54 protein-coding genes and 1 tRNA gene (2 of these 55 running past the window's edge) are annotated in these 56,745 nt (G+C 44.4%); 35 read left to right on the forward strand and 20 right to left on the reverse strand.

The window, feature by feature from the left end:
* Positions 1–467: the start of an aspartate-semialdehyde dehydrogenase gene (locus DK188_RS14665; RefSeq protein WP_111671586.1), read on the reverse strand. It extends 523 nt beyond the left edge of the window; only the first 467 of its 990 coding nucleotides appear in the window; it begins with the start codon at positions 465–467; its stop codon lies off the left edge, out of view.
* 151 nt (positions 468–618) lie between these two features.
* Here DK188_RS14665 and DK188_RS14670 point away from each other — a divergent pair, with 151 nt between their 5' ends.
* From DK188_RS14670 to scpB, 4 genes are all read left to right on the forward strand, one after another.
* Positions 619–3,132, forward strand: a complete 2,514-nt coding sequence (locus DK188_RS14670; protein WP_111671587.1) for a lamin tail domain-containing protein — start codon at positions 619–621, stop codon at positions 3,130–3,132.
* Positions 3,133–3,195: 63 nt separating this feature from the next.
* Positions 3,196–3,366, forward strand: a complete 171-nt coding sequence (locus DK188_RS21500) for a hypothetical protein (protein ID WP_157963247.1) — start codon at positions 3,196–3,198, stop codon at positions 3,364–3,366.
* A gap of 247 nt (positions 3,367–3,613) precedes the next feature.
* Entirely contained in the window at positions 3,614–3,997 is a 384-nt protein-coding gene (locus DK188_RS14680; RefSeq protein WP_111671589.1) for a TraR/DksA family transcriptional regulator, read from the forward strand.
* A 2-nt stretch (positions 3,998–3,999) separates the two neighbouring features.
* Positions 4,000–4,560 carry an SMC-Scp complex subunit ScpB gene (gene scpB, locus DK188_RS14685; protein ID WP_111671590.1) on the forward strand — a complete coding sequence of 187 codons (561 nt, stop codon included), beginning with the start codon at positions 4,000–4,002 and terminating at the stop codon, positions 4,558–4,560.
* Between the two features lie 2 nt (positions 4,561–4,562).
* Here the strand turns inward: scpB and DK188_RS14690 are convergent, their stop codons facing one another.
* From DK188_RS14690 to era, 4 genes are all read right to left on the reverse strand, one after another.
* Positions 4,563–5,186, reverse strand: coding sequence for a transcription elongation protein SprT (locus DK188_RS14690; RefSeq protein ID WP_111671591.1), 624 nt, complete (start codon positions 5,184–5,186; stop codon positions 4,563–4,565).
* Between the two features lie 66 nt (positions 5,187–5,252).
* On the reverse strand, positions 5,253–5,444 hold the full coding sequence (locus DK188_RS14695; RefSeq protein WP_111671592.1) for a hypothetical protein: 192 nt from the start codon (positions 5,442–5,444) through the stop codon (positions 5,253–5,255).
* Between the two features lie 76 nt (positions 5,445–5,520).
* Positions 5,521–6,834: a ribosome biogenesis GTPase Der gene (der, locus tag DK188_RS14700; RefSeq protein WP_111671593.1), complete on the reverse strand. Its 1,314-nt coding sequence runs from the start codon at positions 6,832–6,834 to the stop codon at positions 5,521–5,523.
* A gap of 2 nt (positions 6,835–6,836) precedes the next feature.
* Positions 6,837–7,730, reverse strand: coding sequence for a GTPase Era (gene era, locus DK188_RS14705; RefSeq protein ID WP_111671594.1), 894 nt, complete (start codon positions 7,728–7,730; stop codon positions 6,837–6,839).
* A 68-nt stretch (positions 7,731–7,798) separates the two neighbouring features.
* Here era and DK188_RS14710 point away from each other — a divergent pair.
* Positions 7,799–7,871, forward strand: a tRNA-Met gene (locus DK188_RS14710).
* A 683-nt stretch (positions 7,872–8,554) separates the two neighbouring features.
* On the opposite strand, the gene DK188_RS14720 is transcribed toward DK188_RS14710, so the two are convergent.
* Complete coding sequence (locus DK188_RS14720) at positions 8,555–9,535, reverse strand: GlxA family transcriptional regulator (protein ID WP_111671596.1); 981 nt, start codon at positions 9,533–9,535, stop codon at positions 8,555–8,557.
* 113 nt (positions 9,536–9,648) lie between these two features.
* Between DK188_RS14720 and DK188_RS21815 the strand changes: the two genes are divergently transcribed.
* On the forward strand, positions 9,649–10,524 hold the full coding sequence (locus DK188_RS21815) for an SRPBCC family protein (protein ID WP_111671597.1): 876 nt from the start codon (positions 9,649–9,651) through the stop codon (positions 10,522–10,524).
* Positions 10,525–10,533: 9 nt separating this feature from the next.
* Positions 10,534–11,373: a VOC family protein gene (locus DK188_RS14730; protein ID WP_111671598.1), complete on the forward strand. Its 840-nt coding sequence runs from the start codon at positions 10,534–10,536 to the stop codon at positions 11,371–11,373.
* A gap of 32 nt (positions 11,374–11,405) precedes the next feature.
* Here DK188_RS14730 and DK188_RS14735 read toward each other — a convergent pair whose 3' ends face one another.
* Together DK188_RS14735 and prmC are read right to left on the reverse strand one after the other, a co-directional pair.
* Positions 11,406–11,795, reverse strand: coding sequence for a DoxX family protein (locus tag DK188_RS14735; RefSeq protein ID WP_111671599.1), 390 nt, complete (start codon positions 11,793–11,795; stop codon positions 11,406–11,408).
* A gap of 83 nt (positions 11,796–11,878) precedes the next feature.
* Complete coding sequence (gene prmC / locus DK188_RS14740; RefSeq protein ID WP_111671600.1) at positions 11,879–12,721, reverse strand: peptide chain release factor N(5)-glutamine methyltransferase; 843 nt, start codon at positions 12,719–12,721, stop codon at positions 11,879–11,881.
* A 99-nt stretch (positions 12,722–12,820) separates the two neighbouring features.
* On the opposite strand from prmC, the gene DK188_RS14745 reads away from it, so the two are divergent.
* Both DK188_RS14745 and guaB read left to right on the forward strand, forming a co-directional pair.
* Positions 12,821–14,020, forward strand: coding sequence for an RsmB/NOP family class I SAM-dependent RNA methyltransferase (locus DK188_RS14745; RefSeq protein WP_111671601.1), 1,200 nt, complete (start codon positions 12,821–12,823; stop codon positions 14,018–14,020).
* Positions 14,021–14,290: 270 nt separating this feature from the next.
* A complete protein-coding gene (gene guaB, locus DK188_RS14750) occupies positions 14,291–15,769 on the forward strand; it encodes an IMP dehydrogenase (protein ID WP_111671602.1) in 1,479 nt (492 codons plus the stop codon).
* 83 nt (positions 15,770–15,852) lie between these two features.
* Here guaB and DK188_RS14755 read toward each other — a convergent pair whose 3' ends face one another.
* From DK188_RS14755 to DK188_RS14775, 5 genes are all read right to left on the reverse strand, one after another.
* Positions 15,853–16,311, reverse strand: coding sequence for an RES family NAD+ phosphorylase (locus DK188_RS14755; protein WP_111671603.1), 459 nt, complete (start codon positions 16,309–16,311; stop codon positions 15,853–15,855).
* A gap of 1 nt (position 16,312) precedes the next feature.
* Complete coding sequence (locus DK188_RS14760; RefSeq protein WP_111671604.1) at positions 16,313–16,780, reverse strand: antitoxin Xre/MbcA/ParS toxin-binding domain-containing protein; 468 nt, start codon at positions 16,778–16,780, stop codon at positions 16,313–16,315.
* A 76-nt stretch (positions 16,781–16,856) separates the two neighbouring features.
* Complete coding sequence (locus tag DK188_RS14765) at positions 16,857–17,831, reverse strand: YpdA family putative bacillithiol disulfide reductase (RefSeq protein ID WP_111671605.1); 975 nt, start codon at positions 17,829–17,831, stop codon at positions 16,857–16,859.
* Between the two features lie 10 nt (positions 17,832–17,841).
* Positions 17,842–18,591 carry an NRDE family protein gene (locus tag DK188_RS14770; RefSeq protein WP_111671606.1) on the reverse strand — a complete coding sequence of 250 codons (750 nt, stop codon included), beginning with the start codon at positions 18,589–18,591 and terminating at the stop codon, positions 17,842–17,844.
* 53 nt (positions 18,592–18,644) lie between these two features.
* On the reverse strand, positions 18,645–19,754 hold the full coding sequence (locus DK188_RS14775; RefSeq protein WP_111671607.1) for an alkene reductase: 1,110 nt from the start codon (positions 19,752–19,754) through the stop codon (positions 18,645–18,647).
* Positions 19,755–19,988: 234 nt separating this feature from the next.
* Here DK188_RS14775 and DK188_RS14780 point away from each other — a divergent pair, with 234 nt between their 5' ends.
* Complete coding sequence (locus tag DK188_RS14780) at positions 19,989–20,357, forward strand: BlaI/MecI/CopY family transcriptional regulator (RefSeq protein ID WP_111671608.1); 369 nt, start codon at positions 19,989–19,991, stop codon at positions 20,355–20,357.
* Positions 20,357–22,297, forward strand: a complete 1,941-nt coding sequence (locus DK188_RS14785) for a M56 family metallopeptidase (RefSeq protein ID WP_111671609.1) — start codon at positions 20,357–20,359, stop codon at positions 22,295–22,297. The genes DK188_RS14780 and DK188_RS14785 overlap by 1 nt, the downstream gene beginning before the upstream one ends.
* A gap of 78 nt (positions 22,298–22,375) precedes the next feature.
* Here the strand turns inward: DK188_RS14785 and DK188_RS14790 are convergent, their stop codons facing one another.
* Positions 22,376–23,575: a porin gene (locus tag DK188_RS14790; RefSeq protein ID WP_111671610.1), complete on the reverse strand. Its 1,200-nt coding sequence runs from the start codon at positions 23,573–23,575 to the stop codon at positions 22,376–22,378.
* 419 nt (positions 23,576–23,994) lie between these two features.
* Between DK188_RS14790 and mraZ the strand changes: the two genes are divergently transcribed.
* From mraZ to ftsZ, 13 genes are all read left to right on the forward strand, one after another.
* Positions 23,995–24,429, forward strand: coding sequence for a division/cell wall cluster transcriptional repressor MraZ (gene mraZ / locus DK188_RS14800; RefSeq protein ID WP_111671612.1), 435 nt, complete (start codon positions 23,995–23,997; stop codon positions 24,427–24,429).
* 4 nt (positions 24,430–24,433) lie between these two features.
* Positions 24,434–25,351, forward strand: a complete 918-nt coding sequence (gene rsmH / locus DK188_RS14805; RefSeq protein WP_111671613.1) for a 16S rRNA (cytosine(1402)-N(4))-methyltransferase RsmH — start codon at positions 24,434–24,436, stop codon at positions 25,349–25,351.
* A gap of 80 nt (positions 25,352–25,431) precedes the next feature.
* Positions 25,432–25,815: an FtsL-like putative cell division protein gene (locus DK188_RS14810; RefSeq protein WP_111671614.1), complete on the forward strand. Its 384-nt coding sequence runs from the start codon at positions 25,432–25,434 to the stop codon at positions 25,813–25,815.
* On the forward strand, positions 25,812–27,920 hold the full coding sequence (locus DK188_RS14815; protein ID WP_111671615.1) for a penicillin-binding protein: 2,109 nt from the start codon (positions 25,812–25,814) through the stop codon (positions 27,918–27,920). Before DK188_RS14810 ends, DK188_RS14815 begins: the two co-directional genes overlap by 4 nt.
* The gene (locus tag DK188_RS14820) at positions 27,917–29,380 is read left to right on the forward strand and encodes a UDP-N-acetylmuramoyl-L-alanyl-D-glutamate--2,6-diaminopimelate ligase (protein ID WP_111671616.1); all 1,464 of its coding nucleotides are present in this window, start codon (positions 27,917–27,919) and stop codon (positions 29,378–29,380) included. The genes DK188_RS14815 and DK188_RS14820 overlap by 4 nt, the downstream gene beginning before the upstream one ends.
* A 1-nt stretch (position 29,381) precedes the next feature.
* Complete coding sequence (gene mraY / locus DK188_RS14825; protein ID WP_111671617.1) at positions 29,382–30,593, forward strand: phospho-N-acetylmuramoyl-pentapeptide-transferase; 1,212 nt, start codon at positions 29,382–29,384, stop codon at positions 30,591–30,593.
* Positions 30,594–30,603: 10 nt separating this feature from the next.
* Positions 30,604–31,959 (forward strand): UDP-N-acetylmuramoyl-L-alanine--D-glutamate ligase, encoded by a 1,356-nt coding sequence (murD, locus tag DK188_RS14830; RefSeq protein WP_111671618.1) that lies wholly within the window; start codon positions 30,604–30,606, stop codon positions 31,957–31,959.
* Complete coding sequence (locus tag DK188_RS14835; RefSeq protein WP_111671619.1) at positions 31,956–33,128, forward strand: FtsW/RodA/SpoVE family cell cycle protein; 1,173 nt, start codon at positions 31,956–31,958, stop codon at positions 33,126–33,128. The genes murD and DK188_RS14835 overlap by 4 nt, the downstream gene beginning before the upstream one ends.
* Positions 33,129–33,139: 11 nt before the next feature.
* The gene (murG, locus tag DK188_RS14840; protein WP_111671620.1) at positions 33,140–34,249 is read left to right on the forward strand and encodes an undecaprenyldiphospho-muramoylpentapeptide beta-N-acetylglucosaminyltransferase; all 1,110 of its coding nucleotides are present in this window, start codon (positions 33,140–33,142) and stop codon (positions 34,247–34,249) included.
* On the forward strand, positions 34,246–35,652 hold the full coding sequence (murC, locus tag DK188_RS14845) for a UDP-N-acetylmuramate--L-alanine ligase (RefSeq protein WP_111671621.1): 1,407 nt from the start codon (positions 34,246–34,248) through the stop codon (positions 35,650–35,652). The genes murG and murC overlap by 4 nt, the downstream gene beginning before the upstream one ends.
* Positions 35,649–36,404: a cell division protein FtsQ/DivIB gene (locus DK188_RS14850; RefSeq protein ID WP_111671622.1), complete on the forward strand. Its 756-nt coding sequence runs from the start codon at positions 35,649–35,651 to the stop codon at positions 36,402–36,404. Before murC ends, DK188_RS14850 begins: the two co-directional genes overlap by 4 nt.
* 9 nt (positions 36,405–36,413) lie before the next feature.
* A complete protein-coding gene (ftsA, locus tag DK188_RS14855) occupies positions 36,414–37,721 on the forward strand; it encodes a cell division protein FtsA (RefSeq protein WP_111671623.1) in 1,308 nt (435 codons plus the stop codon).
* A 118-nt stretch (positions 37,722–37,839) separates the two neighbouring features.
* Positions 37,840–39,477 carry a cell division protein FtsZ gene (gene ftsZ, locus DK188_RS14860; protein ID WP_111671624.1) on the forward strand — a complete coding sequence of 546 codons (1,638 nt, stop codon included), beginning with the start codon at positions 37,840–37,842 and terminating at the stop codon, positions 39,475–39,477.
* A gap of 3 nt (positions 39,478–39,480) precedes the next feature.
* On the opposite strand, the gene DK188_RS14865 is transcribed toward ftsZ, so the two are convergent.
* Positions 39,481–40,005, reverse strand: coding sequence for an NADPH-dependent FMN reductase (locus DK188_RS14865; RefSeq protein WP_111671731.1), 525 nt, complete (start codon positions 40,003–40,005; stop codon positions 39,481–39,483).
* A gap of 96 nt (positions 40,006–40,101) precedes the next feature.
* Between DK188_RS14865 and DK188_RS14870 the strand changes: the two genes are divergently transcribed.
* The 3 genes from DK188_RS14870 (at position 40,102) to DK188_RS14880 (ending at position 44,574) form a co-directional block, all read left to right on the forward strand.
* Positions 40,102–40,920 (forward strand): purine-nucleoside phosphorylase, encoded by an 819-nt coding sequence (locus tag DK188_RS14870; RefSeq protein WP_111671625.1) that lies wholly within the window; start codon positions 40,102–40,104, stop codon positions 40,918–40,920.
* Between the two features lie 140 nt (positions 40,921–41,060).
* Positions 41,061–43,478 (forward strand): TonB-dependent receptor, encoded by a 2,418-nt coding sequence (locus DK188_RS14875; RefSeq protein ID WP_111671626.1) that lies wholly within the window; start codon positions 41,061–41,063, stop codon positions 43,476–43,478.
* Positions 43,468–44,574: a DUF4249 family protein gene (locus DK188_RS14880; protein ID WP_111671627.1), complete on the forward strand. Its 1,107-nt coding sequence runs from the start codon at positions 43,468–43,470 to the stop codon at positions 44,572–44,574. Before DK188_RS14875 ends, DK188_RS14880 begins: the two co-directional genes overlap by 11 nt.
* A 147-nt stretch (positions 44,575–44,721) precedes the next feature.
* Here DK188_RS14880 and DK188_RS14885 read toward each other — a convergent pair whose 3' ends face one another.
* Positions 44,722–46,014, reverse strand: a complete 1,293-nt coding sequence (locus DK188_RS14885; RefSeq protein ID WP_111671628.1) for an amidohydrolase — start codon at positions 46,012–46,014, stop codon at positions 44,722–44,724.
* 149 nt (positions 46,015–46,163) lie between these two features.
* Between DK188_RS14885 and DK188_RS14890 the strand changes: the two genes are divergently transcribed.
* On the forward strand, positions 46,164–46,862 hold the full coding sequence (locus tag DK188_RS14890) for an SDR family oxidoreductase (RefSeq protein ID WP_111671629.1): 699 nt from the start codon (positions 46,164–46,166) through the stop codon (positions 46,860–46,862).
* A gap of 52 nt (positions 46,863–46,914) precedes the next feature.
* Here the strand turns inward: DK188_RS14890 and DK188_RS14895 are convergent, their stop codons facing one another.
* Positions 46,915–48,039: a sugar phosphate isomerase/epimerase family protein gene (locus DK188_RS14895; RefSeq protein WP_111671630.1), complete on the reverse strand. Its 1,125-nt coding sequence runs from the start codon at positions 48,037–48,039 to the stop codon at positions 46,915–46,917.
* A 429-nt stretch (positions 48,040–48,468) separates the two neighbouring features.
* On the opposite strand from DK188_RS14895, the gene DK188_RS14900 reads away from it, so the two are divergent.
* Positions 48,469–48,819: a GIY-YIG nuclease family protein gene (locus tag DK188_RS14900; RefSeq protein ID WP_111671631.1), complete on the forward strand. Its 351-nt coding sequence runs from the start codon at positions 48,469–48,471 to the stop codon at positions 48,817–48,819.
* Between the two features lie 370 nt (positions 48,820–49,189).
* Here the strand turns inward: DK188_RS14900 and DK188_RS14905 are convergent, their stop codons facing one another.
* The 3 genes from DK188_RS14905 to yihA are packed head-to-tail and all read right to left on the reverse strand — an operon-like array spanning position 49,190 to position 50,635.
* Positions 49,190–49,501, reverse strand: a complete 312-nt coding sequence (locus DK188_RS14905) for a hypothetical protein (protein ID WP_111671632.1) — start codon at positions 49,499–49,501, stop codon at positions 49,190–49,192.
* Positions 49,502–49,540: 39 nt separating this feature from the next.
* Complete coding sequence (locus tag DK188_RS14910) at positions 49,541–49,984, reverse strand: DUF5606 family protein (protein WP_111671633.1); 444 nt, start codon at positions 49,982–49,984, stop codon at positions 49,541–49,543.
* A 39-nt stretch (positions 49,985–50,023) separates the two neighbouring features.
* Positions 50,024–50,635 (reverse strand): ribosome biogenesis GTP-binding protein YihA/YsxC, encoded by a 612-nt coding sequence (gene yihA / locus DK188_RS14915; RefSeq protein ID WP_111671634.1) that lies wholly within the window; start codon positions 50,633–50,635, stop codon positions 50,024–50,026.
* Between the two features lie 121 nt (positions 50,636–50,756).
* Here yihA and ubiE point away from each other — a divergent pair, with 121 nt between their 5' ends.
* The 6 genes from ubiE to DK188_RS14945 form a co-directional block, all read left to right on the forward strand.
* The gene (gene ubiE, locus DK188_RS14920) at positions 50,757–51,479 is read left to right on the forward strand and encodes a bifunctional demethylmenaquinone methyltransferase/2-methoxy-6-polyprenyl-1,4-benzoquinol methylase UbiE (protein WP_111671635.1); all 723 of its coding nucleotides are present in this window, start codon (positions 50,757–50,759) and stop codon (positions 51,477–51,479) included.
* Entirely contained in the window at positions 51,428–52,228 is an 801-nt protein-coding gene (gene porT, locus DK188_RS14925; RefSeq protein ID WP_111671636.1) for a type IX secretion/gliding motility protein PorT/SprT, read from the forward strand. The genes ubiE and porT overlap by 52 nt, the downstream gene beginning before the upstream one ends.
* A 167-nt stretch (positions 52,229–52,395) precedes the next feature.
* Positions 52,396–52,608 (forward strand): hypothetical protein, encoded by a 213-nt coding sequence (locus DK188_RS14930; protein WP_111671637.1) that lies wholly within the window; start codon positions 52,396–52,398, stop codon positions 52,606–52,608.
* Positions 52,605–54,017: a sodium:solute symporter family protein gene (locus DK188_RS14935; protein ID WP_111671638.1), complete on the forward strand. Its 1,413-nt coding sequence runs from the start codon at positions 52,605–52,607 to the stop codon at positions 54,015–54,017. The genes DK188_RS14930 and DK188_RS14935 overlap by 4 nt, the downstream gene beginning before the upstream one ends.
* Positions 54,007–55,386 (forward strand): glycoside hydrolase family 88 protein, encoded by a 1,380-nt coding sequence (locus DK188_RS14940; RefSeq protein WP_111671639.1) that lies wholly within the window; start codon positions 54,007–54,009, stop codon positions 55,384–55,386. The genes DK188_RS14935 and DK188_RS14940 overlap by 11 nt, the downstream gene beginning before the upstream one ends.
* Positions 55,383–56,745, forward strand: the 5' portion of a protein-coding gene (locus DK188_RS14945; RefSeq protein WP_111671640.1) for an oxidoreductase. 80 nt of this gene lie beyond the right edge of the window; the window shows 1,363 of its 1,443 coding nt (coding positions 1–1,363); its start codon is at positions 55,383–55,385; its stop codon lies off the right edge, out of view. Before DK188_RS14940 ends, DK188_RS14945 begins: the two co-directional genes overlap by 4 nt.

Here is a 56,745-nt window from a genome sequence, read left to right on the forward strand (position 1 = left end):
GTCACAGACTGATAGGTGGACACAACGATCCGCTTGATGCCATAGCGCTGTCGCAAAGGCTCCAATGCAATCACCATTTGAATGGTAGAGCAGTTTGGATTTGCGATGATTTTATCCTCAGTACTGATTTCTTTGGCATTGATTTCAGGAACGACCAATTTTTTACTTGGATCCATTCTCCAAGCAGATGAATTGTCGATCACAAATGTGCCAGCCTCTGCAAATTTTGGGGCCCATTCTAGGGAAGTACTTCCTCCTGCAGAGAAAATTGCAATTTCAGGTCTGGCTGCTACTGCTTCGGACAGACCGATTACAGTGTGTTGTTTACCCTTGTACTCAATCTGTTTTCCAACTGATCGCTCAGAGGCGACGAGTAGCAGTTCGGAATAAGGGAAGTTATGCTCAGCGAGCACTTCGAGGATTTCGGTGCCAACAAGGCCGGTTGCACCTACTACAGCCAGTTTCATTTGATAATAATTTTATTTTGGTCTGCAAAAGTAAGGACTACAGCTTCATTTTCAGGATTGTGGGCAACTTTTTTCAGATGTTTTGATGATTCCTTGGAATATTTATTTTTTAAATTTTATATATTTAGGTATGGCTTTTTGAGTGATTTTTATGCAAAAGCATTTTTTAAAGAAGCTCGCATTTATTTCCCTGTTTTTCCTTGAACTGGGAATAACCGAATCATTTTCCCAAAGGCAAGACTTTGAAGGTGATTTTCAGGTATCCTCTAATCCGGAGGAATTCCTTCCGGGTTGGCTGGGAAATGATGTAAGAGCGACATCTGCCCGGATTTTTCAGATCTCTAATCAAGGAAGAAATAACAGCCGCGCACTAGCTGTCCAGCCGATTAGTTCCTTTGACGGCAAAATTTGGGTAAGGTTGAACCCTTCAAGTTTCGAAAACCCGAGGGTGGAATTTTTTGCAAAAACCCTCCAAAATGGTTCTGGCAATCGACCTGTTTTGGTTTTTTATTCTTGGGGAGAAGGTCTTGAGGGAGCTTTTTCTGAGCCCATTCAAATCGGCGAAAATCAAGAATTCTCCAATGAGACTCGGGATTTCAAAAAATACACGATTGATCTTCCTGAAATTTATAAAACTTCAGAAGAGGCGATTTTAAGTTTGGAAATTCGCTATGGAGCTGGATCCGGAAGTTCTGCCCGATGGATCATGGATGATTTCGAGTTTGGAGACATCGAAATAGATGAAACTCCCCCAACTGTACTTGCAGTCAAAGGGTACGATTCCAATTCGCTCCTCATTCAGTTTTCTGAGAATGTTGATCCGGTATTTTCAATTCTCCCTTTAGCATATGAATTGGATGAGGTAAATCCCGATGAGATCCAGTTGAAAAACGATTCTGTTGTAGTGATTACTTTGGGCCAAAATTTAGAATCCGCAAAGTCCTATAACCTGATCGTCAGACAAATTCCGGATTTGGAGGGGAATTTTCTCAAGGATACAACCCTTAATTTCACGTTTTTTGATCCTACAGATATTCCACCAAAATCACTAGTAATCAATGAAATCATGCCCTCACCGCGTGCAGATCAAGACCTTCCCAATGTGGAATACATCGAGCTTTTTCATGCAGGTGATACAGAATTACGCTTGGGAGGCGTATCGCTTTCAAATTCTCGATCCACTGTAGTACTTAATGAATATTGGATCAATCCGGGAGAGTATTTGATCTTGGCACCCGATAATCAGGCGAGTCAATTCAGTGATTTTGGAAAAGTATTGGCGGTAGCCAATTGGCCAACTCTACTCAATTCTGGTGATGAAATAGTCTTGAATTCAGCAGATGGTTCACGTATTGACCAGATTTCGTATTCGACCGCCACTTGGGGGGAAAGTGAATTTGCAAATGGAGGATATAGTCTTGAAGTGCCTAATCCCTTTTTGCTTTGTGAGAATTCGTTATACTTAAAGCCTTCGAGTGCAGAAGCCAGAGGAACGCCAGGAAGCCAAAATGCCGTTTTTGATCTAACAGCTTCTCTGGCTTCTCCGGAGTTGATTTCTGGATACTTCAGAGATTCTACCACTATTTCACTTTTGTTTTCAGTTCCTTTTTTGCAAAATCTGAATCTTGAAAATGTCCAGATTTCTCCAGTCCTGAAGGTGGACAAGGTGGTGTATCAATCCGCTGTTGAGGTGCTTTTTTTGCTTCAAAGCCCAGCGGACTCAAATCAAATCTATCTCCTTCAGCTGAATGGGTTGCTAGATTGCTTTGGGAATGAATTAGATACGCAATCGATCGAATTGGTTCGGCCACAGTCGGCCGATCTTGGAAATGTGATCATCAATGAAGTGCTTTTTAATCCTAAAACTGGAGACCCAAAATTTGTTGAAATCCGGAATACCACCCAGAAACATTTAGATCTAGCGGGTTTTGCCTTGGCAAATGTAAACGCTGCAGGAGAAGTGGATCAACTTAGGGTCTTTGGCAGTCAAGGGAAGATCCTATCTCCAGAGTCATACTTGGCGATCACTACCGATGTGAATGCCCTGAGACTATCTTATCCTAAGTCCGCCGAGAAGAATTTAATTCAAATCCCAAGTTTACCGAGTTATCCCATTGGTGGTGGCACGGTGGTATTGGTAAATCCCACAGGAGAAGTGGTGGAATCTTTTGACTACGATGAAGATCTGCATCATCCTCTGTTGAGAGATCCCAAAGGGGTTTCCTTGGAGCGCATTTCTTCAGATTCTCCTGCATCTGTTCGGTCCAATTGGCAGTCAGCTTCGGGAAATGAGGATTATGCTACACCAGGAAAAAGGAATTCACAAAATCTGGAGTCAGAATTTGAATCTGAATTGATTCAGCTAGATCCGGAGATTTTTGACCCGGAAGGAAGTGCCGGAGCGACATTTACTACTATTCGGTATGAATTAGGTGAACCGGGTTGGGTGGGGACATTTAAGATTTACTCCGCCGCGGGTCAGTTGATCCAAACACTCTCACAAAACCAAATCCTTGGTACGGAAGGGTTGTTGACTTGGACAGGAACAGATTCAACGGGGAAATTGGTCAGAGCTGGGTATTTTGTTTTGGTTGCAGAGCTTTATGAGCCGAGTGGCGGATTGAAAGTGATCAAAAGAACAATTGTTGTGGCTACTCGGCTTTAATTTCACTTTTTGATTGGTTAAAATGCAGTTTTTAAGTATTTTAACGAAGCTAAACCCTTGATCATGAATCGTGACCTGATTACCCTGGCTTTGCAAGAGTTTGTTCTGAAAGAAGGAAAAGAACTCAATGAAGTGCAGCAATACTTAAGAATGAAGCATAGGCTTGATGTAGACCAATTGGTTTTGAAAAGAAGGCTTGAAAAAATACTTCAAACCGAAAAGGCTGTTGCCTAAAAGTTTTATTTTTTTGATCAAAAGATCGCTTATTCTGGCATTGTGAAATCGCACCATTTGAAATAAGGATGTAATAGCCTGACAATGAACAGCTACTCGGATTTTGAATTTTTCTGATTCGTTTTTTTCACTAAAGTATGAAACCCCATTTTTTTTTAATTTTTGCAAATCTCAAAGTCCAACGTATTTTAGGGAACCAAACCCAAAATTTTCCGTCCCAGAACTATTACCAAAAGCATCTTTGATCATGAGTCAAGAAGAAAAAACAGCATATTCTCAGGAAGAGCTTAAAGAATTTGAAGTCATTATTCATCAGAAACTGGCCAGTGCAAAGGAAGAACTTACTTCACTCAAAGAGAGCTTGAGTAAAAAAAATGATACTGGGACAGATTATACCGCTTCCACGTCGAAGTTATTGGAAGATGGTGCAGATACCCTTGAGCGGGAAAGCCTTAGCCAACTTGCTGCCAGACAACAGAAGTTTGTCATAAATCTGGAAAATGCGCTGATCCGAATCAAAAACGGGACCTATGGAATCTGTGTTGATACAGGAAAATTGATCTCCAAAGAGAGGCTCAAGGCCGTTCCTCACACGATGCATTCTATTGAAGCCAAACTTGCCAAAAAGTAATCGTGGATTACCTCCATCGGCATATTGAGGCTTTGATTTTTTGTGCGCCGGAGCCAATTACCGTTTCGGAAATTTCAAAATGCCTATCTGAAATGTTCGATGCAGAAGTTGCTCTGGATCATATTGAGTCAGCAATTTATGAGTTGCGTAAAAAATACAATCAGGAGGACTTCTCCTTCGCTTTGGAGCATCTGGGTGGAGGATATCAGTTTCTGACTAAGCCAGCTTATCAGTCGAGTATTAGCATTCTGCTTCGTCAGCAGTCGCAGAAGCGGCTCTCTACTGCTCAGCTGGAGACACTTTCAATCATTGCTTACAAACAACCCATCACTAAAGGAGAAATCGAGCAGATCAGAGGAGTAAACAGTGACTATTCTGTTCAAAAACTTTTGGAAAAAGAACTGATTGAAATCAAAGGGAAATCTGAGGGAGTCGGAAAGCCGTTAATTTATGGCACATCTAATAAATTCATGGAATATTTTGGAATCAATTCCATCCAAGATTTGCCTCAGCCGAAAGACTTTTCCCAACCAGAAAATCAAATCGGGGAAGAGCGAGATTAATTTTAGATGGGCTTGACTTTTGCCAGCCTCGATACAAGGTATTTTCTACCGCTTTTAACCTCCTCACATACTATCCGAGTTCTTCTCGTTTCACCTTTTTTGAATATTCTACCTGTCAGGAGGAATTCTTTTCCCGGTAAAAGATCTGAAAGAAAAATGAGGTCAGATTTAGAATCACTTTTCAGATCATACTTGCTCATCTCCTTCATCAGGAATAAATCCCGAGCAGAACTAGCTGAGGGGTTTAGCATGTGCGTCCTGAGGGGAATAAGGATGTCCTTCGGAAATACCGAATCGATTAAAATGGGACTCATTAATTTTTGAAACTCATTTTTCCATTCCATACCATGAGGAGCAAGTGTGCTTCCAAACTTTTCGAAAGTGCGCAAATGAGCAACCTCATGGATGTAGGTCAGAACGAATTGAAATACATTCAAATCCGAATTGATGGTGATGGTTTGGATTTTTCTGTCTCTTTGGTACCGAAAATCGCCAAATTTAGAAGATCTTGGTTTTTGAACCTTGAAAAAAAAAGGAGTTCTCTCCCAAAGACTAATGCAATATGAGACGGCTCCGAGTGGTATATGCTTTTCAAAAAGTTTGGTGAGCTGCTCTTTAGATGTCATGTCCCCCAAAAATAAAAAAAGAGTCCCGATTTCGGGACTCTTAATTTCTTTCCGTTTTCGGATGAATTACTGAGCTGGAGTAGCAGCAGTAGTGTCAGCAGCAACAGCAGTAGTGTCTACAGCAGGAGCTTCTTCAACAACTGGAGTCTCTTCAACTACTACAGTTTCTTCAACTGTAACTTCTTCTGTTGTCTTGTTACCGCAAGAAGCAGTAGCGATCAAGCCAGCGATTGCGAAAATTGCAAATACTTTTTTCATTTTTTGTGGTTTTCTTAATTACACCGCAAATGTACTGGTATTATTCATAATAGTACAAGCGCCATCCAAATATTTTTTATTTGTTTTTGTAAACAATTTTTATAGGAACTCCCTCGAAATCAAAGTTTTCTCTCAGTCGGTTCTCCAAATACCGAGTATAAGGTTCCTTGATGTATTGTGGTAGATTGCAAAAGAAGGCAAATACCGGATTTTTGGTAGGTAATTGGGTTACATATTTAATCTTGATGTATTTTCCTTTCCATGCCGGAGGTGGGTATTTTTCGATCTCCTGGAGTAGGATATCATTCAACTTTGAGGTGGTAATTCTGCGGGTTTTATTTTCATACACCTTGGTTGCCAATTCAATAGCTTGGAAAATTCGCTGTTTTTCCACCACTGAGGTGAAAATGATCGGAATCCATTTATTTTCCCCCAGTCTGTCGATCATGTCATCCTTGATTTTCCCCATGGTTTTGTGATCTTTCTCGATCAGATCCCATTTATTTACCATGATCATGACTCCCTTGTTATTTTTAATGGCAAGGCTGATCAAATTGATGTCTTGAGCTTCCAAACCCCGGGTAGCATCTACCATGACTATGATCACATCGGACTCTTCGAGGGTTCTGAGAGATCGCATCACTGAATAGAATTCTACATCTTCCTTCACTTTGGCCTTTTTTCTGATGCCCGCCGTATCGGTAATTATAAAGTCCTGACCAAAAAGCTTATATCGGGTGTGAATAGCGTCACGTGTAGTTCCAGCTTCGTCAGTGACGATAGATCGCTCATGCCCCAGTAGTGCGTTTAGGAAAGATGATTTTCCGACATTCGGTCTTCCTAGGATTGAGATTTTGGGAATTCCTGCATCAGGATCTTCTATTCCTTCATCTTGGAAGTGCTTTACGACTTCATCAAGGAGTTCTCCTGTACCACTTCCACTTGCGGCTGCAATGGGGTAAATTTCAAAGTCGCTGATTCCAAGAGAATAAAACTCATGGGCCATCATCGCTTTCTCCCGGTTGTCCGCCTTATTTGCGACAATGAACAAGGGTTTTTTACTTCCCCTGAGTTCATTGGCGAATTCCATGTCCAGATCGGTCAACCCGTCAATACAGTCCACCACAAACAGGATGACATCTGCCTCTTCGATGGCAAGTTTTACTTGCTTTCGGATTTCTGCTTCGAAGACATCCTCAGAACCAGTTACATAACCTCCAGTATCGATTACAGAGAAGAATTTGCCAGACCATTGGGCGTGCCCGTAATGTCTGTCACGAGTGACTCCGCTCATGTTATCCTCAATGGCTTTGCGCTCTTCTACCAGTCGGTTGAAAAGTGTGGATTTGCCGACATTAGGTCTGCCAACGATTGCTACAATATTTGCCATGATTAAGATGGGTCGTACCCGAATTTTTTTAGTTTTAATTTATTTTTGCGCCAGTCCTGTTCGACTTTGACGAAGGTCTCCAGAAACACTTTTTTCCCGAAAAACTTCTCCAATTCCGCTCTGGACTCAATCCCGACTTTTTTCAGCATTTTTCCTTTATCTCCGATCAGGATGCCTTTTTGGCTGTCCCGCTCACAAAAGATGGTTGCCCTGATTTTGATTATGGATTCCTCTTCATAGAAATCCTCAATCGAAACTTCAGTGCTGTATGGGATTTCCTTTTTGTAGTTTGTGAAAATCTTTTCCCGAATGATCTCGGAAGCAAAGAACCGTTCTGGCCGGTCAGTTAGTTCCTCTTTGTCATAATAGGGCGGGTGTATGGGCAATCTATCGAGGATTTCTTGGATAATCCGCTCAGTATTGAATTTCTCCAATGCCGAAATAGGAATTACACTTACAGACTTGATTCGTGAGGTCCAATAGGCAGTTACTTCGTCGAGTTGACCTTCTTTAGCTAGATCGATCTTGTTAATCACCAATAGTACCGGAACCCCGGATGCGTTGATTTTGGTGATCACATCCTCGATTTCCTCCTCGGTTTCATACAGGTCGGTGACAAAAACGATGACATCCGCATCTTCCAAGGAGATGTTGACAAAGCTCATCATATTCTTATGAAGCTCATATTTTGGTTTGAGCATCCCAGGCGTATCAGAAAAAACGATTTGGTATTCGTCTGTATTGATCAGCCCGAGGATCCTATGACGGGTGGTTTGAGCTTTGGATGAAATGATTGAAAGGCGCTCACCCACAAGGATATTCATGAGTGTGGACTTGCCGACATTGGGCTTGCCTACAATATTTACAAATCCGGCTTTATGCGTTGGGGAAAGCATTTTTATTATTTTTTTTTGCAAAGGTACTTGATTTTGGAGAGATAGTCCTTACCTTTGCATCACAATATCGCGGGATGGAGCAGTTGGTAGCTCGTCGGGCTCATAACCCGAAGGTCACAGGTTCGAGTCCTGTTCCCGCTACTAAAAACCCCTTATACAAAATGTATATGGGGTTTTCTTTTTTAGCCTATTTGGAGGGTTTAGAAGCCTTTTGATTCATTTTTATATTGAAAAAATCTTCCTCTATGTTCAAAAAAGAAAAATCCAATTTTTACTCTGCGTTTTTGGAATAAAAGGCTGCTATTGCCTCCCAGTCCTCATCTGAGCATAAAGGGATGTAGTTAATCTTAAATTTTAGAAGTTTTTCCTGACGGGATTTTAAGATTTGAGCACTCTTCGCCAATTTTTTCTGAAAAAAAATTCTTGAAAGCCCTGTCTTGATCTTTGAAGCTGCTCTTCTGTGGATTCTTCGAGCTGCTAGATAATTTGCTCCTTTGACTGCGAGCCTGGGAAGATTTTTTTCCTTCTGGTCCTGTTGCTTAAAAAACTTTCCTCCACTTTTTAAAAATTCGTTACTTGCCCTTACCACTTGCTTCTCCTTTCACTTTTGTTTATTCCCAAATTGAATTTAACTACAAGGTAAGCATCTCGGAATTCTCAAAAATACCCAGTACTGGGTATTTTTGAGAATTCCAGCTCACTAGCAAAAACAATTACGATACGTTTGATGTTCTTGGATCTTTTTTTAAAAATTTATTTTTCACGATCCTCAATTTTTAAGCTACAGCAAAAAAATGGGTGCAAAGGGAAAGATAAAAAAGGGTCTAATTTGGTCTTGAGAGTTTGTTGTATTTCTTCCGATATTCCACTGGAGTGATTCCTGTGACTTTTTTGAAAGTCATTCGAAAAGCCTTCGAATCCGTATATCCGACGTCAAACATCACTTCATTTATGTTTTTCAGGCTTCCTTCAAAGCTTCGTTTTGCAGCCTCAATCTTTACACGTTGGATGTATTCCAGTACAGAGTTGTTGGTGACCCGCTTGAATCGCCGCTCAAAACTTCTTCTTCCTATGGCCACGGCCTCTGCTAGTTCTTCTATGGAGATTCGCTGATCGAAGCGTTCCTCGATGATTTCTTGGGCTTTTCTTATTTGCGGATCTGCATGGTTTTTTTGTCCTTGAAAAATGGCAAATGAGTTTTGGTTGGCTCGGTCAATATCAATTGCAAAATATTTAGAGAGAAGGATAGCCATTTCGCGGTCAACAAACTTTTCAACCAAGTGCAACAGCAAATTCCAGTAGGAATTGGCCCCGCCACTCGAATAAACCCCTGAATCCTCGGTTACAATGCTACCGTCCATCACTTCTACATCAGGGAATTGCAACCGAAACCGATCCATGAATCCCCAGTGGGTGGAGCATTTTCGACCGGTCAAAATCCCTGTCGATGCAAGAAAAAATGCACCAACGCAGAGGGAAGCTATTTCAGCTCCGGATTTAAACTGGGATTGAATCCATGGAATAAATAATTTGTTGGCTTCAATCGCCAAGTCAAAATCACCGAATAATGGAGGAATTATGATTAAGTCAGCGTTGCCAGTTTGATTTAAGAGCACGTCGGGCTTTATGGAAAATCCAGCAGATCCCGGGTGGATTTGACTTGAAATGCCTACGAGTTGAGTTTCGAAAACAGGAGATTTTCCTTGTTGATGTAAGAAAAAATTAACCGTGTCAAAACAATATTGAGTTCCGGCGATAGCTTGGACCACTGAATGCTCCATAGCTAGGATGTAAATTTTTTTCATCCTTAAATGTAAAAATTACTGTCGCAAATCACCCTTTGATTGTCTGAAATGTGTAGGCATTTCGCCAAAAAAGGATTGTAGGTTTGTACTTTAATGTTCTTGAATACAGCACTATGTCAACTAAACCGAAATCAAAAATCACTGTCGTAGCAGAAATCTCTGCTCCTGTAAACCAAGTTTGGACTGCCTATACCTCTCCTTGGCATATCGTCAACTGGAATTGTGCAAGTGAAGACTGGCATTCTCCGTCTGCCAAAAACGAACTGGAACCGGGTGGTAGTTTCTCCTATCGAATGGAGGCGAAGGATGGGTCGATGGGATTCGACTTTGAAGGAGTATTTCAAAAAGTCCAACCCAATGAATTGCTGAGCTATGTCATGGCCGATGGGCGTGAAGCTTTTGTTGAATTTGAAGATCGAGGCAAGGGGACTAAAGTGACAGTACTATTCGAAGCAGAGGAGATGAATTCTGAAGAATTACAGCGTGAAGGTTGGCAGGCAATCCTTGACAATTTCAAGCAGTACGTTGAAGGCTTTCAGCATGATTCCATGCATTTTGAAATAGAAATCGAGGCTCCAGTTTCCAGAGTTTTTGAACTCATGCTGGCGGATAAATCCTACCGGGATTGGACCACAGCATTTTCTCCCGGATCCTATTTCAAAGGAGACTGGATAAAGGGTTCTAAAATTCTTTTTCTCGGTCCGGGACCTGACGGCAAAGAAGGGGGGATGGTGTCAAGAATTGCTGAGTGTATCAAAGACAAGTATGTCTCCATTGAGCATCTGGGACTCTATGCGGATGGAAAGGAAATCACTTCTGGTCCGGATGTGGAAAGTTTTGCAGGTGCTACCGAGAATTACAGTTTCCTAGATAAGGGAGATACTACCTTGGTCAAAGTCGACTTTATTTCGGGTGGAGAATACAAGGAAATGTTTGAGCAAATGTGGCCCAAAGCTCTTCAGAGACTAAAGGAAATCTGCGAACAATAACTCTCCGTCATGAAGACTCAAATTTATCACTGTATTTGGTCTGATGGGAAAGCAAAGGAGGCCGCTGAATTTTATGTTTCCATTTTTCCTCATGCAGAAATCCAAGAATCAAATTCCCTAGTGACTACCTGGTCATCGTCCGGACAGCAGTTTATGATGCTGAACGGAGGACCAATATTTCATCCGAATCCTTCGATTTCTTTTTATTCTGTTTTGGATTCAGAAATGCAAATCAATGAAATATGGGGTAAATTAAGCCAGGGAGGAAAAGTGCTCATGCCCTTGGATGTCTATCCATGGGCATCCCGATACGGATGGGTGGAGGATCAATATGGAGTAAGCTGGCAGCTGACTCTGGACAAGCCCGAAGGTATTTCTGAACGGTATTATCCAGCATTTATGTTTACAGGATCTCAATTTGGTCAGGCTGAATCTGCCATTAACCATTACCTATCGATTTTTGAAGATGCCTCACTTCGGTTTATTTCTCGATATGGCGCAGATCAGGCTTCGCAGGAAGGAAAAATCAACCATGCACAATTTATCCTCAATGAGCAGCTTTTTATTGCCATGGACAGCAATCTGGACCACAACTTCAATTTTACGGAGGGAGTTTCTTTAGTTGTGGAGTGTGAAAATCAGCAAGAAATCGACTACTACTGGAATGAATTAAGCCAAGGTGGCATCGAAAGCCAATGTGGATGGCTCAAGGATAGGTTCGGAGTTTCTTGGCAAATTGTGCCGGCTGTTTTAAAAAGCTTGATGTCTGATCCTGATCGTTCTCCCCGCGTGATTCAGGCTTTTTTAAAAATGAAAAAATTTGATATCGAGATGTTAGTAAATTCTTAAATTAATAAGGCTGTCTCATCGACAGCCTTATTTTACTTTTTTTTCAACGAATCCAAGGCATATTTCCCCGCACCAAAAGCCAGGATTCCTAAGAATACGCAAACATAAAGTAATGGCAGCTCTTTTTTGCCAAATGGATCATTCCAATGGGCATAAAATGCCGCAGTCAGCATCGTGATAATCAGAGGGATGGTCGCAAGTCTAGCTTTAAATCCAACCATGACCAAAACAGCGCAGATCACCTCTGCAAAAATTGCCATACCAAGCGAAATCTCAGGTCCTAATCCAAAAGGGTCTGCAAATTTCACAGGACCCTCACCAAGCAATCTGCCGATTTTTGGAATGCCGTGAGTCAGCATCATTCCGCCAGCTCCGAGTCGAATAAGTAGAAGTGTAAGGTCTTTCAATAAGTCGTTTTTCATAGCCGTCTAGTTGGTTTAAAGCGAACTTAAAATTTGATAAGGATTGATAAAAGAAGTTTTTGCCAAAAGTAGGGAAGACCCTGTTAACCGGAAAGATGGCCGGATACGATTCGGTCTTTCCCATTCAGGTCTTGAATGATTCGCACGTTATGGTAACCTAGATTTTCCAATAAACCGGAAACCATAGGGCCAAACCGTTCATTAATTTCAAAATAGATTCTTCCGGAGGATTTGAGAAGTTTTTTGCCCTTCTCAGCAATGATTTGGTAGAAAATCAAGGGGTCTTCATCTGAAACAAACAAGGCCAAATCCGGCTCAAAATCCAAGACATTAGCATGCATTTGTCCTTTTTCTTCGATAGGAATGTAAGGGGGATTGCTGACCAGAATATCCAGTTCGCTGAGCTCGGGGTTTTCTGAAAGTATATCACAGGTGAAAAAAGAAACCTTAGCGTGAAGCGTTTTAGCATTCTCTTTGGCGATTTCCAGTGCCGCAATGGAAATATCTAATGCAAATACTTCGGAATTTTTCATCTCCAAATCCAAAGTAATTGGAATGCATCCCGTGCCTGTGCCGATATCCAACACCCTTAAATTGGAGCTTTTGTTTTCTTTTAGAATTAAATGAACCAGCTCCTCGGTTTCATTTCTTGGGATTAGCGTTGCTGGAGAAACTTTAAATTCCCTCCCGTAAAAAGGCCCTTTGCCTAAAATATATTGAATAGGTTCGCCGGTTTTCAAGCGATAAAAATCATCCTTAAGCTCCTTTGAAAGATCCTTTTCCTCCAAGAATTGCATCATATCTACTCGTCTCAACCCGAGATGATGCTCCAAAAGCCAATTGACTAGATTTTGGGCTTCGGTAGATTCGTATTGAGTAAGCTGTATTGACCAGTTTTTGACTAGTTGCTGATAGGAAAGTGACATGCCCAAAGTTAAGTCAGGAATTCGTTTTTCTGGTTCGGATCCCAGAAGAACCTATTCCTCGGCATTTCCTCTTACCTTTGTAGCGAGATTCTGTTTTCCATGAAGTTACATAACAACACCATCCGCGGAGTACATACCGCATTGCAAGCCATTTTTGAAGAAGGTCAATATGCCGATAAGGTTATTGAACGTACGCTGAAGTCCAATCCTAAATGGGGAGCTCGTGACCGTTCATTTATAGCTGAGACTACTTATGAAATGGTACGCTGGTGGAGATTAATCGGTCATTTAAGTCCCTCCAAGGATTATTGGGACCTTTTTGGTACCTATTGGCTGATGCAAGGGAATCAACTTCCTGAGTGGGAAGAATTTGCACGGATCAATCCAGACAAATTGAAAGGCAAATACGAGTCCATCGAGGATCCTGCTATGCTGGAGTCCATTCCTGAGTGGCTTCACAAGTTGGGGAAAAGTGAACTCGGCGACCTTTGGGAAGCTGAAATCCATTCCCTAAATGAAGAAGCAGAAGTAGTACTTCGAGTGAATACCCTGAAAATCACGCGAGAGCAGTTGAAAAATCAACTCGCGGCGGATGGAATCAATACCTATATCGTAAAAGGATATCCGGATGCACTGATTTTGGAGCAGCGGGAAAATGTCTTTCGTCATCCTGCGTTTAAAGAAGGATTATTTGAAGTGCAGGATGCCAGTTCTCAACTCGTAGCGGCAGCTTTGGCCGTTGAGCCAGGAATGCGTGTGATCGATGCATGTGCAGGAGCAGGAGGGAAAGCGCTCCATCTGGCTGCTCTGATGGAGAACAAAGGAAAAGTTCTCGCAATGGATGTGGAGGAATGGAAACTCCAACAAACCAAGCTTCGAGCAAGGAGAGATGGCGTGTCGATCATCGAGCCCAAAGCAATCGAAGGCACCAAAACCATTAAACGCCTGAAAGAGTCTGCTGACCGCTTACTTCTGGATGTTCCTTGTTCTGGACTTGGCGTTTTGAGAAGAAATCCTGATACTAAATGGAAACTAAGCCTGGAATCCATTCAAAAAGTGCAGGAAACACAGCAGGAAATCCTTCAAACCTATCCTTCCATGCTTAAGCCGGGAGGACAGATGGTTTATGCGACCTGTAGTATTCTTCCTTCGGAAAATGAGCTACAAGTAAAAAAATTCCTGGAAAGTGAGGCTGGCAAGAATTTCGAATTGATCGAAGATAAAAAAGTACTTGCTCAGGAGAGTGGATTTGACGGTTTTTACATCGCAAGACTATTGAAAAAAGCAGCATCTGAATAAATAAATTCCGAGGACTGACACAAGAGTTTCTCTTGATTCTGGTGCAATCATTTTTTGATTCTAATCTTTCTTTTTGCTAAAGTCTAAGAAATAGTTAGAGTGAAAAAGGTGATTTTCGGATTTCAGAAATCACCTTTTTCAAAACCTTCTTTCAAATCAATCACTTTTGTTATTCATTTTCAATAGAATTTTTGCTTTGCCATGGGATGGCTTCGGTTTTTGTGTGTAACTTTGACGGGCAAATAGGGTTACCTAGATCCAATATTTGCCATGAATCGAAACTCCTCGAAGTTCCTTTACGAAGCACTCACCTACGATGATGTGCTCCTTGTGCCGGGTTATTCCGAAGTGCTCCCACGCGAGACCAACACCTCCACCCAGCTCACCAAAAAAATCCGATTGAATATACCCTTAGTATCAGCTGCCATGGATACCGTGACAGAAGCTGAGCTGGCTATAGCCATTGCACTGGAAGGTGGTTTGGGATTCATTCACAAAAACATGTCAATCGATAAGCAGGCCGCGCAGGTCCGCAAAGTGAAACGTTCCCAGGCAGGGATGATTCTGGATCCTATCACACTCCATATTGACGCCAAAGTACGGGATGCGGAAACCATCATGCGTGAATACCACATCGGTGGTATCCCGGTGGTAGATGGAGATAAAGTTTTAAAGGGAATCATCACCAACCGAGACCTGAGATTTATCAAAGATCAAAACCGCCTGATAAGAGAAATTATGACCAAAGATAACCTGATCACAGCAAAATCAGGGATATCACTGGAGCAGGCAGAGGAAATCTTGCAGGAATACAAAATCGAGAAGCTTCCGATCGTCGATGACGAAATGAAACTTACTGGATTGATCACCTATAAGGATATCCTGAAGCGAAGAGACAAGCCAAACGCATGTAAAGATGAGTATGGTCGTCTTCGTGTTGGTGCAGCAGTCGGTGTTACAGCTGATATCGTAGAGCGGGTAGAGGCATTGAAAAATGCCGGAGTGGACGTCGTTTCTATAGATACCGCGCATGGACACTCTAAAGGTGTGATCGAAACTTGCAAGCGAATAAAAGCAGCATTTCCTGATTTGGAAGTCATTGTAGGAAATATTGCCACTCCAGAGGCAGCTGTTGCTCTTGCGGAAGCGGGTGCAGACGCGGTCAAAGTTGGAGTGGGGCCAGGTTCTATCTGTACTACTAGAATCATAGCAGGAGTTGGAGTTCCACAGCTCTCTGCAGTATTTGAATGTGCAGAAGCGCTGAAAGGGACCGGAGTTCCTGTAATCGCCGATGGTGGAATTCGTTATTCTGGTGACCTAGTCAAAGCAATAGCAGCAGGTGGAAGCTCCATCATGATTGGTTCGCTCCTAGCGGGAACAGAAGAAGCTCCTGGGGAAATGATCATTTTCGAAGGAAGAAAATTCAAATCCTATCGAGGCATGGGATCACTTGAAGCCATGGAATCCGGCTCTAAGGACCGCTATTTCCAGGACGCTGAAGACAATATCAAAAAGCTGGTGCCTGAAGGCATCGTAGGTAGAGTCCCTTACAAAGGTTTAGTGTCAGAAGTTCTTTACCAACTGGTAGGTGGACTTCAGGCTGGGATGGGGTATTGCGGTACCAAAACCATCGAAGATCTGCAGCGGGACGGCAAATTTGTCAAAATAACCACTGCTGGGGTAAAAGAGTCTCATCCACACGATGTAAGTGTGACAAGAGAAGCTCCAAACTATAGCTTGAAATCATAAAGCGAAAAGGCCGATTCTAATTAAGAATCGGCCTTTTTCATTTTAATGGTCTTTAGGTTAGGAAAAAGTCTGGGGTTGTTTTTTTAACCATTCACCTCAAAAGTCACATCCCACTCTTCAATTAGTTTTACCGTTTTGGAAAATTCTTTATGAAGCGGATTAATCAATAAATTGTACTCTTGAGGGTAACTTTTCAATGGAATTCTGATTGAAGGAATTTTTAATATCGGTGATATCATTCCCTTTGCCCACGCGGTACCAAACTCTTGGGTTGATCGGGGATAAGGTCGGTTTTTCCAATCAGGAGGCAAGAAATCAGCGTCCAATTCAGGAATTGTTCCATCAATTTCCAGTATAGCCAACTTCCAATTGCTTTGGGTTACTACAGGCCCTTTGATGCTCAATAGCTCCAGAAAGTTGAGCGAGCTCATCGCACAGGCATAGATCATGGGTGTCCCAAATTGATTCCACCTTCCCTGACCAAGTCCATAACCCAAGCTATCCCTACCGGGCAAATTCTCCATCAGCCGGAAATAGCGCATATCAGAGAATATTGCCCCAAGATATCGCCTCCAATGCCTGATCTACTAAAGTAATCTGGTATGGATTTTTGAGAAGTGTGGCCGGCTTTTGATCCCCAAGCGCAGCATTGGGTGTATGGAGCCACTGGGAAAGCAGCTCCTCAGAGCCAAATATCCGGATGCCTTTGGCAATGATCTGGTCCATCTCAAGAAGGTTTTTGGTGAGTGATTTACTGAGCTTTCTATCTTCCTTTTTCCAACGGAAAAGTGTACTCGGATCCACTTCCATCACTTCTGCGATGTCATGTGTGGTGAAGTCCAAGAAATCAAAAAATGTACTGGTCTCATGAAAGTCCAAAACTGCCCCATAAGGCTCCCTTGGCTCATTTACGGTAGAAACAATATCCTTGAAGAAGTGATAAGGTAAAACTCCCGTCTCAATTACTTCTGGATTTTGGCCTGAGAATCGAATCTTCCATGTCTGACTCATAGCTATCTTCTTTAATCACACCAATTTACAAAGAGTAGTCTTATTTGCAAGTATTATTTATCCTTTTTGAGATACTTTAATTTTTCATCTTTCTTTTAATATCATCTACGATAGCAGCAGCATGGCTGATGCTGTTTTCGATAAAAAACTCACGGGTATTTAATCCACCACAGACTACTCCGGCAAGATAGACCCCCGGCACATTGGACTCTTGATTGGTATGGTCATAGCAAGGCTGACGCTTTTCATCTAAGCTCATTTCTACACCAAGTTGGTCCAAAAGCGAAAAATTAGGTTTGTATCCTGTCATGGCCAAAACCCAATCATTTGCTATGGTCACGTCGCCTTCTTGCGTCTCAATGACTACCTCATGATTCCGAATTTCTTTGACTCTGGACTGGGCATAGGCTGTAATTGAACCCTCTTTGATTCGATTCATTATATCTGGTCTTACCCAGTATTTGACATTCTCATCCACTTCATCGCCCAAGAGGACCATACTGACTTCAGCTCCTTTTCGCCAAGTCTCCAATGCAGCATCTACGGCTGAATTGGCTCCACCGACTACCAGTACTTTTTGATTGATAAAAGGCCAGGGCTCTTTGTAGTAATGGAGCACCTTTGGAAGGTCTTCGCCTGGGACATTCATTAAGTTGGGCAGATCATAAAAACCCGTTGCAAGGACAATTTTCTTCGTTTCGTAAGTTCCTTTTGATGTTTTTATAGAGAATGAGCCTTCATTTTTTGTCAAAGTCTGGACACTTTCATAGAGATTAACATTCAATTTGAAATGGAAAAAAATCCGCCGATAGTATTCTAAGGCTTCAGTTCTCGTGGGTTTTGCTGCCACCGACATGAAGGGAATTCCTGCCATTTCCAAGCGCTCAGATGTGGAGAAAAATGTCATATTGACTGGATAATTGTAGATTGAATTAGTCAGAGCGCCTTTTTCCAAAATCAGGTAATCCAGCCCTGCTTTCTGTGCTTCAATTCCACAGGCCAGTCCGATGGGGCCTCCACCTATGATAATCAGGTCATGTATTTTTTCCATTTTTTATCTTTCAAATATGAAGTTGGAGATCCTTATATGAGGATGGATTCCAGGTAAAAGTTCGTTCAGTGATGGTCGTCAAACCATGACTATTCTTCAGCACAGCTGCGGAGGATACAGTCCCATAGTTTGGAGTAATTCGTATCAACTGGGCAGAAAGCCCGATTTCCAACTGTTCAGGTGCACCTGTTTTGGGCAAGGTATCGAGAGGGTAGGTTTCTTTTGATTTAAGAATACCCAAGAGCTTCTCATCCGACACTCCCTCTGCCAGTAGGTTTGCTAGTTGCTTTTTAGCCAATTCAACTTTTGGCCAGGGATCATTAATCAGTCCATTACTTAGACCATGAATGCCAGGTGATACAGCTTCGATTTTTTTGGCGTAGTTGCTGAGATAAAAGAGCTTTTCACCGTCAGACACCAAAAGATTGAAGCCATCATACCGATCTTTATCTTTGAAAATTCCCTCAAGATACGCTTCAGGACTTTTGTAACCCTCAAGGAATTCCTGAACCAATTTGCCTCGACTGATATCTCCTTTTTGACTTCGAGAGAAATCCCGGTAATTAGTCAGCAGCGCCCATTTTCCGTCAGGATGAAATCCCATCCAAGTTCCTCCAGCCCGGAGGTCTCTGCCTGCAATTATTCCTGAATCCCATTGATGAAGGGATTCCGTGGGTCTGTCAAAAAACTCATCTCGATTGGCACTGATGATAAGTGGATAATCGGGGTGATTTTTCCAAGAAAAAGCTACTAAACACATACAATTTAAAGGTATAAAAAAGGGACTGTGTTTGGACAGTCCCTTAGGGTGAATTAGTCAACTTTTGCCTCTTGGAGACTTGGGTAATCTGTAAATCCTTTTTCACCCGGAGTATAGAATGTGCTTTCATCCCATTTGGCCAATTCCACGTGACTGGCAAATCGCTCAGGTAAATCAGGATTTGAAATAAATGGCTTTCCAAAAGCAACCGCATCAGCAAATCCCTCCTCGATGATCTCATTTCCTTTTTCCTGATCAAAGCCACTGTTGATTACAAGCTTGCCATGGTACATGGGTCTGTATCGCTTCGCGATATGCTGCTCAGCAAACGGGATTTTACTTACATCGGTAAAAGGCTCTGATAGGTGGAGGTAGGCTAGATCGTAGTCATTGAGTTTTTTAATGATGTAGTCAAAAGTCGGAATCGTCTCTTCGTCCATTGTCATTCCAAACACCCCGTTGAGCGAAGGATTGAGTCTCAATCCAATTCGGTTTTCAGGCATTACTTCCTTGATTGCATCAATCACATCAAAAAGGATTCTTGCCTTGTTCTCAATGCTTCCTCCGTACTCGTCAGTTCTGAAATTTGACGTTCCGTTGAAGAATTGATGAAATAGATAACCATTAGACGAATGAATCTCTACCCCATCAAACCCTGCCTCCATAGCATTTTTAGCCGCGTTTTTGAAGTCCTGTATGGTGGATTTGATATCCTCCAATGTCATTTCTTGAGCTGTCACGGTTTCTTTAAACCCTTCAGGCGTGTAGGATTTTGAATTGGGATTGGTAGCAGAAGCTGAAAGTGGAAGCGCCCCGTTGTGAAAATCAGGGTGTGACATTCTGCCCACATGCCAAAGCTGGATGAAGATATGGCCATTTGCCTCATGGACGGCCTTGGTTACACCTTTCCAAGCTTCTGTCTGAGCTGCAGAGTAGATTCCAGGTGTATTAATATACCCTACACCTCGGGGCGATACCTGTGAGCCTTCGGTAATGATCAGTCCGGCAGATGCACGCTGTCTGTAATATTCTTCATGCAGTTCGAAGACTTTGTTTTCTGGATTGGCAGCTCTACTTCTGGTCATCGGAGCCATCCAAACTCGGTTTTTCAAGGTTAGATCTCCTACTTCAATAGGCTGTAAAAGTGGTTGATTGGTACTCATGGTCTGTTGGTTTAGTTTTAAAATTACGTGTATATACAACTAAATGCCTTCTGCAAAAGTTCCATCCTTTCCCAAAAAATCAGGAATCCAACTTCGTGAAGAAGATGAGATTTACTCAGTTTATTGAAAGAAAATGGACTTTAACCAATTTTAATACGAAATAAATCGTACTTAATTTTGAATATACGATTTGCTTCGTATATCTTTGGTACGAAAGAAATCGTAGAACAGAAAATGAATAAACCAACGGAATCCGAATTAGAAATTTTATCCCTCCTCTGGGAGCTTAAAGAGGCCAGCGTCAGGCAGATCCATGAGCGGCTATCTCAGACCAAGGATACAGGGTACACCACTACCCTGAAAACCATGCAGATCATGTACACCAAAGGAATGGTGACTCGGGACGAAGAAAATCGGTCCCATATCTATCGCCCCGCTACCAACCAGCAGGAGACACAGAAGTCTCTCCTGAAAAACCTGATGAGCACGGCATTCGGTGGCTCGTCCAAAAAGCTGGTCATGCAGGCCCTCGGCCAGGATAATCCCTCAAAGGATGAAATCAATGAGATTAGAGCATTTTTGGATCAACTCGAAAACAATTGATGATGAGGTTTTTAAATGACTGGATTTCCGATAGCTTACTTCGGGCCTTGGGTTGGACTTTGGTTCACTCCTTTTGGCAATTGATTCTCATAGCAGCCTTACTTTGGTTGGTTCTCAAGCTGGCTCATAAAACCAAACCAGCCATCAAGTACGGATTCTCAATTGTAGCGTTGCTGCTGTCCTTTTTGGTGGTGCTAGGGACCTTTTTGTATCAACTTGATCTAGAGAAACCAACGGAAGCAGGTTTGGCATCAGTGGATGTTGAATTTCTTTTTAATGAATCCTCTACAGTTCAGCCATCAGAGACCATACGATCAAGTGTGCAGGATTTCACCTTTTGGATTGATCAGAATTTAGCTCTTCTGGTAAACGTTTGGTTTCTAGGAGTCCTTCTTTTTCTTTTCAAGTTTGTAAACAGTCTGTCTGAAATTCGCACTCTTCGCAAGACTTCCAAATCATTACCTGACTTTCAGATTCAAAAAATTGTCTACCGTTTGGCAGAAAAGATGGGTGTCAAACCTGAAGTTCAGCTCCGTATCACCGAATCAGGAATCTCTCCTTTGACTTTCGGAACCTTAAAACCAGTCATCTTATTTCCAGCAGGCTTGCTTTTTCAGCTTTCACCCATTCAACTAGAAGCGATTATTGCTCACGAACTCGCACATGTAAAGCGAAATGATTACCTCGTAAACCTGCTTCTTTCTGGCCTGGAAGTCATTTTCTTTTACCACCCCTGCTATTGGTGGATGAATAATTCTCTGAAAGAACTGCGGGAAAATGCCGCAGATGATCTGGTCATGCAGGCAGGAATCGAACCAAAAAATCTGGCTACCAGTCTAGCTGAGATTTTGAATTTTGCAAAGCAAAACCCACCCGAATTAGCGCTGGCAGCAGGTAAAAAAAGAAATCCTACCCTCCAGCGCATCAAGCGGATGCTCGGGTATCCCTCCCAAAACTATCCACAAAACCCTATTATTTCACTCCCTATGCTACTTACACTTCTCCTCAGTGCAGGCCTGATGGCTAGCGCACAGCAAGACAAACCAAAAACCCAGGATCCAATCATGCCTGAAGAACTTCAGGCCACTGGAGCGGAATATTACGTCTTAGACACGATTCGTACGAATGAAGCCTCAAAACCAAATCAATCTAATCGGCTTCCAAAGGAAGAAAATGTCATGGTGATTTCTGACAAAGGCTATACCTACCGAATCACTGGAGACACCTTGATCTCTGGCTCGGATACCCTTATCCTGAAAGGTGATGCAAAAGTCAAATTGGATCAACTCCGCGCCTTCGATTGGTCAGATATGCCGGAAATAGAATTTCCAGAACCTCCGGTGCCGACTATGGATTTTGAAATTCCCCCAATACCCGATTTTGATATGGAATTCCCCATGGAAATGACTGCATTCGCCATGGAACCCATGTTTCCCGTCCCGCCATTTGACTTTTCATTTGACATGGATGTACCTGTTCCGCCGATGATGTTCTTTGGTGATACTACCAAAATGTCAAAAGCAGATCGTGAAAAATGGGCCAAAGACCTGGAAGAACGATCTAAGGATTGGGCAAAAATAGCAGAAGAAAGAGCTGCAGCGTGGTCAAAAAATGCAGAAGAATGGGCTAAGCATAGAGAGGAATGGGCTGCCAAATGGGAAGAAGGATCTGCAGAAAGGGAAGCCAAAATTGAGGCTTGGAAAAAAGAATTTGAGCCAAAAATGAAGGAGTTTGAACAAAAAATGAAAGAATGGCAAGCAGCTCACGAGCCTAAAATGAAAGAATTTGAGCTGAAAATGAAAGAATGGGAAGCTACTCAAAAGCCGAAAATGGAAGAGTTCCAGCAACGAATGGAAGAGTGGCAAAAAAAGCATCAAGCCAAGCTTGAGGAGTTTCAAAAGCAAATCCAGAAAGAGCTTTCAAAAGAAAACAACAACTGACTATAAATTGTGTGTTAATGCTTTAAAAAAGACCTGTCCGATGGGCAGGTTTTTTTTTGTGGTGTGCTTGGGAAGGAGTCAAAATGAAATATCGTATTGAACCCGGATTCGGGTTTCATCGCTTTGGGGTAGGGATTGATCCTGAAATTCAAAGCGGGTCAGTTCTACAGTCAATTTGTTTTTATGCGCAACAAAGAAGTAATTCAAAGCGACTGCAAACTCCTTTTGTTGATTGTTTGGGATAGTAATATCTGGCCGATACTTGGCAAATCGAGTGGCGATTTCCATTTTTTCTGGCCAAAAATTAAAAACCAGGTGGGGAAAATAACCGGCTTGCAGGTAGTACCCCGCCAAAGTGGTGGTAGTGAGGTTGATATTGTCTTGTATCTGCTTTCTATGCCACTCTGAAGCCCAAGAAAATCCCCGGTAATTAAATGCGGATTCCAACTGGAATTGTTTGACTAGGTATTGACCGGGGAGCCCATTTTCAAAGCCTTCCAGACTTCCTCCGCCAGATTGGGAAAACCTGGTGTACGGACTTGTATTGGTAGCTCCAGCTAGGGCGATAACCCCGGCTGGCTTTTCTGAGATTTCCAAGTCTCCTCCTTCAAAAGGAACTTCCCTTCCCAAAAAATTCCACTGAAATCGGCCAAAATACATCAATCGATTGTCGTCATTGGCGGTAGACCCTCGGCCAGTTCCGGTCAAAATTGCCACCCAATAGTCAAAGTTTGCGATTCCACCTCCGTCCAAATTGCCATAGACCGTGATGCCCTGCTGCCGGTCTAAAGTGAATTGTCTGTTGATCAGTGATCTGTCCACCAGTTGCTGTTCTCCGGAGCTGATCAATCTTTCCCGGGTAAATTCCACTTTCCACTGACCTAGTTTAAACTTCAACCAGGGCCATTTTTCGAGCATTACCCTAAAATCGAGGAGGTTACTTTGCCCAAGTTCGTATTCAAAATAGTATTTCAACCACGGTTGATAAGCGTGTCCACCGATTTTGAGACGAGCTCGGTTTATCTTAAAAAGCCGTTGGTTTTCATTTGTGAAGTCGTCAAATGTCACTGGATTTTGGTCATCCGGACTGGAAAAGCGGAACTGAAGACGGCTGGCAATTTGGATCAAAAATTTTCCTGAAGCATCTGAAAATTCGAATCCTTTTGAGCTATGATAAAATTTTCCTTGAGCAGGAAGGCTGTCTGTGGCAGCTTGGCCGAATGAGTAGGAAATAGCCCCCCCCAGCAGCAGAAAAAATAAAAGCAGGCATCGTTTCATTGAATAAAATCTTTCTAACTCTAAGATAAGGATGTTTTAGAATATGAATTTTGGGATCAGCTTTTGCTGTCAAATTGAACTGGAAACAGTCAAAAATACCTCAGGGCAGAATTTTTACGGGAAATTGCCCCACATTTTTGAAAGTCCTGCCTGGGCAAGGGGATTTTCGTCATCTATTTTCAAAAAAAACGGCCAAAAATAGGCTGTTTTGGCCATTTCCGAAGGTAATCCTGATGCTTGGTAAGGCCTTGAGAATCAATAAAAATTTCTTTGATTTTTTATTAAAAATATTGGCTTGGATGAAACTTTTGGCTACTTTTAAATCAAAGTGGTAAAAAGTAGGAAAAAGTGGGGGAAAGTGGTTTAGCTTTTATTACTTTTGTTTTTACAAAAAACTCCAAAATCAGAAGAGTCAAGGAATGTTCAATAGTCAACATGAGTGTAAGCTGGATCCTAAGGGACGTCTGGTATTGCCTTCCAAAATAAAGGGAGCGATACCTGAGTCGAATGGGAATGCCCTTATGCTTCAGATGGCTGCTGATCGATGTCTTAAACTGTTTCCGATGGTTGAGTTTCGAAAGCTGGAAAGTCAGGTAAACGCGCTCTCTGATCACAACGAAGAGACTAGGAGATTGAAGCGTTCCTTTTTTACGCGAATAGCGGAAGTTGAACTGGATGGGTCAGGTCGCTTCTTGATCCCAAAGGTTTTCCAAGAGTATGCAGGACTGGACAAAGACGTGGTCGTGGTCGGAATGGGAAGCCAAATAGAAATCTGGAGTTCCGAACGAATCAAAGGGTACCTGATCGAGGACGATGCCGAGATGTCTCAACTGATGGAAAAACATCTATCCTGAAGCCATGACGACATCTGCGTACCATATCCCGGTGATGCTTTCTCAATGCATTGAAGGCTTGGCTATAGATCCCAATGGAATCTATGTCGATGTGACTTTTGGCGGGGGAGGACATTCCAGGGAGATCTTGAAGCATTTGGACAAGGGACATCTCTATGGCTTCGATCAGGATGAAGATGCTTTGGCAAATGCGCCAAAAGATGATCGCTTCACCTTTGTGCAGGCAAACTTCCGGGACATCAAGCGATATCTCCGGCTCTATGGAGTGAAGCAAGTCGATGGGATTTTGGCTGATTTGGGTATTTCCTCGCATCAAATCGATGTGCCGGGCCGTGGCTTTTCGACCAGATTCAGTGGGGAGTTGGACATGAGAATGAATCAATCTGCCGACTTGAGTGCCAAAACGGTCTTGAATACCTACGACGAAGGCAAGCTTCATAAGATTTTAGGAATCTACGGAGAAGTAAAAAATGCCAAAACCTTGGCCCAGGCGATTGTCTCAGAGCGGGCTCAAGCTCCTTTCGAAACGACGGAAGGATTTACGGCTTTTCTGAAGCGGTTTGCGCCAAGAGGCAAAGACTTCAAATACTACGCGCAGGTCTTTCAAGCCCTTCGTATCGAAGTCAATGATGAAATCGGAGCACTTGAAGAATTGCTCCTTAGCTCTATTGAGCTGCTGAAGCCGGAGGGAAGGCTGGTGGTCATGAGTTACCATAGCTTGGAAGATCGCTTGGTGAAAAATCTGATTGCCAAAGGAAAGTTTCAGGGCGAAGTGGAAAAAGATTTCTACGGCAACTTGATTAGACCTTTAGAGCCAGTCAGTAGAGGGTCAGTGATTGCCGATGAGGCGGAGTTGGAAGCCAATCCAAGATCCAGAAGTGCAAAATTGAGAATCGCCAAAAAGATAGGAAATCGAGCATGAGGGGGAAAGCCCTCACCATGAAATGATTGGTGATGTGAGATTCTATATGGCCTTTAAAAAGAAATAATTATCATATAAAAATGAGTCAGAACACCTTTAAGGAAAAACTTAAGTCTGGGAATGCCCCAAAAGGTGGATCGAAGCGCACGCTATTTACCTGGATCGAAGAGAAACTCGATGTGAAGGGGATTTTGGGCGAAGGAGTACCAGTGCAATTGGTTCCTCCAGTAGGATTTGTGGTTTTGCTGGCGCTGGTCTACATCTACAGCAATCACCGTGCGGAGAGCATGGTCCGCAAAATCGAAAAAGCCCAGCAGGAAGTGGAGGATCTCCGTGCAGATGTCACCACCCTTGAGGCCGAATACATGCAAAGCAGCATGCAGTCCGAAGTGGCTAAGCGAGTTGCCAAGCTTGACATCTATGAATTGAATCAACCGCCAATCAAAATAGTGGTAGAAAAGTGAATATTAAACGCTCCATAGTGCTCCGAGTCAGGGTGGTCTTCATCCTTGTTGCTTTGGCTGCCTGCGCGATCCCTTACAAGATCGCCGTAGTGCAGGTAAAGGAGGGAGAGAAGTGGAGAGCAAAAGCTGAGCAAGTGAACTTCCAGTACCGGGAGGTACCTGCCACTCGCGGTAATATTTATGCAACTGACGGGAGCTTGCTGGCTACGAGTCTACCTTTTTATCGGGTAGCTATCGACCCGACTATGGCCAAGGAGGCTCGATTTAAGTCTGGTATCGATTCTTTGGCAAGAAACCTAGCCGCTTTTTACAAAGACAAATCTGCCACTGCCTACAAGCGAATGATTCAAGATGCCCGCGGGGATAAGAAGCGATATTTGATTCTCAACCGACAGCAGATTGGCTATCAAGAAATGCAGAAAATGTCCAAGTGGCCGATCTTCAGGGACGGACGCCTTGGAGGAGGAGTGATTTTTGAAAAAGTAGAAAAGCGATACAGGCCTTTCAATTCCCTTGCCAGCAGGACTGTTGGCTTTCTGAATGAAGAGGATTATGGGGCGGGTATTGAATACAGCTTCAATAATTTCCTGAAAGGCAAGGATGGCAAAGCCTTGTTTCAGCGCTTGGCTGGCGGGATTTGGAAGCCAGTCTTCGATGCTGAAGATATCAAGCCAGACAATGGCTACGATGTATTTACCACCCTGGATGTCAATATCCAAGATGTGGCGGAAACTGCCCTTCGCAGACAGCTGACTGACCGAAATGCCGCTTTTGGATCCGTCATCGTGATGGAGGTGAAGACAGGCCATGTCAAGGCTATGGCCAATCTGCAGCGGAACAAAAGTGGTGTTGGCTATTCCGAAAGCTACAATTACGCTGTGGGTGACATTGGCAATACCGAGCCGGGATCCACTTTTAAATTGGTTTCGATGATGGCGCTTTTGGAAGAAAACAAAGTAAGCCTCAACGAAAAAATAGAGACGGGCAATGGTGCACACCGATTCTACAATCAGACGATGTACGATGCCAAAAATGGAGGCTTCGGAACGATAACCATTCGTGAAGCTTTCGAAAAATCATCAAACGTAGCGATTTCCAAATTAGTGGACATGCACTTCGGATCAAGTCCATCCAAGTTTATGGCTTATATGGACAAGGCTGGATTGGCAGAGCCATTTGACCTACAGTTGTCTGGAGAAGGCAAGCCCTTTTTTAAAAAACCGGGATCCAAGACATGGTATGGTACTTCTCTTCCTTGGATTTCCATCGGCTACGAATCCAAACTCAATCCGATCCATACATTGGCATTCTACAATGCAGTAGCGAATGATGGGGTGATGATGAAGCCTCTTTTTGTAAAAGGAGTAGGTCGAGGAAATACCTTGGTGGAAACTTATGAGCCTGAGATTTTGCGAAAGCAAATTGCCTCCGAGAAGACTATCAAGCAACTGCAGGAACTTCTGGAGGGTGTGGTCCTGCGCGGTACAGCCAAAAATATTCTGAATGAAAATTACCGAATCGCCGGAAAAACAGGGACTGCTCAGAAGATCATCAACGGAAAATACACAGAAACGTACTACACCAGCTTTGCGGGATACTTTCCTGCAGATCGTCCCAAGTACAGTATGATAGTGGTCATCGACAGTCCCAATGGATTTGCTGCTTACGGAGGGGACGTCTCTGCGCCGGTTTTCAAAGAAATCGCAGATCGAATCTACGCCTTGGACATGGATCTGAATCCAGTGGATCAATCCAAGATCTTTTTGGCAGAAAATCAAATCAGCAGAATGCCGTATGTCTCCGCCGGAAAAGGTGAGGAGCTTCAGGGGATTTTTGACGAATTGGGTGTAGTGGCTAAAACTCCCTCCACGGAGGATTGGATCAAAGCTTCTTTGGTCTCTGAGAAAATCGAATTGCGAATAAATGATACCGAAAAAGCTGTAGTGCCGGATGTTTCAGGTATGCCGCTACGGGATGCCCTTTTTGTCCTTGAAAACAAAGGACTAAAGGTAAACTACAAAGGAAAAGGTCGGGTGCTGGAGCAATCCATCACTCCCGGAAGTAAACTGACTCCGGACGCAACCATAAACTTGGTCCTAGGATGAAAGTGCTGAAAGACATATTGTATAAGGTATCGCTTACCTCGACTATTGGAGATATGGATCGGGAGGTGAGCAGCATTGTCTTTGACAGCAGAAAAGTGTCCGCCCATGCTGTTTTTGTAGCCATAGCCGGTACACAGGTGGATGGACACGAATTCATTTCCACTGCGCTGGACAAGGGTGCTACCACCATCGTCTGTGAGAAACTCCCTGAATCAATCGTAGCTGGTGTCACCTACGTACAGGCGGTCAGTTCCGCGAAAGCTCTGGGCATCATGGCGTCCAATTTTTATAATAATCCTTCTGAGGAGATCAAGGTCGTTGCGGTGACGGGTACAAATGGCAAAACCACTTCGGTCACTTTGCTGCACCAACTATTCGTAGGAATGGGCTATAGTACAGGACTGCTTTCGACAGTAGAAAATAAAATCAACGAGCAGGTGACTCCTGCTACGCATACAACACCAGATGCGGTAAGTGTTCAAGCGTTGCTCCGCCAAATGGTAGATCAAGGCTGTACCCATTGCTTTATGGAGGCGAGTTCACATGCCATCGTACAGGAGCGAATAGCAGGATTGAAGTTGGCTGGAGCTGTTTTCACCAATATCACGCACGATCACCTGGACTATCACGGGACATTTGACGAGTACATCAAAGCGAAGAAAAAACTGTTTGATGACTTGCCCAAAGACGCTTTTGCACTGGTAAATGGAGATGACCGTAGAGGGGCTGTGATGCTCCAAAACTGTAAAGCGTCTCACCACACTTTTGCGCTGAAATCGATGGCTGATTTCAAAGCCAAGATCCTATCCAATACCCTTGAAGGCCTCGAGTTGGATATCAACGGAAAGCAGATTTGGTTCCGAATGATCGGAGCTTTCAATGCGTACAACCTCCTCGGAGTGCTCGGGGTAGCGGTGCTGCTCGGTGAGGAAGAAGAGGAAGTGCTTCGGACCCTTTCAGCGATCCGTGGGGCAAAAGGCCGATTCGATCGGATTGCTATCGGAGGCATCATTGCTATCGTGGATTATGCACATACTCCTGATGCTTTGGACAATGTCCTGAAAACCATCAATGGTGTCCGGACTGGAAATGAACAACTAATTACAGTGGTCGGGTGTGGAGGCAATCGCGATAAAACCAAGCGACCCATCATGGCCAAACTTGCTGTAAGCGAAAGCACCAAAGCGATTTTCACATCAGACAATCCACGATTCGAAGATCCCATGGAAATCCTTCGGGAGATGCAGGCTGGAGTGGGTCCTTCGGAAGTCCGAAAGACCCTGACCATTGAGGATCGCAGAGAGGCTATCAAAACTGCCGTGATGCTCTCCAAAAAAGGGGATATCATTCTCATTGCGGGCAAAGGACACGAAGATTACCAAGAAATCAAGGGTGTCAAACATCACTTTGACGATGCCGAAGTGGTCACCGAAATCTTAGAACAATTCACAACTAACTGATATGCTTTATCCCATTTTTGACTATTTAGATCGAGTGCTGGACATCCCGGGAACGGGCGTGTTTCGCTATATCTCGTTCCGTGCGGGGATGGCGGCTGTTTTTTCATTGATCATCACCATCACTTTTGGTGAAGCCATCATCAACTGGATCCGCAGAAAGCAAATCGGTGAGACAGTACGTGATTTGGGATTGGAAGGGCAAGCTCAAAAGAAAGGCACACCAACAATGGGGGGACTGATGATGATCGCGGCGATCTTGGTTCCAACCCTTCTTTTTGCCAATCTGAATAATGTCTACATCATTCTTTTGCTGATTTCAACTGTTTGGTTGGGATTGATCGGATTTCTGGATGATTACATCAAAGTCTTTCGCAAAAATAAGGAGGGGCTAAAAGGCAGATTTAAAATCGTGGGTCAAATCGGAATCGGAATCATCGTCGGAGCTACGCTTTATTACAACGATGATGTAGTGATCCGTGAGTTTTCAACTCCAGTTTCCATCGAAGAGGGTGTTGTTGAGACACCGTCTTTCCAAGACGTCAAAGCGCTGAAGACTACCATTCCGTTTGTCAAAAACAATGAGTTGGACTATGAGCACATCTTAGGGTTTCTTGGCGAGTCAATGGTTCCGGTTTTATACATTTTGGTGGCGATTTTCATCATTACCGCTGTCTCCAACGGGGCAAATATCACCGATGGCATTGATGGCTTGGCTGCTGGAACTTCGGCAATCATTGGTTTGGCGATTGCGATTTTCGCCTATCTGAGCGGTAACGCTATTTTCTCCCAATACCTCGGTATCATGTATATCCCCAACTCAGGGGAGCTTGTGATTTTCGCTTCGGCATTCATCGGAGCCTGCGTCGGTTTCCTCTGGTACAATGCCTATCCCGCTCAAGTCTTTATGGGAGATACCGGCTCGTTGATGCTCGGTGGCGTGATCGCTGTGTTGGCTTTGACGCTTCGCAAAGAGCTTCTAATTCCGATCATGTGCGGAATTTTTCTGATTGAAAATGTAAGTGTGATGATTCAGGTAGGGTATTTCAAATACACCCGAAAAAAATATGGCGAAGGACGCAGGATTTTCTTGATGTCGCCGCTACACCACCATTACCAAAAGAAAGGAATACCTGAAGCAAAGATTGTGACCCGCTTTTGGATTGTAGGCATTTTGCTGGCGGTGATCACTTTGGCCACTTTAAAACTGAGATAGTAAATTTTATATGAAACAAATAGCCATCCTCGGAGCTGGAGAAAGCGGATTGGGAGCAGCATTGCTCGCCAAGCGGGAAGGCTATGGGGTTTGGGTATCTGATTCAGGATCGATTTCTCCTGAGCGGAAAAATGAATTACAGCAAGCCGGAATCGGCTTTGAAGAAGGGGGACACGATGAGGCTAAAGTTCTTTCTTGTGATCTGATTATTAAAAGCCCGGGGATTCCTGAAAAAGCACCACTGGTAAAAAGGGCTTTGGATGAAGGGATTCCGGTGATTGATGAACTGGAATTTGCACATCGATTCAGTGCAGGGAAGGTGATTGCCATCACCGGAACGAACGGCAAAACTACCACCACCCTTTTGACTTACCACTTGCTCAAAGAAGCGGGTTACGATGTAGGCTTGGCAGGCAATGTCGGCCAAAGCTGGGCGGGACAGCTGGTTCAAGGGGATCACGACTGGTGGGTGATTGAGGTGTCAAGCTTTCAGATCGACGGATTTCAGTGCTTCAAACCAGCCATTGCGATTTTGACTAACATCACTCCGGACCATTTGGATCGGTATGACTATAAACTGGAAAACTACATCCTTTCAAAGATGAGTCTTTTCAAAAATATGACCCCTCGTGAAAAAGGAATCCTATTTCTGGAAGATCCACTCTCTCTGAAAGGCTTGGGTATGAAAGAACCCAAGGCTGACCTGTACTGGATATCCTTGGCTGAAAAACAGACCAAAGGCGGATACAGTGACTTGACTGATCTGGAATTCGCTGTGGATGGCAAAGCCGTGAAAATCCCAGCTTCCTATCTGCCTATTTCCGGCTCGCACAATATCCTGAACGCACTTTGCGCAGGTACGGCGGCCTTGACGGTCGGACTGAGCGAGTCGCAACTGATCAGTGGATATTCCAGCTTCAAAAATGCTCCACATCGCATGGAGTTGATTCGTCAGATTGATGGTGTCCGATTCATCAACGACAGCAAGGGAACGAATGTCGAAGCGACCTATTATGCTTTGGGCAGTTTTACCAAGCCAATGATCTGGATCGCTGGAGGAGTGGATAAGGGGAATGATTATTCGGTTTTGAAGCCTTTGGTAGAAAATGGAAAAGTAAAAGTCCTGATCTGCCTAGGAAAGGATAATGAGAAGCTCAGGAAAGCTTTCACCGGAATTATTCCAGCGATAAAAGAAACTCAGGATATCCGCGAGGCGGTGACTTGGGGACAAGAATTGGCTGAAAATGGCGAAGTGGTTTTGCTTTCACCGGCATGTGCCAGCTTCGATTTATTTAAAAATTATGAGGATCGCGGGGCTCAGTTTCGCCACGCGGTTTTGGCATTAAAAGAAAAACAACAGGCATGATTCAGCTGAAGGCATGGATAGACGAGCAGTTTAAAGGTGATCCCATCATTTGGGCGATCGTGATTTTACTGTCTTTGTTCAGCATCCTCGTGGTGTATTCCGCCACGGGTACTTTGGCATACAAGACTGCCGGAGGAAATACCGAGCTGTACCTAATGCGTCATTCCTTTTTGGTGTTCGCCTCTCTCTTTGTGATGTGGCTTGCACATAAGATGCCTTATAAAAAGTACGCGCTGTACGCCCGGCTTTTCATGTATTTGTCGATTCCACTTTTGGCATTTACTTACCTCTTTGGCTCCAATATTAATGAAGCCAACCGCTGGCTGACCATTCCGGTGATCAACCAAGCATTCCAGCCTTCAGATTTGGCGAAGCTTTCACTGATCGCAGCATTGGCAGCCATGCTAGCCAAGCGACAGAATAACATCAAGGACTTTACGGGGACTTTCTTGCCTGTGATTTTGTCTATCGGAATTATCTGTGCGCTTATCGGTATGGCCAATATGTCAACAGCAATTTTGCTTTTGATCACCTGCCTTTTGATCATGTTTATCGGACGTGTGCCGCTCAAGTATCTCTTGCTTGTCGTGATGGTGGGAATCATGGGCTTGACGATTGCGGTATTCACCGGACAGCGGGGAGAGACGTTCTATTCCAGAATCGAGGCATTTTGGGAGTCAAAAGAGGACGATAGTAAAATTCCTTTCCAAGCCGAGCAGTCTTACATCGCTATCGCAACTGGAGGAGTGACAGGAAAAGGGCCCGGAAACAGCGAGCAGCGAAACTCCCTTCCGCACCCTTACTCGGATTTCATATACGCGATCATCATTGAGGAATATGGATTGGTGGGAGGTGCTACGGTGCTTTTCCTTTACCTCGCACTCCTTTATCGGGGGATGCGGATCGTCGCCAATTCCAATAAAGCCTTCGGAGGCTTGCTTTCCGCAGGTTTAAGCTTTGCGCTAGTCATCCAAGCTTTGGTCAATATGGCCGTGGCGGTTGGTTTGGGTCCGATTACAGGTTTGCCGCTTCCTCTGCTGAGCATGGGAGGGACCTCGCTTGTTTTCACCGGAACTGCACTGGGGATCATCCTGAGTGTGAGCCGCGGAGATCACTCGGATGAAGTGGCACCCGCATCAGAAGTACGAAATAAATTAAGAACAGCATAAACCCAAAGACCATTAACACTCAAAAAACATATCGAATTCTCATCAGCGGCGGCGGCACAGGCGGACATATCTATCCCGCCATTGCCATAGCGAACGCCTGGAAGGAAAAACATCCTGCCAGTGAGATTCTTTTTGTGGGTGCTTTGGGCAAAATGGAAATGCAAAAAGTCCCAGAGGCAGGCTATGAAATCAAAGGTTTGCCGGTGGCTGGACTTCAGCGCAGCTTGGCTTTGAGCAATCTGAGCTTTCCGATTAAGCTGTTGAAAAGCTTACGGATCGCTTCCGGCATTGTCAAAGACTTCCGTCCAGATGCAGTCGTCGGAGTGGGAGGATACGCTAGCGGACCTGTTCTTTATGCTGCGCAAAATAAAAAAATCCCAACCCTCATTCAGGAGCAAAACTCCTATGCGGGCTTGACAAATAAGCTTCTTTCCAAAAAGGCAAGAACCATCTGCGTGGCCTATCCGGCGATGGAGAAATTCTTTCCAGGGGAAAAAATCAAGGTCACTGGAAATCCAGTGCGAAAAGACATTTTGGATTTGTCTGGAAAAAGAGAAAAGGCATTAGAGCTCTTTGGCTTGGATAAAGACAAGAAAACGATTTTGGTTTTGGGGGGCTCTTTGGGTGCACGGACACTCAATCAGGCTGTGCTCAAGGATATGGCTGAACTGGAGAAAGCAGGCTATCAAGTCCTTTGGCAAAGCGGAAAATTCTATTTCAAAGACATGCTGGCCAAGTTGGAGGAGTCCAACCTGCAGCATATCCACTTGAGAGAATTTATCCGCGAGATGGATTTGGCATATGCCGCGGCAGATGTCATTGTATCCCGAGCGGGAGCCCTTTCAGTTTCCGAACTCAGCTTGGTGGGCAAGCCGGTGATTTTTATCCCATCTCCAAATGTGGCAGAAGATCATCAAACCAAAAATGCCATGGCATTTGTGAACCATCAGGCAGCAGTGCTACTGAAGGATTCCGAAGCTGTCGGGCAATTGAAAAGTAAAGTAGAAGAGCTGATGCAAAACCAAGTTTTGGCCAATGCATTGGGAGAAAATATGAGAAAGTTGGCAAAGCCCGATGCGGCTAATGCCATTGTGAGCGAACTGGAAAAACTGATTCAATGACATTCAAAGGTATAAATAAGGTCTACTTTCTCGGAATCGGCGGCATCGGCATGAGTGCTTTGGCGCGATGGTTCCGTCATGAAGGCTATCCTGTAGCGGGATATGACAAGACGCCTTCACCCTTGACCGGAGAATTGGAAAAGGAGGGGATGCAAATCATCTTTGAAGATACTGCGGCATCTATTCCTCTTGAATTCACTACCCATCCTGAAGAGGTCTTGGTGGTGTGGACTCCAGCTATTCCTAAGGATAGCGTCTTGTTGAATTTCTTTCAGGCACATTACACGCTCAAGAAGCGTTCTGAGGTCCTCGGGATGATTACCAAGGATTTCTACTCCATCGCGGTAGCAGGGACTCATGGAAAAACCAGTACATCCTCACTGATCGCGCATTTGCTGAAATCTGCAGGCAAGCCTGTGGCGGCCTTCCTTGGAGGAATCACTCAGAATTATAACAGCAACCTCATTTTGCCTGGCAAATCAAAAGAAGCCACGATTGTGGTGGTGGAAGCGGATGAGTTTGACCGCTCTTTTCTCCGACTTCATCCAAATGAAGCGGTGGTCACCAGCGCGGATCCGGATCACTTGGATATCTATGGCGATGAAGCCACGATTCTGGATGGATTCCGTGATTTTATCAAGTTGGTAGACAAAAAAGGGAAGCTATATCTCCAGTCCCATGCCTGGTACCGATTGGGTGAAAATCTAAGTATAGGTGCAGGAATCCGTGAATATGGCTTGAGATCCGCTGGAATTCACGCTGAAAACATCATCGCTAAGCCGGGGATTTTTCTTTTTGATTATGTCGGACCAAAAGCTCAGATCAAAGGATTGGAGCTTCATATTCCAGGTTTCCATAACGTTGAAAATGCCCTTGTTGCCATTGCGATCGCAGTAGATCACGGAGTCAATGAAGAGCAGATTCGGACTGGGATCAAATCATTCAAAGGCGTCAAGCGGAGATTTGAAATCCACTCCGCAGTTCCTGGCCATATTTTCATCGATGATTATGCGCATCATCCTGAAGAAATCAAGGCGTGCCTGAGCTCAGTCCGTGCAATGTATCCGACTCAGCGGCTGACGGTCGTATTTCAGCCGCATCTATTTACCAGGACAAGAGATTTTGCTGAGGGTTTTTCAGAAAGCCTTTCTCTAGCAGACGAAGTGGTGCTGTTGGACATCTATCCAGCGCGAGAGCTTCCGATCGAGGGAGTTACCTCGGCTATGCTGATGGAAGGGATCCAAGCAGCTAAGAAAGTATTAATTGGTAAAGATCAGGTAATGACCTACCTGAAGGAATCCCAGCCGGAAGTCTTGGTGACTATGGGCGCAGGAGATATTGACCGGCTCGTGCCGGTGATTGCAGAATGGACCGATTCACGCACTAAACTCAGCGAAGCATGAAAAAGGCAAAACTGAAAAAAGCGCTTGGATTGGTGACGATTTGCCTAGTGTTGGTGGGCTTTATTGGTTTTGTGGAAAAGCAATCCCAACTCAAAACTTACCAAGGCTTGGAGATCGATCTCAAGGCAGTGAGCGGAGTCTATTTCGTGGAGGAGAAAGAGATCGAGTCCATCGTCCAATCTGCTTTTCCGGAGCTTAAATCGGGCTTGCCGATTTCAGAAGTGCCTTTGACAGCCTTGGAAGACAGGCTTGCAGGTCATCCGTTCATCAAATCGGTGCAGACTTCGATAGGCCAGAAGGGAATTTTGAAAGTAACGATCAATCAGCATGAACCGATAGCCCGAATCGCTCGGCCCATGGCAGCGGATGGATATATTACTACCGAGGGGTTGATTATTCCGACCTCCCCCAGCTACACGAGCAGGGTCTTGATTTTGGAGGGAGCCTATGCGGAGCTATTGATGGATCAGGGCAGTGTGGATGCCATGCCTGAGTTGATGCCTTTGATTGAGTTTGTGACCAAAGATGAGTTTTGGGGTGCTCAAGTCAGCGAGCTGGAGATCAATAAAAGAGACGACATCCGACTGCATCAGCAGGTGGGAAAACAGATTATAGAGTTTGGTGACGCACATGACTTCGAAAGCAAATTCAGAAGAATAGATGTGCTGTATAAGGAAATTTTACCGAGAAAAGGCTGGAATGCTTACGAGCGGATCAGCGTGAAGTTTAAAAATCAAATTGTTTGTGAATAAAGCTTGGATATGGAAAACGACAAATTAATCGTAGGTCTGGACATTGGGACGACCAAAATCTGCGCGATCATCGGACGCAAGAATGAGTTTGGCAAACTCGAAGTCCTCGGCATGGGGAAAGCAGTCTCGGATGGAGTAGATCGGGGCATTGTGACTAATATCGAAAAGACCGTGCATGCTATTCAGAAAGCAGTAGAAGACTGCTCCAATATGGCCGACGTAAACATCGTCGAGGTCATCGTGGGGATAGCTGGGCAGCATATTCAAAGCAAAATCATGCATGGAAGTATCATGCGTCAACCCACCGAGGACGAAATCACTGTGGAGGACGTACAGCGACTTTCAGCTGATATGCACAACATCGTCGTGCCGCCTGGCAATAGCATCATTCACGTGATGCCACAGGATTACACGGTGGACTACGAAGGCGGAATCAAAGATCCCGTTGGGATGGCGGGTACACGTCTGGAAGCTGATTTCCATATCATCACAGCCCAGACTACAGCCATTCACAACATCAATAAATGTGTAAAAAAGGCCTCTCTTGAGTCGAAGCAATTGATTTTGGAGCCATTGGCGAGTTCGCTTTCTGTCCTAAGTGATGAGGAAAAAGAGGCGGGAGTTTGTCTCGTGGACATCGGAGGGGGCACCACTGATATTGCCATTTTCTACGAAAATATCATCCGTCACACGGCCGTAATTCCACTCGGAGGAAACATCATCACCGCGGATATCAAAGAAGGCTGCATGCTGATGCAAAATCAGGCTGAATTGCTCAAAACCCGTTTTGGAAAAGCAATTGCGGAAGAAGCAAATCCCAATGAGATCGTGTCGATTCCGGGATTGCGCAATAGACCGCCAAAGGAAATCTCCATCCGTAACCTTGCCTCAATTATTCAGGCACGAATGGAAGAAATCATCGAAATCGTGCAGAACGAGATCATGCAAAGCGGCTATTACAAAAAGCTGGCTGGTGGTATCGTCATCACTGGGGGTGGTTCCCAGCTGCAGTGCATTTCGCAACTTTTCGAATACATGACCGGACTGGACTCCCGCATTGGATTTCCAAATGAGCACCTTGGAAAGTCAGTCATCGAGGAAGTAAAAAGTCCTATGTACGCCACCTCAGTAGGCTTGGTTTTGGCAGGATTCAAAGCCTTGGACAATCGCGAGGAAGGATATCTAAAACGTAAGGCGAATACGGGAATCAAACCTCCTATTGCGGCCAAACGGGAAGCCATTGCTAATAACTTCTTCAAAGGAATAACCGATCGCTTAAAAACATTGATCTCTGATGATATCGGAGAAGAATACTAAAACTAGGGCTTATGATTGGGGAGGTGATCCGCCTTGCAGATTACTTCCTTCCTTACCCTTTTCACAATAACTCGACAACCGAAAATTATTCACCAATTCAATAAATATGTCAGATAACATGAAAGATTACAGATTTGACCTCCCAAAAAATCAAAAGTCAATTATCAAAGTAATTGGCGTAGGAGGTGGCGGAAGCAACGCCGTAAACCACATGTATGCCCAAGGGATTAAGGACGTGGAGTTTGTCGTAGTCAATACCGACGCGCAGGCTTTGAAGTCTTCTCCTGTTCCCCTGAGACTACAGTTGGGAGCCAACCTGACCGAAGGTCTCGGTGCAGGTGCCAATCCTGAGCAAGGCCGCAATGCCGCTCTGGAGTCTCAGGATGAGATCCGTGAGCTATTGGCCGACAATACCAAAATGGTATTCATCACTGCCGGAATGGGTGGTGGTACAGGTACAGGAGCTGCTCCGATTGTAGCTAAAATTGCCAAAGAACTCAACATTCTTACGGTCGGTATTGTGACAGCTCCATTTATGTTTGAGGGCAAAAAGAAAATGGCCGTAGCACAGGCAGGTATCGAGTCGCTTCGTGACAATTGCGATACCGTTTTGGTGATCCTCAATGATAAATTGAGAGAGATTTACGGAAACCTGGCTATCCGTACGGCCTTCAGCAAAGCTGACGATATCCTGACCACGGCCGCTAAGTCTATTGCAGAGATCATCACGATCCATCAGGATGTGAACGTGGACTTTGAGGATGTGAAGACCGTAATGAAAGAGGCAGGAGCCGCTGTCATGGGTTCTTCTACCGAAGAAGGCGAAGGACGTGCAATCCGTGCAGCAGGCGCAGCTATTTCTTCTCCATTGCTCAACAATGTGGATATCAAAGGCGCTCAGAAAATTCTCCTTTCTATCATGTCTGGTGAAGACGAAGAGCTATCTATGGACGAACTCAGCGAGATTACAGAATACATCCAGGAGAAAGCCGGCGATAATGCTGAGGTTATTTTCGGTCAAGGTATCGATCCAGAGTTGGGCAAGGCGATCCGTGTGACTGTAATTGCTACAGGTTTTGAAATGGACAAACTGTCTGACACTCCAAAGCCTAAAGAATTTTCGGCTCCAGTTTCAGCTTTTGCAAATCCAGCACCCATTTCTCCGGTTGCCAGCACACCTGTGAGCAGCCCTGAGATGGTAAAGACCGTGATCAATCTAGACTCTGGAAAAAGTCAAAAAGTAAAAGAAGAGCCTATCTCAGGAGGATCTACTTTCACATTCAACTTGCCAAAAGCTCCTGCTCCGGTACCAATGAAGCCAGTTGAAGATGAAAATGAGGAGTTTGTTTTCAGAGTAAATCCGATCAAGGTAGAGCAGGAAGAGTCCAAGCAGGAAGTAGAAAAGTCCGAAAAGATCGTCTTCAAACTGGAAGATGAGTCTGAGAAAAAATCAGAAGTACTTCCTCAGGAATCAGAGGCTGTGCCTCAGCTGTTTGCAAATGATTACTATGAGCAAATGAAGCAAAAGGCCATCCAGCGTGCTCATGAGCGATTTGAGAAGCTGAAAGGCAACAGAGCGTTCAATCCAAGTCCAGAGGAATTGAAAGAGAAAATGAACGTACCCGCTTATCAGCGCAAAAACGTGGTCTTGAATGAGCCACAGCACAGCTCTGAATCTGAGACCAGCAAGTACAATCTGAGCGACGAGAATGAGATTCTCGGCAACAACAGATTCTTGCATGATAATGTGGACTAAGTCCTAAAATTCAAGCAGCATGTCTGCCTGGGTTTGCAGCAGTTCTACATACAGCCTGTTGGTGAGCAGGTTATCTGACATATTTTGCTCGATTTTAGCAAGTTTCGGCTTGAGAGCAAGGACATGCATACCCAGATAATGGAAGATGTCGGTGAGGTGGCTCAAAGCGATGCCACCCCCGCCTATTCCTGATGAAATTCCCACCAATGCACATTTTTTGTTCCGAAAGGTATTCGGATACGTCATCCCATCGATAAAGGATTTGAGGATCCCAGGAAAAGAACCATTGTACTCCGGTACGATGAAGATAAATTTTGTCCCCTCTTTTACCCGATCATGGAAAGCATTATACCCGAGATTTTTCCCATTATTCTCATAAAGCGCCGTGGCAATAAAATCAGCCGGCAAATGCTCCAATTCTAAGATTTCTGAGGCGGCTCCTTTTTCTGTAAGGATGGATTGATACAATTCGGCAATCACTTTCGAAACTGAATTTTTTCGGTTGGTGCCAACAATAATTTTAACCATGAGTGGATTTTTTCTGATTCCTATACAAGCAAGTGGGGGTAAAAGTTCTAAGCCCAAACCAAAAACCTATATTTGCCCGTAAATCCCCGAAAAAACATGGACTACCTCGATCAGATTCAAGATGCCGTTTCATTGATTAAAAAACTGTATCCCACCGAAGTCCCTATTGGAATTATTCTGGGAACAGGATTGGGAAACCTGGGAAATCAGATCGAAGTCGAGCTGGAGATTGACTACAAAGATATACCCCACTTTCCCGTGTCCACGGTAGAAAGCCACTCCGGCAAGTTGATTTTTGGAACCCTATCGGGGAAAAAAGTAGTCGCCATGAAAGGCCGATTCCACTACTACGAAGGATACTCGATGAAGGAAGTGACTTTTCCGGTAAGGGTCATGAAACAACTGGGTGTCAACACGCTATTGGTTTCCAATGCCTGCGGGGGCCTAAATCCCGCCCAGGAAGTAGGAGACGTCATGATCATCACGGATCACATCAATCTTTTTTCAGAGAACCCACTCCGTGGAAAAAATTATGATGAACTCGGACCTCGATTCCCGGATATGAGCGATGCCTATGATCGAAACCTAATCGAAAAAGCGCTAAAAATCGGTGCCAAGCATGGAATCAACCTTCATCAGGGAGTCTATGCTGGAGTCGAAGGACCAAATCTCGAGACTCCCGCTGAGTATAAATATCTTCGCATTATCGGCGGCGATGCGGTAGGAATGAGTACTGTCCCTGAAGTGTTGGTAGCCCGCCACTCTGGAATGCGGGTCTTTGGGATCTCAGCAATTACTGACTTGGGTGTAGAAGGTCGCATTCATAAGGTGGACATTGCTTACGTGCTTGCAGCTGCCGCCAAAGCAGAGCCGGTTATGAGTTTGGTCATGAAAGAATTAGTTGCCCAAATTTGAGTCTTTCTCTACCCCTTACTTGATCTAATCCTCCTTGAGATGCAGGATTATGGCATAAAAAGGAAATGGATTTGCCGTTTCTCCAATTTTTGAGTCCTTTTTCACGAGTATTCCCTATATTTTGAGTTTACTAGCGAGTTATGATGAGAAATATAGTTTGGACAATTTTATTCGGTTTTGTTTTCTATTTTCCTGCGTACTCACAGACTGATTCGCTCACATTTTCATTTGGAAAGAAAGAAGGCAGTCATCCTTCTACCTATATTTTGACAGGGAAGATTACTTCCAAAGATTCCAGTAAACCGATCGAAGGCGTAGGAGTACACGTCGATGGGCTATTTACCGGTGTCAGTACTGATCGATTTGGGACCTATTATTTGACCATTGCTCCCGGGGAGCACCGGGTGGCCTTTCGGCATATCTCAAATGTTCCCATTTTCACAAATCTTTCGCTCTACGAAAATGGAGTGATCAACCTGCAGATGGTGGAAAAGAACTTCGAACTCGAAGGTGTAGTCGTGATGTCTGACGAGCCAGACCGAAATGTCCGTAATCCTATCACTGGAGTGACCAAACTGACGACCAAGGAACTCAGAGCGATTCCGGCCTTTCTCGGTGAAGCAGATATTTTCAAGGGGCTTCAACTATTACCGGGTGTGAGCTCAGTGGGAGAGGGAACTTCAGGGATTAATGTTCGAGGTGCCAAAGCTGATCAAAATTTACTCCTGATGAATGAAGTTTTGGTACTCAGTTCCAATCATGCACTGGGCTTTTTGTCAGGATTCAATACCGACGTGACTGAAACATTTACCCTGTACAAAGGAAATCTCCCGGCTAACTTTGGTGGTAGGGCAGGTTCTGCACTCAACATCCTGATGCGGCCTGGTAGTAAGGAAAGTTGGCAAGGCCAAGTGGGTGTAGGTACTTCCAATGGGAAGATTTTATTGGAAGGGCCACTGATGAAAGATAAGGTTTCGGTGATTTTCGGAGGCAGACTCTCGAATGTCAATTGGCTCCTGGGTCAAGCCCGTGACCTGGATATTCGAAATAGCAAGTTGAATTTTTACGATGGGTATTTGGGTGTGAATTGGGACTTGGGCAAAGGCCATCAGCTTGAAGCCAATACCTTGGTGACTGGAGATGATTTCCAGTTTTCGGATCAATTTGGCTACGAATGGGCCAACCGCATCAGTTCATTGCGCTACAAGGGGATCCTTGGAGAAAATATTTCTCTGACAGCGTTATTGGCTGATGGGAATTTTGACAATGCCTTCTTTGATCCCGAAGGTGTAGATGCCGCCAAGGTTGAGAATGGCATGCGCTATCAGCAGGGAAAAGCGGCAGCGACCTGGGCCAATGAAACTCTTGCCTTGACTGGAGGTGTGGAAGCAATCTATTACAAAGGCAAACCCGAGCGGATTTCTCCATTTGATGAAACTTCAGCCATCCAAACCGAGCAAGTAGGCAAAGAGCGAGGGCTAGAGTATTCTGGGTTTCTTTCGCTGGAATACGAAATAGGTGAAAATACTGGCTTTGTAGGAGGATTGCGCTATTCCGGATATTCCCAACTCGGGCCGGATACGGTTTACCAGTACAATCCCAATGCTCCGGTCACTGCAGGCGAAATCATCGGACAGACACCTTTTCCATCCGGAAAAATCAAATCCTACTCAGGGCTGGAGCCCAGATTTTCCCTGAGGCAAAATATTACACCGACGTTATCGGTAAAGTTAAGTTACGCGCGTTTGTTCCAATACATTCAGTCCGTCTCCAATACATTTGGGCCTACACCCATTGACCTTTGGCAGCTGAGTACTACTTACATCCCGCCCCAGCGATCGGATAATTTTTCCCTGGGAATATTTAAAAATGCCAAAGACAATAGCTGGGAATACTCGATTGATGCCTTTTACCGGACAAGTGTGAATCAGGTCGAATACCGGGATTTTGCCCAGATTTTTCTGAATCCACACATGGAGACTGAGTTGGTTTTCGGAAAAGGTGAGGCGTATGGAGCTGAGTTTCTGATCAAGAAAAACCTCGGAGTCGTGACCGGTTGGTTGGCGTATACCTATTCGAGGTCTTTTTTCACTTCTCAAAGCGGATTTTCAGAAGAGCAAATCAATCAGAATGAAAAATTTCCGTCAAATTATGATAAGCCGCACGAAGTCAATTTTATCCTAAGTCGAAAGATCTATCCTCGGGGATTATTTAACCTATCGGTTAACTATGCGACGGGTAGACCTGTGAGTGCAGTGAGTGCTTCTTATATTTTGAATGGAGGCTTAATTGTTCCGGATTATTCGAAAAGAAATCAATATCGGATCCCGGATTATTTCAGAATTGACCTGTCTTACACGGTAGAAAAAGTCTTTTCTAAAAAAGGAGACAGTCTGAATTTCAGTATATACAATCTTTTGGGAAGAAGAAATGCCTATTCGGTCTTTTGGAAAAAAGATGAGGATTCTCAGGAATTGAGACCCTATCGATTGGCGATCTTGGGATCGATTTTCCCTTCAATCACATATAGCATCAAATGGGGAGGAGATGATGAATAAAATAAAATTAATTGGGCTTTTGGTGATTTTTCTGGGTTTTAACTCCTGCGTGGAGCAGATTGAGTTTGAGTTGGAAAAGACCGAGCGGGAGCGTCTGATTGTGTCTGGGACTTTGACTGATCTGCCAGAGACTCAAGTGGTGTTTCTTTCTGAAACCACCTCTCAGGCCCGTAAACCGCTGCTTTCGGATGAGGAAAAGGGCTACTTCACGCTGGATGATAAGCCTAGACCTGTACAGGGTGCTCAAGTGGTTTTGATTTCATCGAATGGAAGTTTTTGGCCTTACCGAGAGGCCAAACCCGGGCGATACGAATTGGCCGGATTTAATGGTGCTTCGGGGGATTCAGAATTCTATTTACAAATCTCTGTGGGAGGTAGAGTCTATCGCTCCATAGCGCAGCGTATTCCCGAAGTGATAGGTTCAGATGACTTGAGTTTTACATTCGAACGTACACGCCAAGATGATAATCCGGATGCGGCTCAGGTAGTGATCCGCTCAGAAGTGACTCTTCCAGAGCAAGTAGGCGATTATTACTTACGCTGGGCTGTAGACGAGGCCTATTATTGGGATTTGACTTTTTTCCCTAACCCATTTAATAGACCACCGCCGGATTGTATTGTGTTTGGCTTTCCCGATCCAGAGCGAATCACCCTGATCAACGGGGACTTGCTGAATCGGCCGGGAGGGAAAAGTACCCAAATCGTAGCCAAAAGACTAGTGGATCAATCTTTCCTGAGTAGACACTACTTCAATGTCCGTCAGTTGAGTATTTCCAAAGATGCCCACGAGTACTGGAGAAGAGTGGGAGAATTGGTCAATAATACCGGATCTGTCTTTGATACACCGCCTGCGCCAATCAAGGGGAATCTATTCAATGTCAATGATCCGGATGAGGTGGTGTTGGGCTATTTTGAGGTGGCAAAATCCAAGGTTTCCAGGATCTATACCACGTTTGCAGATGTTCCTTTCTTTCTGGAAAAAGTATGCGTATACGATCCGAATCGCCGCCGAGATCAATACGAACCTACCTGCCTGAGCTGCAATGTGTTTCCTGACAGTCAGATGTTCTTTCCTGAGTGGTGGTTTGATGAGTGAGGTGTGAATGATTGGAAGATTTTAAAACTGAAGAATTTAGCTTCTCCAGCCATGCTAGCTTTAGGTTTCAAAAATTTGGCTCAAAAATTTACCCCTCCCGAATCGCTTCAGGAGGGGTTTTCTATGGTCTATCCGCTATGGACTTAACTACTTTTTCGTCCCCATGTAATCCACTACAAAATAGCTCATCACTCGAACTCCCAAGACAAATCCACCCTCGTCGATGTAGAAGTCAGGCGTATGGTGCGAAGGCGTTTTGGTCGGCTCGCCGCCTTTTTTCATCCCTCCAAGTGAAATAAACAATCCTGGCTTTTCCCGCTGGAAAAAGCTGAAATCCTCAGCTCCGGTGATCAGTTCATTGATGATCACATTTCCCTCTCCTGCAGCTGCCAAAATGGTAGGAGCCATTTGTTGGGTCAAAGCAGGATCATTGATCGTGGAGGGATAAAGTTTGGTGATGTTCACATCAGCCTTTCCACCTGCGCTTTCTGCAATATTGGTAGCAATCTCGGTGATTCTTCGATGTACCAAGTTTTGTTGATCGTCGCCAAAAGTTCGGATGGTTCCGATCATTTCCACTTTTTCAGGAATGATATTATGACGAATACCGCCATGAATCGCTCCTACAGTCACCACGGCTGGTGTTTGGGTGATGTTTACATTTCTGGAGATGATCGTTTGGAGCCCAGATACGATTTGCGCTGAGGTGACAATCGGATCCACTCCCGACCAAGGTGATGCACCATGTGCCTGAGTGCCGTGGACTGTGATCTCAAGGTTGTCAACTCCCGCCATGGCAGGACCCGAGCGATAGCCGATTTTCCCTACCTCCATCTGCGAACCGATATGCAATCCAAAAACTGCGTCCACGTCTTTCATCACGCCTTCTTCCACCATTTGCTTGGCACCCCAAGAGGTCACCCCTTCTTGGTAGATTCCTTCCTCAGCGGGTTGAAAGAGAAACTTGACCGTACCCTGCAGTTCGTTTTTCATCCCAGCCAATACCTCAGCCACCCCCATCAAAATCGCCACGTGGGTATCATGACCACAGGCATGCATGACGCCTGTTTCCTGCCCGTTGTAAGTAGCAGTTACGGTTGATTTGAAAGGCAAATCAGCACGCTCAGAAACTGGAAGCGCATCCATATCTGCTCGAAGTGCGACAGTGGGTCCAGGCTTTCCGCCTTTTAGAATTCCCACAACTCCTGTTACAGCCACACCTTCCTGCACTTCGATTCCCAAGGCCCGGAGGTGATCTGCTACCTTTTTGGCAGTTCGGACTTCGTTGTTCCCAAGCTCAGGATTTTGGTGAATGTCTCGTCGCCACTCGATGACTTTGTCCTCTATTGCGGCTGCTTTTTTGTCGATTTCTGGTCTAAGCTTAGTTTGGCCAAAGGCCGTCCCACTGATCAGAAGTAGTGGAAGTAGTAGTTTCTTCATAATAAAATAAGGTTGATGTTTTGGTTAGCGGTAATTTGGTCTGGTGAAAATAAGGAATGAAGTTTTACAATACTTTTTCTGAGAAGATTAAATCTAGGATTGGAGAACTTTTAGCCCTTTTTATTCTTTACTCATCTAAAGAATGATTTATGGAACTGAAAAATAAAATCGCTGTCATCACCGGAGTTAGCAAAGGTGTTGGGCTTGAAGTGGTCAAGCAATTATTGGATAAAGGTACAATGGTAGCAGGTTGGGGCCGAACTGCACCCGATCTGAAGCATGCCAATTTTCACTTTTTCTCATGCGATGTATCTGTGGAGGATCAGGTAGAAAAGGCCTATGCTGCCACGGTAGAAAAGCTGGGGGCTGACATACGGATTTTGGTCAACAATGCAGGTTTTGGAATCGCCGGGAAATTTGAAGAAATGTCCTCAGAAGACTGGAAATCCATGTTTGATACCAATGTTCATGGGATTTTCTATGTCAGCAAAAGATTGGTGCCTGCTATGAAAGCAGCAGATGAAGGACATATTCTCAATGTAGCCTCCATCGCAGGACTGAATGGTGTCGCCAACTTTGCAGGTTATGTCGGTACCAAACATGCGGTAAGAGGAATCTCCCATTCGATGTATATGGAACTGCGGGATTTCGGAATCAAGGTTTCGACGATCTATCCTGGCTCTATCCAGACTAACTTCTTTGACAACATCGAGGGAACCAAAGTGAACGAAAATATGATGCGTCCTGAAGATGTCGCGCAGACGATCGTACAAACACTGGAAACTCATCCGAATTACTTTGTGGCGGATGTGGAATGTAGACCGCTAAGGCCGAAGGGGAAAAAATAATTCAGACAAATGCAAAACGCTCCGAGAATAATGAATCTCGGAGCGTTTCTTTTTATAGAAGTGTATCTATTGAAACTTCTGAAGGAGCTTTTCTGTCCAAATCCCGAAGTGGATGGTATCCTGAAGTAGGATAAGTCCAACCCTCATCAGTCAATTCCCAAAGCAATGGCGCTAAGTTTTGAACTGCGGCTTTGCAGCCTTGAACGATCGCTCCCATTTTACCGGTTTGCTTGGAAAGCTTGGCTTCGTTTTCGATTTCAAATGGTCCACTAAAGCCTCTTTCCCTTAGGATCGAAGTAAATGCTCGCCAGTCCATAGAATCCCCCAAACCAAAACCAGGTAAAGTCGCCTCATACTGATGTCTGTCCCAAGAATTGGTGCTGGAGTGGATTCCCAGCTTTTCTGCCCATTCGGGACGGATTTGCTGCATGGGATACATATTTCCCCAGAATGGATCAGGATTATTTCGTGTGGACTTCACATGAATTCGCTTCAGTCGGCTCATATCCGTGTTTTTAATTACCTCGACCGGATTTGTATGTTGCCAAACGTCGTGCGAAGGATCATAGATTTCCCCATGATTTTTCTCTGGGACGAGTTCATACATGAGTTTTCTGGCGGCTAAGACTCCAGTCATGTTGTTGTAAGTCCCTGTATATCCCGAACTCCTCCAGCCTTCCATGGGGCAGTTTTCATAAAGAACGGTCACACCCAGGTCATTGGCATAGCGGATAATCGGTCCGAAAATCCGCTGATATTCCAGCAGGTTTTTCTCAAATCCGCCCTCCTCATTTCCCAGTTCGTGGTTGTAGCCGACGAAGGTGCCCACTTTGACATCATTTTCATCTCCTCCGAGCAGATGAGCCATACGGATCAGTTTGAGCAAATGATTTTGGTTTTTGACACGATGAATAGGATCACCACCGATCAGATTTTCGAAGGCTCCGATCGAAAGTCGAAGCTTGGCGGTATTGAATTTTTCAATTAGTGCCTTAGCCTGATCAGGCCCGAAGTTTTCATAATCCAGATGGGTAGCGACAAAATCATCCCGAGTACCATCCTTCCGGAAGACGCAGAGATCCAGTCCTTGGACGCCGATTTCAATTGCTTTTTCGACAGTTTGATCGAGATTCAGTTGATCAAAAGCCGAAGTCATGATCCAAATGGGGTTTGCCATGTTTTTTGGGGTTTCTTATAAAAATAGGGAAAGGTGGGGATTGGAAAAATGGGAATGGGATTAGTGGTTGGCTGTTTTTACTTTAGAAATGAGGCTAAAAAAAAATAAAGGGTTGGCATTGGTGTCAGTCCAAAGGATAAAAATATAGAATTTATAAATAGAGAATGAAAAGTATGGATTTAGGACAAAACTGGGTCACCCTGAGCGGAGTCGAAGGGTCCTCGACTCCGCTCGGACTGACCTATCATTTGCGTCCTCTTGAAATTTCCTAGTTAGAAAGCGAAGTTGATTTGCCGGGCTTTCAATAAATGGTTTCCCTATAAACCTTAAAATTCTATTGTATTTGAAAATTTAACTTTTTAGCGGTTGAAATCTTACTGTTATAAATTTCTTAAATTGAAATAGCTCATTTTCCATTCTGTATTAATAATGAAAACTTATTTTGTCTACATCCTAAAATGCTCAGATAAAAGTTATTATACTGGAGTTACCAATGACTTTGAAGGTAGAATTGCAGCTCACAACGATGGTTTAGATCCCCATGCATATACTTTTAAAAGAAGGCCAGTTGAGTTGGTCTTCTTACAGGATTTTAGGGAAATTCAAGAAGCGATTGCTTTCGAAAAACAAGTAAAAGGTTGGAGCAGGAAAAAAAAGGAGGCGATTATTCAAAATAATTGGCAACAGTTGAAATTCTTATCAGAGTGTAAAAATCATACTTCTCATAAGAACTTTGAGAAAAATTCCAGTGCAAATCAATTAGAAAATGGTGTTGAATAATTTATTTTTTTGGGTAGAAAGGCTTCGACTCCGCTCAGCCTGACACATCATAATCGCTCAGCCTGACAAATCCGATGTCTTACCTGATTAGTGGGCGACTTAACCGGATAATACTTTCGCTACCTGATAATTGAAATTGGTAACAGAAAAGTAGGGCTTCGACTCCGCTCAGCCTGACACGACCAACTGCTCAGCCTGACATAACTAACTGCTCAGCCTGACACACCGGAATCGCCCAGCCTGACACACCAGAATCGTTCAGCCTGACAAGCATAGTTATCAATCTGATTTGTTTAATACAGCCTGGAAGCAGGAAATATTTATGTATTAAAAGGCTTCGACTTCGCTCAGCCTGACACATCATAATCGCTCAACCTGACAAACCCGAATACCTCCTCCGAATCTCCACTTTTTGCTTTTGCCTTTCCCAAAGCGCTTTTGCCAAATCAGACGCTACACTCTCCGGATCCGATTCGTGTAGGATTTGCTTAAGCTTATTTTCAGCTAGGTCTATCCTGTAGCAGACTTGAAGCAGTCGCTCCAGATTTAGGTCCATCAGTTGGCTGATGGCTTTGGTCAAAACTGCCAACGCTTTTTCCTCAGAAAATTCTTCCTTGATTTCTGGAAGCTGAAGGTCTTTTGTAATCAGACTGAACGTTTCTTCTGGCAGCGTTTGACTCATTGGATATTCATTAAAAAAGCCCCGATTTGGGGCTGGTAGTTAAGATTCTGCTTCTTCAGTTGAGTTTCCCTCTGCTTCGGCTGTGCTTTCCTGCAAAACTTCAGGAGCGACAGATCGGATCAGCTTGTACCATGATACCAACTTCTTGATGTCTGAGGTGTAGACTCTTGCGGTGTCAAATTCTGGAATCACTGACTTCAAAAATGCTCTCAGTTCGCTGTCGTCTGCATTGGTGTCCAATCCTAGATCGCCGGCGTATTCTGCTTCGATTTTTTTCATCACTGACTCTAGCGGCTCAGCACCTTCTTCAGTCAGGGTGTAAATCGAAATGTCGCTTAGGACTGAAACCCGCTGTGCCATTCCGGCTACCAACTTGGTTTTTTTCTCGTCCATTGACTCAAGCACTACTCCCGAACGTGTCGGCTTTAAAATTTTATACAAACCCGGCTTTCCGGCTACAGTTGCGATGTCTTTGAAATTCATGGTGTATTTTTTTTCAGGCTGCAAATATAGAACTATCAATCAATTTGTCCGCTCCGCTTCGTATTCAGCGACCAATTCATCAAGGAATTGCAAGACTTGATCTTTGCCCTCTCCCTTTTCTGCTGAGGTCACAAAATAGTCCGGAATATCTCCGAAAATATCTTCCATTTTGTTCAGAAAGGCCTTTACATTCTTTCCAGTCTGGGATTTGGACTGCTTATCTGCTTTGGTAAAGGCAATGACAAAAGGTACATTTTCTTCCCCGCACCAGTTCACAAACTCCAGATCTATCGTCTGAGGCTCCAATCTGCTGTCTATCAGAACAAATACCCCGCACAGATTTGATCGGGTGGTCAGGTAGGTGCTGATCATTTTCTCCCACTTAACCTTTCTGTCTTTACTGACTTTGGCAAATCCATAACCAGGCAAATCGACCAAATACCAACGGTCATTGATCATGAAGTGATTGACCAATTGCGTCTTTCCTGGCTTCTGGGAGGTTTTTGCCAATTCTTTGACTCCTGTCAGCATATTAATCAGGGAGCTTTTGCCCACGTTAGATCGACCGATGAATGCGATCTCCGCCCGGTCTGGCTTGGGGCACTTGGTAGGGTCGGTATTGCTGACGACAAATTCTGCTTTTCGGATCATGACTTTCTAATTCTATGCAAAAATACGGTTTTATTTCAGACCGACTTTGGGGGCATCTCTTCAACAATTTTCGATTCCTCGGGTTTCTGTAGTAATATTGTACCCTCAACGAAGATTTCCGATGTCCGTAGTTCCCTATAAAGACAAGCAAGACTCCAAAAAAGATCAGGTAGCGGAGATGTTTAACAACATCAGCCCTAAGTATGATCTTCTCAATCACGTACTCAGTCTCGGTATTGATATCATTTGGAGAAAAAAAGCCGTCAAATACCTGAAGAAGGACCAGCCAAAACTGATCCTGGACATCGCTACAGGCACGGGAGACTTTGCCATTGAAGCCCTTGTCCTTAATCCGGACAAAATCATCGGTGTGGATATCTCCGAAGGGATGCTGGCCGAAGGAAGAAAGAAAATGATCAAGCGCGGGCTTCAGGACAAAATCGAAATGCAGCTCGGAGATTCCGAAGGTCTGCTCTTCGAGGATAATAAGTTTGATGCGGTCATCGTTTCATTTGGTGTTCGGAACTTTGAGAATCTGGAAAAAGGTCTGGCAGACATGTATCGAGTATTGAAGCCGGGAGGAAAGACGGTGATTCTGGAATTCAGCAAGCCTCAGGGCTTTCCGATGAAGCAGGCCTATTCGTTTTATTCCAATGCGATTCTTCCTCAGGTGGGTAAAATTGTATCCAAAGACAATTCTGCTTATACTTATCTTCCCGAGTCAGTTCAGGCCTTTCCCGATGGAGAGGACTTTCTAGCAGTATTAAAAAAAGTAGGATTTCACAGCACGGTATGCAAACCACTCACTTTCGGAATCAGCTCAATCTACGTCGGTCAAAAGTAGGAATACTGATTCTATTATTTGTTGGAATAAGTGCTACAGGGTTTGCTCAGGGGCTCTTTGGTCTGACCAGTACCTCCGGTTCTGACGACAAGTTCCTTTCCTATGGTTTTTTTCTGGCAGGACATACAGCTACTTATCAGATCAAATATTCTGAGGCTTTTTTTGATCCGACCAATACTGCGAATAATCAGATTTACTCCATTTACCCCAAATATACCCCGGGGTTTTCCTTGGGATTCACCGGGATTTTGAGGTTTCATGATCAGGTTAATCTGCTTTTTACACCCCGAATCGCCTTCTATGAGTATCGAGCGGATATCAATTACTATGTTCCCCTGATAGACAATGTCCCGGGAAATGATAATTCCTCAGTAAATAATCTGGGTTACCGAACAGAGGAGGTTGTTACTGAAGCGACGATGATCGAGCTTCCGCTCTTATTCAAGTATCGATCCCAGCGATTTAACAATACCCGAATGTATTTCATTGGGGGTGGTAGCTATCAGTTTAGAACCAAAAGTCAAGATGAAGCAAACCTAGATCCCCTCGTGACCACTGGGCAGGACTTTACCATTGAGATGGGTATGGGTTTCGAGATTTATTTCAAATACTTCAAGTTTGCGCCTGAAATCCGGTTTTCACATGGCCTGAATAATATCTATTACGCTGAAAAAAATCCGCCAGAGACACGCGATGTGATCTCTTCCATTAGACGTAAGGGAATTACGATTTTTCTCAATTTCCAATAATCAGAAGCTATCCCAGTAGCGGAATTGTTTCCGTAAATTCTTTGGCTATATCGGAGTGTCTCCGATGAGGGCTGATAGCAAAGCAGAAGTTTATTCTTATTTTGAGCAGTCCATGGATCATTTTTCATGGATTATTCTTTTCTGCCCAAATAACCCAAGCTAATCCTATGTCCTCCAAAATCTGGAATATTCTTGTTCTGACCGTACTGGTTTTGTCAGTGGTTTCATTCCTATTTCTTTTCGCAGAAAACAAGGTGGACCCAAAGCTTCTTAACATCCCATTTGCTTTTTGGAGCGGATTTCTGGTGACAGTTTTGATCGTGATTCTGACTTTTTTGGCTGCCCGCTATTTCCCACACCAAGAATCAGATAAGAAATGACAGGCTGGCTGATTTTCTTTTTCGCACTCTTCTTAGCATCTCTTGGCTATGCTTCGTACAAATCCTACGCTAAAAACCGAAGCTCCGATGACTTCATGCTCGCAGGGTCAAACATCGGCACCATCCTTGGCTTTTTGACTTTCTCGGCAGCTCTTTTCAGTGCATTTACCTTTATGGGCATGCCGGATTTCTTCCGGACACATGGGGTAGGAGCCTGGATCTTTTTGGGTCTTTCGGATGCGTTGATGGTATTCTTTCTGATTTGGTTTGGATTTGCGCTTCGCAAAAGAGCATCAGAAGTAGGTTACAAAGGAGTGGCTGGTTTCATCCAAAGTTGCTTTCGAAATAAATGGGCTGGATACCTGATTTTCCTGAGTTCCTTTCTTTTCCTGATTCCTTACGTGGCTATTCAGATCCGTGGAATTTCCATTTTCCTGAATGCGGCATTTCCTGATCTGCTTCCTTATTGGGGATGGTCGGCGATTTTGGTGGTGATCATGCTGATCTATTCCGAGATTGGCGGACTCAAAGCCATTATGTATAGCGATGCAATTCAAGGGGTGATTTTGCTAGTAGTGATCTGGATCATCGGAGTGACTTGTTTGAATATGGCTGGCGGCCTGCATTCAGCTTTGGAAAAAGTCGCCGATAGCAATGCCGGATTACTTTCACTTCCAGGTCCAAAAGGCCTGTTCAGCAGTCCATTTTTGATCGCTTCTGCGATAGCCATCGTCATGATTCCGGTCTCACAGCCACAATTTACTACCCGTCTTGTGGTGATGAAGAATTTGAAATCAGTGCACAAAATGGCTTATGCGGTAGGGATTTTTGCCATTCTTGTGATCCTTCCGACTGCTTTTATTGGCTTGTATGGGGCGGTAAAATATCCTGAGGCTTCCACGGCGGACTTCCTTTCGGCAGCCTTGCTATTTGACCAAGCAAATCCAATTGCGGCCTTGGCAGTCGTCGGGCTTTTCGCTGCCTGTCTATCTACAACCAATGCCCAAATTTTTGCTTTGGGCACGGAGTTAAGGTCTTTACTGAGTGGATCTGACAAGCGAAATATGCGGATTACCCAAGTGGCAATTTTGGTGTTTTCGCTGATTGTGTTGGTCTTTTCGACCTACATGAGCGATGAATTGGTGCTGTTGGCTCGGGTAAGTTTTGCAGGCACGTCTATGATTGCGCCAGTTGTGTTGGGAGCGGTGTTGTTCAAAAATCCGCCCAAATCTTTGCTGATCGTTTCTGCGATAGCACTGACTTATTTTGTTCTTTCCTTGCTTGAGTTGGTTCCGGCTGGTTTTGCAGGATTACCAACTGATGCTGCGATGTATTGTATCCTAATTCCGGTGACGGCTGTCTTGATGATTGCTCACCATTTTACCCATAAAACCACCTATGAAGCTTAATTCAGTTTTTTCCATTTCTGATTTAGAAAAACCCTTAGCCCGCTTTTGGGAGCTTTCGGGGCAGAAAATCCGACTGATCGAGGAATCCTTTGATACCAAAAATGGTGCGCCTGTTTTCACCGAAAAAGGAAAATATGTGACCCGTGGCTGGACGGAATGGACGCAAGGGTTTCAGTTTGGATCGGCTTTGCTTCAGTTTGACGCGACAGGAGAAACAGAATTTCTTGAGATTGGACGGAAAAACACAGTGAATAAAATGGCGCCTCACCTCACTCATACCGGTGTGCACGATCATGGATTCAACAATGTGAGTACCTATGGCAACCTCCTTCGACTAAGCAATGAAGGGAAAATCGATGCATCGGATTGGGAACGGGAGTTCTACAAACTTGCCCTCAAAGTAACAGGTGCAGTACAGGCCACTCGATGGACGTCCATACCGAGCGGCGGATTTATTTACTCGTTTAATGGCCCGCATTCGCTTTTTGTGGATACGATTCGGAGTTGCAGGGCTTTGGTGGTTTCGCATCAATTGGGGCATGTATTACAGGTTGAAAACGACAGGCGTATTTCTTTGATTCAGCGGGCGATTCAGCACATTTTGGCGACGGTTCGCTTTTCTATTTTCTATGGAAAAGGACGGGATAGCTATGACATCTCGGGAAGGACAGCCCACGAAATCATCTTCAATACCAACGATGGCAACTATCGCTGTCCAAATTCCCAGCAGGGATATACCGGATTTAGCACTTGGACTCGAGGATTGGCTTGGGCGATTTGCGGCCTGGGTGAAACATTGGAAATTCTCGATCGAATCCCTGAATCTGATTATTCAGAAGTCATTTCAAAAGAAGCATTAATAGCTGAGTTAAAAGAAGCTGCGATTGCTACAGCTGAATTCTATCTGGCAAATACCCCAACTGATGGCATTCCTTATTGGGATACTGGAGCACCCAATCTTTACAAAATGGGTGATTACCTCAATCGGCCTTCCGATCCTTACAATGCGTTTGAACCTGTTGACAGTTCGACGGCTTGCATCACTGCACAAGGCTTGATCCGGATTGGAAACTGGTTAAAAGCAAGCGATCCTGAGCGGGCTTCAACCTACAAAAACGCAGGAATTCAGCTTGCTGGAGCACTTTTTTCGGAACCCTATCTTTCTACAGATGCCCACCATCAGGGATTGATTCTTCACTCAATCTACCATCAGCCAAACGGTTGGGATTATGTGCCTGAAAAAGGGAAAGTTGCGAATGGCGAGTCGAGCATGTGGGGAGATTACCATGCGCGAGAGCTCGCTTTGCTTATCCAGCGAATGCAGAAAAATGAACCGTATTATTCCTATCTAAACTGCGTACCGGCATGAGTGGAAAATACAAACCACAGTTTCCCCGTGTTGCTCAGCTAAAGACGGCGGAGCTTTTTAGAAATCACCTGGAAAAAGAAGGGATAAACCTTGACTTTGATGCCGATGTCATCTCAGGACCTGATTCTCCTTTTGCAAAAAGTCATACACTCAAATCCGGCCGAACCATCGGGAATGCGATGTGTATCCTGCCAATGGAAGGCTGGGATGGGACTACGGATGGTAGACCCACAGAACTCACCAAAAGACGCTGGCAGAACTTTGCACTCAGCGGAGCCAAACTCCTTTGGGGTTGCGAGGCAGTGGCAGTCCGACCTGAGGGACGAGCGAATCCAAATCAACTGATGCTCAATGAGCAGACGTTTACCGATTTTGTCGGGCTTTTTCAGCTTTTGCAGACTACCCATCAGGAGCATTTCGGAGACACATCTGATTTGCTGATTGGGCTTCAATTGACTCATTCCGGTCGCTTTTGCAAACCAACTGATAAAAAGCGGATGGAGCCGAAGATTCTCTATCCGCATCCGATTTTGAATAAGAAGTTTGGCTTGGCGGATGACTATCCGGTCATGACTGATTCAGAGATTGATTCCATCATCGAAGATTTCATCAAAGCTGCCGTTTTGGCTCAGAAAGCAGGATTTCACTTTGTGGACATCAAGCATTGCCACGGATACCTTGGACATGAATTTCTGAGTGCGTATGATCGGGAAGGGAAATACGGAGGTAGTTTTGAAAATCGAACGCGCTTTCTCCGAGACATTGTTACCGGAATTGAAGCGGCTGCTCCGGGTTTAGAAATAGGCGTTCGGATGAGTATTTTCGATTGGGTTCCTTTCCAAAAAGGCCCCGAAGAAATAGGGATTCCAGCAAAATCAGATTCTTATCGCTATGCATTTGGAGGAGCCGAAAGTGGGATAGCGACTGATTTGAGCGAATCCTTTCTTTTTCTGAAAGAATTGGAAAAGTTGGGGATCGAACTTTTCTGCACCACCGCGGGAAGTCCCTATTACAATCCACATATCCAGCGACCTGCACTTTTTCCGCCTTCTGACGGATACCAGCCACCAGAGGATCCACTTCATGGAGTGGCGAGACAGATACAGGCTACGGCTGAGATCAAGAAAGCTTTCCCAAATCTCTATGTCATAGGTTCAGCCTATTCTTATCTTCAGGAGTGGTTACCGAATGTCGGACAGGAAGTTCTTCGGACCGGAAAGGCCGATTCCATTGGCTTTGGGAGGATGGGGCTGAGTTATCCGGATATGCCAGCAGATATCCTTTCAGGCCAAGGACTGAAGCGTGCAAAAATCTGTCGTACGTTTTCAGATTGCACTACAGCGCCTAGAAACGGTATGA

This window comes from Algoriphagus litoralis, assembly GCF_003259255.1.
Taxonomy (GTDB): domain Bacteria; phylum Bacteroidota; class Bacteroidia; order Cytophagales; family Cyclobacteriaceae; genus Algoriphagus; species Algoriphagus litoralis.

What these genes read in the sequence shown, in the direction of transcription:
- DK188_RS14670 (WP_111671587.1), top strand. Translation starts at nt 619, where the DNA reads ATGCAAAAGCATTTTTTAAAGAAGCTCGCATTTATTTCCCTGTTTTTC.
- DK188_RS21500 (WP_157963247.1), top strand. Translation starts at nt 3,196, where the DNA reads ATGAATCGTGACCTGATTACCCTGGCTTTGCAAGAGTTTGTTCTGAAA.
- DK188_RS14680 (WP_111671589.1), top strand. Translation starts at nt 3,614, where the DNA reads ATGAGTCAAGAAGAAAAAACAGCATATTCTCAGGAAGAGCTTAAAGAA.
- DK188_RS14690 (WP_111671591.1), bottom strand. Translation starts at nt 5,186, where the DNA reads ATGACATCTAAAGAGCAGCTCACCAAACTTTTTGAAAAGCATATACCA.
- DK188_RS14695 (WP_111671592.1), bottom strand. Translation starts at nt 5,444, where the DNA reads ATGAAAAAAGTATTTGCAATTTTCGCAATCGCTGGCTTGATCGCTACT.
- der (WP_111671593.1), bottom strand. Translation starts at nt 6,834, where the DNA reads ATGGCAAATATTGTAGCAATCGTTGGCAGACCTAATGTCGGCAAATCC.
- era (WP_111671594.1), bottom strand. Translation starts at nt 7,730, where the DNA reads ATGCTTTCCCCAACGCATAAAGCCGGATTTGTAAATATTGTAGGCAAG.
- DK188_RS14720 (WP_111671596.1), bottom strand. Translation starts at nt 9,535, where the DNA reads ATGAAAAAAATTTACATCCTAGCTATGGAGCATTCAGTGGTCCAAGCT.
- DK188_RS21815 (WP_111671597.1), top strand. Translation starts at nt 9,649, where the DNA reads ATGTCAACTAAACCGAAATCAAAAATCACTGTCGTAGCAGAAATCTCT.
- DK188_RS14730 (WP_111671598.1), top strand. Translation starts at nt 10,534, where the DNA reads ATGAAGACTCAAATTTATCACTGTATTTGGTCTGATGGGAAAGCAAAG.
- DK188_RS14735 (WP_111671599.1), bottom strand. Translation starts at nt 11,795, where the DNA reads ATGAAAAACGACTTATTGAAAGACCTTACACTTCTACTTATTCGACTC.
- prmC (WP_111671600.1), bottom strand. Translation starts at nt 12,721, where the DNA reads ATGTCACTTTCCTATCAGCAACTAGTCAAAAACTGGTCAATACAGCTT.
- DK188_RS14745 (WP_111671601.1), top strand. Translation starts at nt 12,821, where the DNA reads ATGAAGTTACATAACAACACCATCCGCGGAGTACATACCGCATTGCAA.
- guaB (WP_111671602.1), top strand. Translation starts at nt 14,291, where the DNA reads ATGAATCGAAACTCCTCGAAGTTCCTTTACGAAGCACTCACCTACGAT.
- DK188_RS14755 (WP_111671603.1), bottom strand. Translation starts at nt 16,311, where the DNA reads ATGCGCTATTTCCGGCTGATGGAGAATTTGCCCGGTAGGGATAGCTTG.
- DK188_RS14760 (WP_111671604.1), bottom strand. Translation starts at nt 16,780, where the DNA reads ATGAGTCAGACATGGAAGATTCGATTCTCAGGCCAAAATCCAGAAGTA.
- DK188_RS14765 (WP_111671605.1), bottom strand. Translation starts at nt 17,831, where the DNA reads ATGGAAAAAATACATGACCTGATTATCATAGGTGGAGGCCCCATCGGA.
- DK188_RS14770 (WP_111671606.1), bottom strand. Translation starts at nt 18,591, where the DNA reads ATGTGTTTAGTAGCTTTTTCTTGGAAAAATCACCCCGATTATCCACTT.
- DK188_RS14775 (WP_111671607.1), bottom strand. Translation starts at nt 19,754, where the DNA reads ATGAGTACCAATCAACCACTTTTACAGCCTATTGAAGTAGGAGATCTA.
- DK188_RS14780 (WP_111671608.1), top strand. Translation starts at nt 19,989, where the DNA reads ATGAATAAACCAACGGAATCCGAATTAGAAATTTTATCCCTCCTCTGG.
- DK188_RS14785 (WP_111671609.1), top strand. Translation starts at nt 20,357, where the DNA reads ATGATGAGGTTTTTAAATGACTGGATTTCCGATAGCTTACTTCGGGCC.
- DK188_RS14790 (WP_111671610.1), bottom strand. Translation starts at nt 23,575, where the DNA reads ATGAAACGATGCCTGCTTTTATTTTTTCTGCTGCTGGGGGGGGCTATT.
- mraZ (WP_111671612.1), top strand. Translation starts at nt 23,995, where the DNA reads ATGTTCAATAGTCAACATGAGTGTAAGCTGGATCCTAAGGGACGTCTG.
- rsmH (WP_111671613.1), top strand. Translation starts at nt 24,434, where the DNA reads ATGACGACATCTGCGTACCATATCCCGGTGATGCTTTCTCAATGCATT.
- DK188_RS14810 (WP_111671614.1), top strand. Translation starts at nt 25,432, where the DNA reads ATGAGTCAGAACACCTTTAAGGAAAAACTTAAGTCTGGGAATGCCCCA.
- DK188_RS14820 (WP_111671616.1), top strand. Translation starts at nt 27,917, where the DNA reads ATGAAAGTGCTGAAAGACATATTGTATAAGGTATCGCTTACCTCGACT.
- mraY (WP_111671617.1), top strand. Translation starts at nt 29,382, where the DNA reads ATGCTTTATCCCATTTTTGACTATTTAGATCGAGTGCTGGACATCCCG.
- murD (WP_111671618.1), top strand. Translation starts at nt 30,604, where the DNA reads ATGAAACAAATAGCCATCCTCGGAGCTGGAGAAAGCGGATTGGGAGCA.
- DK188_RS14835 (WP_111671619.1), top strand. Translation starts at nt 31,956, where the DNA reads ATGATTCAGCTGAAGGCATGGATAGACGAGCAGTTTAAAGGTGATCCC.
- murC (WP_111671621.1), top strand. Translation starts at nt 34,246, where the DNA reads ATGACATTCAAAGGTATAAATAAGGTCTACTTTCTCGGAATCGGCGGC.
- DK188_RS14850 (WP_111671622.1), top strand. Translation starts at nt 35,649, where the DNA reads ATGAAAAAGGCAAAACTGAAAAAAGCGCTTGGATTGGTGACGATTTGC.
- ftsA (WP_111671623.1), top strand. Translation starts at nt 36,414, where the DNA reads ATGGAAAACGACAAATTAATCGTAGGTCTGGACATTGGGACGACCAAA.
- ftsZ (WP_111671624.1), top strand. Translation starts at nt 37,840, where the DNA reads ATGAAAGATTACAGATTTGACCTCCCAAAAAATCAAAAGTCAATTATC.
- DK188_RS14865 (WP_111671731.1), bottom strand. Translation starts at nt 40,005, where the DNA reads ATGGTTAAAATTATTGTTGGCACCAACCGAAAAAATTCAGTTTCGAAA.
- DK188_RS14870 (WP_111671625.1), top strand. Translation starts at nt 40,102, where the DNA reads ATGGACTACCTCGATCAGATTCAAGATGCCGTTTCATTGATTAAAAAA.
- DK188_RS14875 (WP_111671626.1), top strand. Translation starts at nt 41,061, where the DNA reads ATGATGAGAAATATAGTTTGGACAATTTTATTCGGTTTTGTTTTCTAT.
- DK188_RS14880 (WP_111671627.1), top strand. Translation starts at nt 43,468, where the DNA reads ATGATGAATAAAATAAAATTAATTGGGCTTTTGGTGATTTTTCTGGGT.
- DK188_RS14885 (WP_111671628.1), bottom strand. Translation starts at nt 46,014, where the DNA reads ATGAAGAAACTACTACTTCCACTACTTCTGATCAGTGGGACGGCCTTT.
- DK188_RS14890 (WP_111671629.1), top strand. Translation starts at nt 46,164, where the DNA reads ATGGAACTGAAAAATAAAATCGCTGTCATCACCGGAGTTAGCAAAGGT.
- DK188_RS14895 (WP_111671630.1), bottom strand. Translation starts at nt 48,039, where the DNA reads ATGGCAAACCCCATTTGGATCATGACTTCGGCTTTTGATCAACTGAAT.
- DK188_RS14900 (WP_111671631.1), top strand. Translation starts at nt 48,469, where the DNA reads ATGAAAACTTATTTTGTCTACATCCTAAAATGCTCAGATAAAAGTTAT.
- DK188_RS14905 (WP_111671632.1), bottom strand. Translation starts at nt 49,501, where the DNA reads ATGAGTCAAACGCTGCCAGAAGAAACGTTCAGTCTGATTACAAAAGAC.
- DK188_RS14910 (WP_111671633.1), bottom strand. Translation starts at nt 49,984, where the DNA reads ATGAATTTCAAAGACATCGCAACTGTAGCCGGAAAGCCGGGTTTGTAT.
- yihA (WP_111671634.1), bottom strand. Translation starts at nt 50,635, where the DNA reads ATGATCCGAAAAGCAGAATTTGTCGTCAGCAATACCGACCCTACCAAG.
- ubiE (WP_111671635.1), top strand. Translation starts at nt 50,757, where the DNA reads ATGTCCGTAGTTCCCTATAAAGACAAGCAAGACTCCAAAAAAGATCAG.
- porT (WP_111671636.1), top strand. Translation starts at nt 51,428, where the DNA reads ATGCAAACCACTCACTTTCGGAATCAGCTCAATCTACGTCGGTCAAAA.
- DK188_RS14930 (WP_111671637.1), top strand. Translation starts at nt 52,396, where the DNA reads ATGTCCTCCAAAATCTGGAATATTCTTGTTCTGACCGTACTGGTTTTG.
- DK188_RS14935 (WP_111671638.1), top strand. Translation starts at nt 52,605, where the DNA reads ATGACAGGCTGGCTGATTTTCTTTTTCGCACTCTTCTTAGCATCTCTT.
- DK188_RS14940 (WP_111671639.1), top strand. Translation starts at nt 54,007, where the DNA reads ATGAAGCTTAATTCAGTTTTTTCCATTTCTGATTTAGAAAAACCCTTA.